General features: G+C 68.5%; 55 protein-coding genes (1 of these 55 running past the window's edge). 41 read left to right on the top strand and 14 right to left on the bottom strand.

What is annotated here, in order from left to right:
• The 5 genes from DMB80_RS03615 to DMB80_RS03595 form a co-directional block, all read right to left on the bottom strand.
• Window positions 1-603, bottom strand: partial view of a Dyp-type peroxidase gene (locus DMB80_RS03615; protein ID WP_111508588.1) — the 5' portion only. 588 nt of this gene lie to the left of the window's left edge; the window shows 603 of its 1,191 coding nt (coding positions 1-603); it begins with the start codon at window positions 601-603; its stop codon lies off the left edge, out of view.
• A 5-nt stretch (window positions 604-608) separates the two neighbouring features.
• On the bottom strand, window positions 609-1,106 hold the full coding sequence (locus tag DMB80_RS03610; RefSeq protein WP_111508587.1) for a copper chaperone PCu(A)C: 498 nt from the start codon (window positions 1,104-1,106) through the stop codon (window positions 609-611).
• Window positions 1,099-2,517 carry a PepSY-associated TM helix domain-containing protein gene (locus tag DMB80_RS03605; protein WP_111508586.1) on the bottom strand — a complete coding sequence of 473 codons (1,419 nt, stop codon included), beginning with the start codon at window positions 2,515-2,517 and terminating at the stop codon, window positions 1,099-1,101. Before DMB80_RS03605 ends, DMB80_RS03610 begins: the two co-directional genes overlap by 8 nt.
• Window positions 2,518-2,638: 121 nt before the next feature.
• Window positions 2,639-3,172, bottom strand: a complete 534-nt coding sequence (locus tag DMB80_RS03600; protein ID WP_111508585.1) for a hypothetical protein — start codon at window positions 3,170-3,172, stop codon at window positions 2,639-2,641.
• Between the two features lie 20 nt (window positions 3,173-3,192).
• Window positions 3,193-4,032, bottom strand: coding sequence for an aldo/keto reductase (locus DMB80_RS03595; RefSeq protein ID WP_111508584.1), 840 nt, complete (start codon window positions 4,030-4,032; stop codon window positions 3,193-3,195).
• 148 nt (window positions 4,033-4,180) lie between these two features.
• Between DMB80_RS03595 and DMB80_RS03590 the strand changes: the two genes are divergently transcribed.
• The 14 genes from DMB80_RS03590 (at window position 4,181) to smc (ending at window position 19,395) form a co-directional block, all read left to right on the top strand.
• A complete protein-coding gene (locus DMB80_RS03590) occupies window positions 4,181-5,287 on the top strand; it encodes an alpha/beta hydrolase (protein WP_111508583.1) in 1,107 nt (368 codons plus the stop codon).
• A gap of 54 nt (window positions 5,288-5,341) precedes the next feature.
• Entirely contained in the window at window positions 5,342-6,106 is a 765-nt protein-coding gene (locus DMB80_RS03585) for a DsbA family protein (protein ID WP_046366025.1), read from the top strand.
• Window positions 6,103-6,741, top strand: a complete 639-nt coding sequence (locus DMB80_RS03580; RefSeq protein WP_111508582.1) for a vitamin K epoxide reductase family protein — start codon at window positions 6,103-6,105, stop codon at window positions 6,739-6,741. The genes DMB80_RS03585 and DMB80_RS03580 overlap by 4 nt, the downstream gene beginning before the upstream one ends.
• A gap of 40 nt (window positions 6,742-6,781) precedes the next feature.
• Window positions 6,782-10,210, top strand: coding sequence for a pyruvate carboxylase (locus tag DMB80_RS03575; RefSeq protein WP_240430997.1), 3,429 nt, complete (start codon window positions 6,782-6,784; stop codon window positions 10,208-10,210).
• Window positions 10,207-10,773 (top strand): 16S rRNA (guanine(966)-N(2))-methyltransferase RsmD, encoded by a 567-nt coding sequence (rsmD, locus tag DMB80_RS03570; protein ID WP_111508707.1) that lies wholly within the window; start codon window positions 10,207-10,209, stop codon window positions 10,771-10,773. Before DMB80_RS03575 ends, rsmD begins: the two co-directional genes overlap by 4 nt.
• Window positions 10,774-10,819: 46 nt before the next feature.
• Window positions 10,820-11,296 carry a pantetheine-phosphate adenylyltransferase gene (gene coaD / locus DMB80_RS03565; RefSeq protein WP_046366021.1) on the top strand — a complete coding sequence of 159 codons (477 nt, stop codon included), beginning with the start codon at window positions 10,820-10,822 and terminating at the stop codon, window positions 11,294-11,296.
• 75 nt (window positions 11,297-11,371) lie between these two features.
• A complete protein-coding gene (locus DMB80_RS03560; RefSeq protein WP_111508580.1) occupies window positions 11,372-11,938 on the top strand; it encodes a hemerythrin domain-containing protein in 567 nt (188 codons plus the stop codon).
• Window positions 11,939-12,047: 109 nt separating this feature from the next.
• Window positions 12,048-12,785: a cell division protein SepIVA gene (sepIVA, locus tag DMB80_RS03555; protein WP_046366020.1), complete on the top strand. Its 738-nt coding sequence runs from the start codon at window positions 12,048-12,050 to the stop codon at window positions 12,783-12,785.
• 69 nt (window positions 12,786-12,854) lie between these two features.
• Window positions 12,855-13,445: a YceD family protein gene (locus DMB80_RS03550; RefSeq protein ID WP_111508579.1), complete on the top strand. Its 591-nt coding sequence runs from the start codon at window positions 12,855-12,857 to the stop codon at window positions 13,443-13,445.
• On the top strand, window positions 13,442-14,161 hold the full coding sequence (gene rnc, locus DMB80_RS03545) for a ribonuclease III (protein WP_111508578.1): 720 nt from the start codon (window positions 13,442-13,444) through the stop codon (window positions 14,159-14,161). Before DMB80_RS03550 ends, rnc begins: the two co-directional genes overlap by 4 nt.
• The gene (gene mutM / locus DMB80_RS03540) at window positions 14,154-15,005 is read left to right on the top strand and encodes a bifunctional DNA-formamidopyrimidine glycosylase/DNA-(apurinic or apyrimidinic site) lyase (RefSeq protein WP_048425306.1); all 852 of its coding nucleotides are present in this window, start codon (window positions 14,154-14,156) and stop codon (window positions 15,003-15,005) included. The genes rnc and mutM overlap by 8 nt, the downstream gene beginning before the upstream one ends.
• Before the next feature lie 94 nt (window positions 15,006-15,099).
• Window positions 15,100-15,516 (top strand): OsmC family protein, encoded by a 417-nt coding sequence (locus DMB80_RS03535; RefSeq protein ID WP_111508577.1) that lies wholly within the window; start codon window positions 15,100-15,102, stop codon window positions 15,514-15,516.
• The gene (locus tag DMB80_RS03530) at window positions 15,500-15,784 is read left to right on the top strand and encodes an acylphosphatase (RefSeq protein ID WP_111508576.1); all 285 of its coding nucleotides are present in this window, start codon (window positions 15,500-15,502) and stop codon (window positions 15,782-15,784) included. The genes DMB80_RS03535 and DMB80_RS03530 overlap by 17 nt, the downstream gene beginning before the upstream one ends.
• A 26-nt stretch (window positions 15,785-15,810) precedes the next feature.
• Window positions 15,811-19,395, top strand: coding sequence for a chromosome segregation protein SMC (gene smc / locus DMB80_RS03525; protein WP_111508575.1), 3,585 nt, complete (start codon window positions 15,811-15,813; stop codon window positions 19,393-19,395).
• Between the two features lie 6 nt (window positions 19,396-19,401).
• Here the strand turns inward: smc and fni are convergent, their stop codons facing one another.
• Window positions 19,402-20,430 carry a type 2 isopentenyl-diphosphate Delta-isomerase gene (gene fni / locus DMB80_RS03520; RefSeq protein WP_111508574.1) on the bottom strand — a complete coding sequence of 343 codons (1,029 nt, stop codon included), beginning with the start codon at window positions 20,428-20,430 and terminating at the stop codon, window positions 19,402-19,404.
• Between the two features lie 39 nt (window positions 20,431-20,469).
• On the opposite strand from fni, the gene ftsY reads away from it, so the two are divergent.
• The 10 genes from ftsY (at window position 20,470) to DMB80_RS03470 (ending at window position 33,353) form a co-directional block, all read left to right on the top strand.
• Window positions 20,470-21,909 (top strand): signal recognition particle-docking protein FtsY, encoded by a 1,440-nt coding sequence (gene ftsY, locus DMB80_RS03515; protein ID WP_240430989.1) that lies wholly within the window; start codon window positions 20,470-20,472, stop codon window positions 21,907-21,909.
• 170 nt (window positions 21,910-22,079) lie between these two features.
• Complete coding sequence (locus DMB80_RS03510; protein ID WP_240430988.1) at window positions 22,080-23,462, top strand: ammonium transporter; 1,383 nt, start codon at window positions 22,080-22,082, stop codon at window positions 23,460-23,462.
• A gap of 5 nt (window positions 23,463-23,467) precedes the next feature.
• Window positions 23,468-23,806, top strand: coding sequence for a P-II family nitrogen regulator (locus DMB80_RS03505; protein ID WP_011779408.1), 339 nt, complete (start codon window positions 23,468-23,470; stop codon window positions 23,804-23,806).
• A gap of 76 nt (window positions 23,807-23,882) precedes the next feature.
• Window positions 23,883-26,342 carry a [protein-PII] uridylyltransferase gene (locus DMB80_RS03500; protein ID WP_111508572.1) on the top strand — a complete coding sequence of 820 codons (2,460 nt, stop codon included), beginning with the start codon at window positions 23,883-23,885 and terminating at the stop codon, window positions 26,340-26,342.
• Between the two features lie 215 nt (window positions 26,343-26,557).
• Complete coding sequence (locus DMB80_RS03495; protein WP_111508705.1) at window positions 26,558-27,769, top strand: PucR family transcriptional regulator; 1,212 nt, start codon at window positions 26,558-26,560, stop codon at window positions 27,767-27,769.
• Window positions 27,770-27,898: 129 nt separating this feature from the next.
• Window positions 27,899-29,380 (top strand): class I adenylate-forming enzyme family protein, encoded by a 1,482-nt coding sequence (locus DMB80_RS03490; RefSeq protein ID WP_111508571.1) that lies wholly within the window; start codon window positions 27,899-27,901, stop codon window positions 29,378-29,380.
• 17 nt (window positions 29,381-29,397) lie between these two features.
• A complete protein-coding gene (locus DMB80_RS03485) occupies window positions 29,398-31,158 on the top strand; it encodes a DUF3556 domain-containing protein (protein ID WP_111508570.1) in 1,761 nt (586 codons plus the stop codon).
• A complete protein-coding gene (locus DMB80_RS03480) occupies window positions 31,155-32,576 on the top strand; it encodes a phytoene desaturase family protein (protein WP_111508569.1) in 1,422 nt (473 codons plus the stop codon). The genes DMB80_RS03485 and DMB80_RS03480 overlap by 4 nt, the downstream gene beginning before the upstream one ends.
• Window positions 32,577-32,625: 49 nt before the next feature.
• The gene (locus tag DMB80_RS03475; RefSeq protein ID WP_111508568.1) at window positions 32,626-32,889 is read left to right on the top strand and encodes a hypothetical protein; all 264 of its coding nucleotides are present in this window, start codon (window positions 32,626-32,628) and stop codon (window positions 32,887-32,889) included.
• Window positions 32,886-33,353 carry a hypothetical protein gene (locus tag DMB80_RS03470; protein WP_205538507.1) on the top strand — a complete coding sequence of 156 codons (468 nt, stop codon included), beginning with the start codon at window positions 32,886-32,888 and terminating at the stop codon, window positions 33,351-33,353. The genes DMB80_RS03475 and DMB80_RS03470 overlap by 4 nt, the downstream gene beginning before the upstream one ends.
• Before the next feature lie 38 nt (window positions 33,354-33,391).
• Here DMB80_RS03470 and DMB80_RS03465 read toward each other — a convergent pair whose 3' ends face one another.
• Window positions 33,392-35,590: a molybdopterin-dependent oxidoreductase gene (locus tag DMB80_RS03465; protein WP_111508567.1), complete on the bottom strand. Its 2,199-nt coding sequence runs from the start codon at window positions 35,588-35,590 to the stop codon at window positions 33,392-33,394.
• A 125-nt stretch (window positions 35,591-35,715) separates the two neighbouring features.
• Between DMB80_RS03465 and ffh the strand changes: the two genes are divergently transcribed.
• Together ffh and DMB80_RS03455 are read left to right on the top strand one after the other, a co-directional pair.
• Window positions 35,716-37,272 (top strand): signal recognition particle protein, encoded by a 1,557-nt coding sequence (gene ffh / locus DMB80_RS03460; RefSeq protein WP_111508566.1) that lies wholly within the window; start codon window positions 35,716-35,718, stop codon window positions 37,270-37,272.
• Window positions 37,272-38,345 (top strand): amidohydrolase family protein, encoded by a 1,074-nt coding sequence (locus DMB80_RS03455; protein WP_111508565.1) that lies wholly within the window; start codon window positions 37,272-37,274, stop codon window positions 38,343-38,345. The genes ffh and DMB80_RS03455 overlap by 1 nt, the downstream gene beginning before the upstream one ends.
• Here the strand turns inward: DMB80_RS03455 and DMB80_RS03450 are convergent, their stop codons facing one another.
• Complete coding sequence (locus DMB80_RS03450) at window positions 38,346-39,878, bottom strand: diflavin oxidoreductase (protein WP_240430996.1); 1,533 nt, start codon at window positions 39,876-39,878, stop codon at window positions 38,346-38,348. It abuts the gene before it with no gap.
• A 163-nt stretch (window positions 39,879-40,041) separates the two neighbouring features.
• On the opposite strand from DMB80_RS03450, the gene DMB80_RS03445 reads away from it, so the two are divergent.
• Window positions 40,042-40,716: a cyclase family protein gene (locus DMB80_RS03445; RefSeq protein WP_111508564.1), complete on the top strand. Its 675-nt coding sequence runs from the start codon at window positions 40,042-40,044 to the stop codon at window positions 40,714-40,716.
• 4 nt (window positions 40,717-40,720) lie between these two features.
• Here the strand turns inward: DMB80_RS03445 and DMB80_RS03440 are convergent, their stop codons facing one another.
• Window positions 40,721-41,560 (bottom strand): D-alanyl-D-alanine carboxypeptidase family protein, encoded by an 840-nt coding sequence (locus tag DMB80_RS03440; protein ID WP_111508563.1) that lies wholly within the window; start codon window positions 41,558-41,560, stop codon window positions 40,721-40,723.
• 103 nt (window positions 41,561-41,663) lie between these two features.
• Window positions 41,664-42,548, bottom strand: a complete 885-nt coding sequence (locus DMB80_RS03435; protein WP_111508562.1) for a D-alanyl-D-alanine carboxypeptidase family protein — start codon at window positions 42,546-42,548, stop codon at window positions 41,664-41,666.
• A gap of 45 nt (window positions 42,549-42,593) precedes the next feature.
• Here DMB80_RS03435 and DMB80_RS03430 point away from each other — a divergent pair, with 45 nt between their 5' ends.
• From DMB80_RS03430 to trmD, 5 genes are all read left to right on the top strand, one after another.
• Complete coding sequence (locus tag DMB80_RS03430; RefSeq protein WP_046365806.1) at window positions 42,594-43,013, top strand: nuclear transport factor 2 family protein; 420 nt, start codon at window positions 42,594-42,596, stop codon at window positions 43,011-43,013.
• Window positions 43,014-43,165: 152 nt separating this feature from the next.
• Window positions 43,166-43,675, top strand: a complete 510-nt coding sequence (rpsP, locus tag DMB80_RS03425; RefSeq protein ID WP_111508561.1) for a 30S ribosomal protein S16 — start codon at window positions 43,166-43,168, stop codon at window positions 43,673-43,675.
• 8 nt (window positions 43,676-43,683) lie between these two features.
• Entirely contained in the window at window positions 43,684-43,926 is a 243-nt protein-coding gene (locus tag DMB80_RS03420) for an RNA-binding protein (protein ID WP_003928628.1), read from the top strand.
• Window positions 43,927-44,451, top strand: a complete 525-nt coding sequence (gene rimM, locus DMB80_RS03415) for a ribosome maturation factor RimM (protein ID WP_111508560.1) — start codon at window positions 43,927-43,929, stop codon at window positions 44,449-44,451.
• Window positions 44,452-44,463: 12 nt separating this feature from the next.
• Entirely contained in the window at window positions 44,464-45,150 is a 687-nt protein-coding gene (gene trmD, locus DMB80_RS03410; RefSeq protein WP_111508559.1) for a tRNA (guanosine(37)-N1)-methyltransferase TrmD, read from the top strand.
• A 27-nt stretch (window positions 45,151-45,177) separates the two neighbouring features.
• Here the strand turns inward: trmD and DMB80_RS03405 are convergent, their stop codons facing one another.
• Window positions 45,178-46,095 carry a serine hydrolase gene (locus tag DMB80_RS03405; RefSeq protein WP_111508558.1) on the bottom strand — a complete coding sequence of 306 codons (918 nt, stop codon included), beginning with the start codon at window positions 46,093-46,095 and terminating at the stop codon, window positions 45,178-45,180.
• A 17-nt stretch (window positions 46,096-46,112) separates the two neighbouring features.
• On the bottom strand, window positions 46,113-47,054 hold the full coding sequence (locus DMB80_RS03400; RefSeq protein ID WP_111508557.1) for a serine hydrolase: 942 nt from the start codon (window positions 47,052-47,054) through the stop codon (window positions 46,113-46,115).
• A gap of 371 nt (window positions 47,055-47,425) precedes the next feature.
• Between DMB80_RS03400 and rplS the strand changes: the two genes are divergently transcribed.
• From rplS to DMB80_RS03360, 8 genes are all read left to right on the top strand, one after another.
• Window positions 47,426-47,767 carry a 50S ribosomal protein L19 gene (gene rplS, locus DMB80_RS03395; protein ID WP_046363434.1) on the top strand — a complete coding sequence of 114 codons (342 nt, stop codon included), beginning with the start codon at window positions 47,426-47,428 and terminating at the stop codon, window positions 47,765-47,767.
• 115 nt (window positions 47,768-47,882) lie between these two features.
• Entirely contained in the window at window positions 47,883-48,650 is a 768-nt protein-coding gene (gene lepB, locus DMB80_RS03390; RefSeq protein ID WP_240430995.1) for a signal peptidase I, read from the top strand.
• Between the two features lie 35 nt (window positions 48,651-48,685).
• Entirely contained in the window at window positions 48,686-49,417 is a 732-nt protein-coding gene (locus DMB80_RS03385) for a ribonuclease HII (protein ID WP_240430987.1), read from the top strand.
• Entirely contained in the window at window positions 49,414-49,719 is a 306-nt protein-coding gene (locus DMB80_RS03380) for a DUF2469 domain-containing protein (protein WP_043407609.1), read from the top strand. Before DMB80_RS03385 ends, DMB80_RS03380 begins: the two co-directional genes overlap by 4 nt.
• A 47-nt stretch (window positions 49,720-49,766) precedes the next feature.
• Complete coding sequence (locus tag DMB80_RS03375) at window positions 49,767-50,993, top strand: lipase family protein (RefSeq protein ID WP_240430986.1); 1,227 nt, start codon at window positions 49,767-49,769, stop codon at window positions 50,991-50,993.
• A 40-nt stretch (window positions 50,994-51,033) separates the two neighbouring features.
• Entirely contained in the window at window positions 51,034-51,807 is a 774-nt protein-coding gene (locus DMB80_RS03370; protein ID WP_046363438.1) for an HAD-IIA family hydrolase, read from the top strand.
• Window positions 51,808-51,828: 21 nt separating this feature from the next.
• Entirely contained in the window at window positions 51,829-53,034 is a 1,206-nt protein-coding gene (locus tag DMB80_RS03365) for a CoA transferase (protein WP_111508553.1), read from the top strand.
• Window positions 53,031-53,849: an acyl-CoA thioesterase gene (locus DMB80_RS03360; protein WP_111508552.1), complete on the top strand. Its 819-nt coding sequence runs from the start codon at window positions 53,031-53,033 to the stop codon at window positions 53,847-53,849. Before DMB80_RS03365 ends, DMB80_RS03360 begins: the two co-directional genes overlap by 4 nt.
• Here the strand turns inward: DMB80_RS03360 and DMB80_RS03355 are convergent.
• Together DMB80_RS03355 and DMB80_RS03350 are read right to left on the bottom strand one after the other, a co-directional pair.
• Complete coding sequence (locus DMB80_RS03355; RefSeq protein WP_111508551.1) at window positions 53,809-56,298, bottom strand: non-ribosomal peptide synthetase; 2,490 nt, start codon at window positions 56,296-56,298, stop codon at window positions 53,809-53,811. The two genes, DMB80_RS03360 and DMB80_RS03355, sit on opposite strands and share 41 nt — an antisense overlap.
• 18 nt (window positions 56,299-56,316) lie before the next feature.
• Window positions 56,317-57,147, bottom strand: a complete 831-nt coding sequence (locus tag DMB80_RS03350; RefSeq protein WP_111508550.1) for a DUF1206 domain-containing protein — start codon at window positions 57,145-57,147, stop codon at window positions 56,317-56,319.
• Between the two features lie 141 nt (window positions 57,148-57,288).
• Here DMB80_RS03350 and DMB80_RS03345 point away from each other — a divergent pair, with 141 nt between their 5' ends.
• Window positions 57,289-57,660 carry a YraN family protein gene (locus tag DMB80_RS03345; RefSeq protein WP_111508703.1) on the top strand — a complete coding sequence of 124 codons (372 nt, stop codon included), beginning with the start codon at window positions 57,289-57,291 and terminating at the stop codon, window positions 57,658-57,660.
• Window positions 57,661-57,671 lie beyond the last annotated feature (11 nt).

The following is a 57,671-nucleotide window of genomic DNA, read 5'->3' as shown; positions in this document are numbered from 1 at the left end:
GGCGCCGCGGAAGCCGTTCTGACGCCATCGCGGTGTCGCCAGCGTCCGGACGTTCTTCAGCAGGACCCGGCATGCATGCGCGACCGGCACCAGGTCGTCGGCGCAGATCTGCAACAACAGGTCACCGCCACACCATTTCTCGTCGAGGCGGTCGACGACGAACGTCGGCAGCGGGGCCGCCCCGTCGGGCCGCAGGTGCGCCGCTCCGATCTGATCGAACACTGCGGGTCCCAGGCCGACCGTGACGGTCAGCCTCGCCGGCCGCAATGCCAGTTCCGGTTCGGTGTCGGCCAGCGCGGGTTCGCCTTGGGTGAGCCGGGCCGCGTCAGACGTCCACAACTTCAGCACCGCGGTGAGTGCCTCGCGCGGGGAGCGGGCCGCCCCGGGACGAAGATCGAGAGCGACGAAGGTGGCGTGGGCCTGAGGCGCAGTGGCCACCCCGGCTTGGTGCGCACCGTGGAAGGATTCGCGGTGGGTGCCGAATCCCGCTGTGGCGGTCACCTTTTCGGTGGCACGGACACCCGCGAGGGTGGCGCCTGTGGCGGCAACGGCGGCGCCTCCGGTCAGGAGGCGCCGCCGGTTGATCGTGGGCCGGTCAACCATGCCGATCAACCACGGCCGTGTGTGCCGGGCTGATACGGCTCCTGCCCACCGGGAAAATCGCGGACCTGTGCGGTGACCGGTAGTGACGAACCGTCGGCGAAGCGCACCGCGACCGTGACGTCCGCGCCGGGCCGCAACGGCTCCTTCAGCTGCATCAGCATTAGATGATCCGCGCCGGGGGACAGTTCGTGCCGACCACCGGCCGGCACGATGAACCCGCCGTCTTTCGGCTGCATCACGCCGGCGCCGCCACCTCCGCGCACCACCTCGTGCAGTTCGACACTGGCCGCGGCAGGCGAGTCGCCGGCGACAACGGTGGCGTCGCGATCGCCGGTGTTGGTGAAGACGCCGAAAACAGCGGCCATCCCGTCATCGGAGGCGCTGGCCCACTGATCGCTGACCGCGACGTGGGATGCCATGGTGCTCTCGTCAGACGCTGAGCTGCCGCAGCCGGTCAGCATCGTGATCAGCAGGGCGGCAACGATACCGAGGAATCTAGGCATCACAGCTCCGCACCGTGCGGCGCTTGCGCAGGCCCAGCGCGAGATCGATCACCACGAAGCCGGCCAGGGTCGCGCCCAACAGCGGCAGGAACCAGCCCACGGCGAGCGCGCCGATCACGACGGCCCCGGCGGCTGCGGGATGCACCGCGCGCAGCCCGCCTCGCACGGGCGGCCGGCCGAGAGCCCACGCGGACCCGCGAGTCGGCCTGCGCTGCCACCACATTCGGTATCCACGCACGATGACCGTCAGTAGGCCTAGCGCGACGGCCAACAGCAGGAGCTGGTTGAGCAGCCCGAACAGGAAGCCCATGTGTGCCCGGATGCCCCAGTCGGCGAGCTTCGCGATGGTCGAGTAGTCGCGCCAGTAGTCGATGACGCTGGGCACCGAGAGGTCTCCCGGTGTCACCGCGGCCGCATTGGTGGTCATGCGGTACGGCGCGTCGATCTCGGTCACCGTGGCGGCTTGACCCGGCTCGGTGGGCATCGTGATCTCGAGAGGAGCGGCAACGCCGTGCGCGGCGGCGGCAGCCACCACGCCGGAGTAGTCGAACACGCCGTCATCCGTTGCCGAACCGGCGCCGTCGGCCATCCCGTGATGTCCGGAGTGGGGGTCTGACGATTCCGTATCCACCTGTGGCCGCTGCCAATGGAGTGCCGATCTGATGTCGGTGACGTGCGCGCCGGCGTATGTCGACCAGGTGATGCCGGTGGCGGAGAGGAACAACAGCCCGCACAGCAACCAGATACCGGTCGCCCCGTGCCAGTTCATCGTTCGGGACCGTCCGGTCGACGAGCGGTCCACGCGCACGATGCGTCCCTGGCGGCCGCGGCGACGGTCCCGCACAGCCTTGCTCACCCACAACGCGGTACCACCGAGGGCCACCACCCACAGCCAGGAGGCGGCGATCTCGCTGTAGATACGGCCTGGTTCGCCGAGGTTGAGGTGGCGATGCAGGCCGTCGAGCCACGTGCTGATGGGCAGATAACCCAACCACGTCACCTGTTCGCCCAGTACCCGGCCGGAGCCCGGGTCGACGAACACCGTGCGCGAATGGTCCTCCGGCAGCGACGGATCGGCGAACGAGACCCGGGTGGTCTCACCGCCGGCGGCCGCCGGACGCACCGCGGTGACGGAGAGGTCGGGGTGGCCGGCGCGGGCGTTACGCACCTGCTCGTCGAGGGGGATCGCCGGCCGCGCTTCGACGGCCAGAAGGTCGCGATAGACCACGCGCTCGATGCTGGGAGCCAGCGCGTAGAGAGCGCCGGTGACCGCGGCGACGATCAGGAACGGCCCGACGAGAACGCCGGCATAGAAATGCAGGCGCACGAGCAGCGGACGCCAGTCGTGGCGGGCGGGCGGTGGCGGAACTGTGGGGGACAGGGGTTCGACGGTGTCGTCGGACAGGGTCATGACGGTGCTTTCGGTCAGCGCGATGCCGCGCGGAAGAAGAGGGGAGCAGCGCCGACGGATCAGCGCGCGAAGGGACACGCAGCGGCACGCCGCGGTCAGTGATGTGAGTGAGGACGCGAAGTCAGGCCGGCGTCAGGGCCAACGCCACCGCAGGCGGGGCCCGCATACCCGTCCCGCCGATCGGCACAGGGCGTGGTCGCGCGATGGTCGCGCGATGGCGGATGGGGGGTGCGGGTGACCGCGGTGCTCGCAGCGCGAACAGACGCACCCAGCACAGAACGGAAACACAGACGGTGTACAGGAATTCGACGGACGTGATCGCAGCGGCCACCAACAGGGCGGCGCCGAGATGCGCCGCGACCATGGACACGCCGAGCCCGCCGTGGTGGTGGTGCGCAGCCAACGTCATCGCGAGGTGACCGGACAGCTGCGCGCCGCACAGCGCCGCGGCGGTCACGGCGTAGGTGTTCCGATCCGGTCGCACGCAGCCGGCGAGGGTGCCGGCGGTCAGGCAGATCAGCAGCACCACGACGAGCGCGGGGCCGCGCGGAACGCCGCCGCCGGCGGCGGCGTGTGCGCCCGTCGTCATCAGCGCCGAGGACACCCCGATCAGCGCGCCACGCAGCTGCCGTGCGCGCGCTGCGGGACTGTTCACGCCACGCACCTTATCGCGGCCTAACCGCCCGTGTACGTCTCCGGATCCGGACGGAACCGCGTCCCGTCGTCGAGCCCGTTCAGCGACGACATCTGCTCGTCGGTGAGTTCGAACCCGAACACGTCGATGTTGGCTTCGATGCGCTCTGGCGATGACGAGCGCGGGATCACGATGTTGCCCAGCTGAATGCTCCAGCGGATCAGCACCTGCGCCGGGGTCCGGCCGAGGGTTTCGGCGATCGCGGTCACGGCGGGATGCTCCAGCAGCCGGCCGACGCCGAGCGGGCCGTAGGCCTCGGTGGCGATGCCATTGTCCGCATTGACCGCCCGCAACTCGGCCTGATTGAGCAGGGGGTGCAGCTCGATCTGATTCACCGCCGGGGTGAAGAACGACAGGCCGATGATGTCGTCGAGATGATGGGCGTGGAAGTTGGCCACCCCGATCGAGCGGGTCTCGCCGACCTCCTTGGACTTCATCAGGCCGCCCCAGCTGTCGACGTACTTGCCTTCCTCGCCGGCGGGCCAGTGCAGCAGGTAGAGATCGACGTAGTCCAGCCCGAGGCGCTGCAGGCTGGCCCTGAGCGTGTCCTGCGAGGACTGGAAGCCGAAATCCTGGGGGGACAGCTTCGTGGTGACGAACACTTCTTCGCGCGGCACACCCGAGGCCGCGATGGCGCGGCCGACCGCTGCCTCGTTGCCGTACGCGGCGGCGGTGTCGATCAGGCGGTAGCCCGCGTCGAGCGCCGTCCGGACCGAACGCTCGGTCTCGGAGTCCGTCAGCTCGCCCACGCCGAGACCGATGATCGGCATCGTGTTGTCGTCGTTGAGCGTGACGGAGGGGATTGCAGCCGCCGAAGTCATGTCACCTTCTCTGCTGAAGTGGGTCGGGCTTGGTTTTGGCTTGCGATGGGCGTGACTGACTATATTGCCGCAGTATTACCCCGCCTAATCAGCGCCATGCCGTACGGCATGGCGCTGACACGGGTTCCGCCGGCGAAAGGGCCACCCCATGACCGACACGCTCACCATGACCGGGCAACCTCGGGCCCGTCGGCGCACCCTGCGCGCCCAAGCACTGGTCAACACGATCGCGGGCCTGACGCTGCGCGGCCTGCCCCGCATCCCCGAACCGATGAAGCGAGCCATGCTGGGCGGGCGATCGATCGTCCTCGACGGCAACACCCTCGACACCACCCTGCAGTTGATGCTGGCCGGGCAGAAGGCGGTCGGGCTCGAGGGGCTGGTGGTGGGCGAGGACGTCGCGGCGGCGCGGACTCAGCTCGAACTGCTGTCGGCGAGTTTCGCCCGCCGAATCCCGGTGCCGCAGGTCAGCGACCTGACCGTGTCCGGAGCGGTCGGACCGATCCGGGCCCGGCACTATCGCACCGCCGAGCCCGACGCGCCCCTGCTGGTGTTCTTCCACGGCGGTGGCCACGCCATCGGCAGCCTGGACACCCACGACGACCTCTGCCGGGAGATCTGCCGGTCCGGGGCAGTCCACGTGCTGTCGGTGGACTACCGGCTCGCGCCGGAACACAAGGCGCCCGCCGGAGCGGACGACGCCTATGCCGCGTACCTGTGGGCCCGGGAGAATGCGGCAGCACTGGGCGCCGATCCGCGGCGGGTCGCGGTGGGTGGCGACAGTGCCGGCGGCAACCTGTCGGCGGTGGTGGCGCTGCGCGCCCGCGCCGACAATGCACCGCAGCCCGCTCTTCAGCTGCTGTTCTATCCCGTCACCGATCACGGTGCCCAGACCCGCTCGCGGACGCTGTTCGCCAACGGGTTCTTCCTGACCCAGCGCGACATGGACTGGTTCACCGCCCGGTTCCTCGACGGCGCGTCGGTCGGCGGCGACCATCCGGATGTGTCCCCGTTGCTCGCCGACGACCATTCCGGACTGGCCCCCGCCCTCATCGCGACCGCCGGTTTCGACCCGCTGCGCGACGAGGGCCGGCACTATGCCGAGGCGCTGCGGGCGGCGGGCACCCCGGTCGACTACCGCGAGTACGGCGCCGTCGTGCACGGTTTCGCGAACTTCTTCACCCTCGGCGGGGCAAGTGCCACGGCCACCGCCGATGTGATCTCGGCGATGCGGGCACATCTCAGTCGCGTCTGACCCCGTCGGATGAGGCCACCACCTCGTCTGTCGAGGCGCCGGTACTCTGTCCCCGTGGCCACGAAACCCAAGAAGAACGCGAAGTACGACCTGAAGGCAGCCGACCGCAAGCGCAACCTGCTCGTCCAGGTCGGGCTGACCTCGGTCGTCGTCATCTTCGCGGTCGCACTGGTGCTCTACATCGTGATGTCCGCCGACGAACAGCCGACGGCCGGTGAGACCCAGTCCATCCGGGTCGCATCGGCGAGCGTCATCAAGAAGGAGGGCACCGACGAGCCCAAGGCCGTCGTGTCGATGTACGAAGACTTCCTGTGCCCCGCCTGCCGTAATTTCGAGATGCAGATCGGGCCGACGATCAACAAGCTCGTCGACGCCGGCGTGATCGCCGCCGACTACTACATGGTCTCCATCCTGGACCGTCCGCAGAACCAGAACTACTCGTCGCGCTCCGGCGGCGCCGGCTACTGCGTGGCAGAGGAGTCCAACGACGCCTTCCGGCGATTCCACGCCGCGCTCTACTCCCAGCAGCCCAGCGAAACCGGAACGAGCTTCCCTGACAACGCTCGCCTGGTCGAACTGGCGCGCCAGGCCGGGGCGGCAGGAACGGTGCCCGAGTGCATCACCAAGGGCCGCTTCGTCGACATGGTCAAGGGCCAGGCTGCCGCCGCGGGCATCAAGGCCACCCCGACCATCAAGATCAACGGCGAGGACTATCAGCCCAGCACCGCCGACGAGTTCGTCACCAAGATCCGCAGCATCGTGGGTGATGTGCCCGGGCTCGAGGCCGCACCCGCCGCCGCACCGGCCCCGGCGTCATGACCGTCACCGCCTCAGGACCCGTCGAGCAGGCCGATCCGTCGCCGGCCGGCGGTCCGGGCGGTGTCGACGTGTCACGACGTAGCGCATGGTGGGTCCTGATCGCCGGTGTCATCGGGCTCGCGTCGGCGCTGACGCTGACGATCGAGAAGATCGAGATTCTGATCAACCCGGCATACGTGCCGTCCTGCAGCATCAATCCGGTGCTCTCCTGTGGGTCGGTGATGATCACCCCGCAGGCCTCGGTGTTCGGTTTCCCCAACCCGCTGCTCGGCATCGTCGGGTTCACCGTGGTGGTGGTGACCGGGGTGCTGGCCGTCGCCGGGGTGTCGCTGCCCCGCTGGTACTGGGCCGGCCTGGCCGCCGGCGCACTGCTGGGCACGGTGTTCGTGCACTGGCTGATCTTCCAGAGCCTCTACCGCATCGGCGCGCTCTGCCCGTACTGCATGGTCGTCTGGAGCGTGACGATCCCGCTGCTGGTTGTCGCGACCTCGATCGCCGCGCAGCCGCAGCGCAGCGCCAACGCGCTCGTGCGCGGGCTCTACACGTGGCGCTGGTCGCTGGTCGCGCTGTGGTTCACCGCGGTGGTGCTGATGATCCTCGAACGGTTCTGGTCCTACTGGTCGACCTTGGTCTGACCTGCGCGTCAGCGGGTTAAGGTGAACCGTGCCCGGCCAGATAACCAAAGTCCTCGTCGCCAACCGCGGAGAGATCGCCATTCGGGCGTTTCGTGCCGCCTACGAGATGGGCATCGCGACCGTCGCGGTGTATCCGTACGAAGACCGCAACTCACTGCACCGGCTCAAGGCCGACGAGTCCTATCAGATCGGCGAGACCGGCCACCCGGTGCGGGCCTACCTGTCGGTCGACGAGATCATGCGGGTGGCGCTGGAGGCCGGCGCCGACGCTGTCTATCCCGGGTACGGATTCCTGTCGGAGAACCCCGAACTCGCGGCGGCGTGTGCGGACGCAGGCATCACGTTCGTCGGTCCCAGCGCTGACGTCCTCGAGCTGACCGGCAACAAAGCGCGTGCCATCGAGGCCGCCCGGGCCGCCGGTCTGCCGGTGCTGGCGTCCTCGGCTCCGTCGTCGTCGGTGGACGAGCTCGTCGCCGCGGCACGCGACATGGAGTTCCCGTTGTTCGTCAAGGCCGTCTCGGGCGGCGGCGGTCGCGGCATGCGGCGGGTCACCGAGTTCGACGCGCTGGCCGAAGCGGTCGACGCCGCGAGCCGGGAAGCCGAGTCGGCGTTCGGTGATCCGACGGTGTACCTGGAGCAGGCGGTGCTCAACCCGCGCCACATCGAGGTGCAGATCCTCGCCGACAACGACGGCAACGTGATGCACCTGTTCGAGCGGGACTGCAGCGTGCAGCGGCGGCACCAGAAGGTGATCGAACTGGCGCCCGCCCCGAACATGCCGGCCGAGCTGCGCCAGCGCATCTGCGACGATGCGGTCGCATTCGCCCGCGGCATCGGCTACTCATGCGCGGGCACCGTGGAGTTCCTCCTCGACGAGCGTGGCCACCACGTGTTCATCGAGTGCAACCCGCGAATCCAGGTGGAACACACGGTGACCGAGGAGATCACCGACGTGGACCTGGTGGCCAGCCAGCTGCGCATCGCCTCCGGTAAGACGCTCGCCGATCTCGGGCTGAGCCAGGATTCGCTCACCGCGCCGCGCGGTTTCGCGCTGCAGTGCCGGATCACCACCGAGGATCCCGCCAACGGGTTCCGGCCCGACACGGGCCGGATCACGGCCTACCGGTCTCCCGGTGGTGCCGGCATCCGCCTCGACGGCGGTGCCGTACTCGGGGCGGAGATCGGCGCCCACTTCGATTCCATGCTGGTCAAATTGACCTGCCGCGGAAGGGATTTCGATACCGCAGTGGCCCGTGCGCACCGAGCGCTCGCGGAGTTCCGGGTGCGCGGGGTGTCCACCAACATCCCGTTCCTGCAGGCCGTCGTCGACGATCCCGACTTCCGGGCCGGCCGTGTCACCACCTCGTTCATCGACGAACGTCCCTACCTGCTGACCGCGCGGGCTCCCGCCGACCGCGGCACCAAGATCCTCAACTATCTGGCCGACGTCACGGTCAACCAGCCGCACGGGCCGCGGACGTCGTCGGTGTATCCGCACGACAAGCTGCCGTCGATCGATCTCGACACGATGCCGCCGCGGGGCAGCAAGCACCTGCTGACCGAAGTCGGACCCGAGGGGTTCGCGCGGTGGATGCGCGAATCGAAATCGGTCGGCGTCACCGACACCACGTTCCGCGATGCGCATCAGTCGCTGCTGGCCACCCGCATTCGCACCTCCGGCCTGCTGATGGTGGCGCCCTACATCGCCCGCCTGACCCCGCAGCTGCTCTCGATCGAATGCTGGGGCGGTGCGACATACGATGTGGCGCTGCGTTTCCTCAAAGAGGATCCCTGGGAGCGGCTGGCGGCTCTGCGTGAGGCCGTGCCCAACATCTGCCTCCAGATGCTGCTGCGCGGCCGGAACACGGTGGGCTACACCCCCTACCCGGAGTCGGTGACGCACGCGTTCGTGCAGGAGGCCACGGCCACCGGCATCGACATCTACCGGATCTTCGATGCGCTCAACAACGTCGACTCGATGCGGCCCGCCATCGACGCCGTGCGCGAAACCGGTACTGCCGTCGCGGAAGTCGCGATGAGCTACACCGGTGATCTGTCCGATCCGGGGGAGAACCTCTACACCCTGGACTACTACCTGAAGCTGGCCGAGCAGATCGTCGACGCCGGCGCCCACGTCCTCGCCATCAAGGACATGGCCGGACTGCTGCGGCCGCAGGCCGCCGCAACGCTGGTGCGCGCGCTGCGCAGTCGCTTCGACCTGCCCGTGCATGTGCACACCCACGACACCCCCGGCGGGCAGCTGGCCACCTACCTGGCTGCCTGGCAGGCCGGCGCCAGCGCGGTCGACGGCGCCTCGGCGCCGCTCGCGGGCACCACCAGCCAGCCGGCGCTGAGCTCCATCGTGGCGGCGACCGCGCACACCGAGTACGACAGCGGGCTGTCGCTGGCGGCGGTCTGCGAGCTCGAGCCGTACTGGGAGGCGCTGCGAAAGGTGTACGCGCCCTTCGATGTCGCCAAAGCCGGGCCCACGACGCCGACGGGCCGGGTGTACACCCACGAGATTCCCGGCGGCCAGTTGTCGAATCTTCGTCAGCAGGCCACCGCACTGGGTCTCGGTGACCGTTTCGAGCAGATCGAGGCCGCCTACGCCGGCGCCGACCGTATTCTGGGCCGGCTGGTGAAGGTGACTCCGTCGTCGAAGGTGGTCGGCGATCTGGCCCTGGCGCTCGTGGGCGCGGAGGCGACCGCCGACGAATTCGCCGCTGAGCCTGACCGTTTCGACATCCCCGACTCCGTCATCGGGTTCCTTCGCGGTGAACTGGGTGATCCGCCGGGCGGTTGGCCGGAGCCGTTGCGCACCAAGGCGCTGGCGGGACGGGCGGAGGCCAAGCCGACCGCCGACCTCAGTGCTGACGACGAGAAGGCGCTCGGCCAGGAGGGGCCGCAGCGGCAGGCGACGCTCAATCGGCTGCTGTTCCCGGGGCCCACCAAGGAATTCGAAGCGCACCGCGAGCAGTTCGGCGACACCTCGAGCCTGTCGGCCAATCAGTTCTTCTACGGGCTGCGGCACGCTGACGAGCACCGCGTCACTCTCGAGCGTGGCGTGGAGCTGCTCATCGGGCTCGAAGCGATCTCCGATCCCGACGAGCGCGGGATGCGCACCGTCATGTGCATCATCAACGGCCAGCTGCGGCCCGTCGTCGTGCGGGATCGCAGCGTGGCCAGCGATGTGCCCACTGCCGAGAAGGCCGACCGCACCAACCCCGACCACATCGCCGCGCCGTTCGCCGGGGTGGTGACAGTCGGCGTCGCCGAAGGCGACACCGTGGAGGCCGGTCAGACCATCGCGACGATCGAGGCGATGAAGATGGAGGCTGCCATCACTGCGCCCAAGGGGGGTACGGTCTCCCGCGTCGCGGTCTCTGCCACCGCCCAGGTGGAGGGCGGGGACCTGCTCGTGGTCGTCGGGTCTGCGGGTCGCAGCGAGGCCGCCGGGGAAGCCCACTGACCCGGATCATCGCCGGCGCATACGGCGGACGTCGAATCGTTGTGCCGCAACAGAAGTCGGGACGCGGGACACGGCCGACCACGGATCGCGTGCGGGAGTCGATGTTCAACATGCTCGTCGCGCGTGTGGGTTTCGACGGCCTGGACGTGCTCGACCTGTTCGCGGGCTCCGGTGCGTTGGGGCTCGAGGCGCTCTCCCGCGGTGCACGCTCGGCGGTGTTCGTCGAATCCGATGCGCGCGCGGCCGCGGTCATCGAGCGCAACATCGCAGCGCTGGGGGCGCGGGGGGCACAGGTGCGGCGCGCGCCGGCCGCGAGCGTGGTGGCGAGTGCGGCGCCGCGGCCCGTCGATCTCGTGCTGGCCGATCCGCCCTACGAGGTGCCCACCGCCACCGTCGAAGCGCTGCTCGCCGATCTGCTGGCCAACGGCTGGACGTCGCCCGGTACGGTCGCCGTCCTCGAACGTCCCGCGGGCGCGGCCGAAATCGCCTGGCCCACCGGATGGTCGGCGCACAAGCCTCGCCGTTACGGCGACACCCGTCTCGAAATCGGCACGGCGGACTAGCGACTCGAGGGTCTGGTACACCGAGCCCCTGCTAGCGTCGTCGTCCATGAGCGGAGCTGTCTGCCCCGGATCCTTCGATCCGGTGACACTGGGTCACGTCGACATCTTCGAGCGTGCCGCCGCCCAGTTTGACGAGGTCGTCGTCGCGGTGTTGGTGAATCCGGCGAAGAAGGGCATGTTCACCCTCGAGGAACGCATCGAGATGATCGCCGAGACGACGTCGCATCTGCCGAATCTGCGAGTGGAATCCGGTAGCGGCCTGGTGGTCGACTTCGTCAGGGAGCGCGGCCTGACCGCGATCGTCAAAGGCCTGCGCACCGGCACCGACTTCGAATACGAGTTGCAGATGGCGCAGATGAACAAGCACGTCGCCGGCGTCGACACGTTCTTCGTCGCCACCACCCCTCGGTACTCGTTCGTGTCGTCGTCGCTGGCCAAAGAGGTCGCCACGCTGGGCGGGGACGTCTCCGATCTGCTGCCTGCCGCCGTCAACACCAGATTGCAGGCCAAGTTGCGCGGTTAACCCGGCTGCCCGCGGGTAGGGACAGCGCAGGCGCGACAGCCCGCGCGCCGCATCCCGCTGACGGAGGTACCTGCCGTGGTTGAGACATTCGTGCAATCGACCGACGACGTCGTGGCATTCCTGCGCGACCAGCACAACCTGATCAAGGACCTGTTCGAGGAAGTGCTGCACGCCTCGGAGACGAAGGCCCGCGAGACGGCGTTCGTGGAACTGCGCCAGCTGCTCGCCGTGCACGAGACGGCCGAGGAGATGGTCGTGCACCCCCGCGCCCGCAACGAGGGTGCGGCCGGCGACGAGATCGTCGACGCCCGGCTGCGCGAGGAGCACGAAGCCAAACAGCAGCTGTCCAAGCTCGAGTCGATGGACATCGCCTCGGATGAGTTCCTCACCGAACTGACCGCGTTCCGTGAGGCGGTGCTCGAACACGCCGAACGTGAGGAGACCGAGGAGTTCACCAAGCTCAAGCGCGACCTCGACGAGGGCGAGCTCAAGAGCCTCGCCGCCGCGGTGCGCGCCGCCGAGGCGATCGCGCCGACGCGTCCGCACCCGGGGGTCGAATCGGCCAAGCTGAACTTCGCGGTGGGTCCCTTTGCCTCGATGCTCGACCGCGCCCGCGACGTGATCAGCGCCGCATTGCGCTGAATCGGACGGCGACGCTGAAACGGACGCGACACACCGGCCCGCAGTACTGAGTCACAGGCGTAACACCAGGCACACTGGTCACTAACAACTACGCCTGGAGGGTGTCGCCGTGTACCGAGTTTTTGAAGCGCTCGATGAATTGGGTGCCATCGTCGAAGAGGCCCGTGGCGTGCCGATGACCGCCGGCTGCGTCGTGCCCCGCGGGGACGTGCTGGAACTGATCGACGACATCAAGGACGCCATTCCGGGCGAGCTCGACGATGCCCAGGACGTTCTGGATGCGCGCGACGCGATGCTGCGGGAAGCCAAGGACCATGCGGAATCGACGGTGTCGACGGCCAACGCCGAGGCGGACTCGATGGTCAACCATGCCCGCGCCGAGGCCGACCGCTTGCTGGCAGACGCGAAAGGCCAGGCCGATCGCATGGTCGCCGAAGCGCGTCAGCACAGCGAGCGCATGGTCGGGGAGGCCCGCGAGGAGGCGGCGCGCATCTCGGCCACCGCCAAGCGCGAGTACGAGGCCAGCACCGGCCGGGCCAAATCGGAGGCCGACCGTCTCCTCGAGAGCGGCAACCTGGCCTACGAAAAGGCTGTCCAGGAAGGCATCAAGGAGCAGCAGCGGCTGGTCAGCCAGACCGAGATCGTCGCGACCGCCACCGCGGAGGCCACCCGGATGATCGACTCGGCACATGCCGAGGCGGACCGGCTTCGCGGCGAGTGCGACATCTACGTCGACAGCAAGCTCGCCGAGTTCGAGGACTTCCTCAACGGCACCATCCGATCGGTCGGCCGCGGACGGCATCAGCTCCGCACCGCCGCCGGCACCCACGACTACGTGTCCCGCTAGACCCTCGTCCGTCGACCTGCGCCGGTACGGCCGTATTGGTGGTCAGAGTCCGCGTCTACGATGCATGACATGGCTAGGCGTGACGACACCGCGGCGCGCCGGAGGTCACGGTCGCCGATGGTCATCGACATCTCCCGGCTCGGCCGGCGGCCCGGCTCGATGATCACGGTCGACGAGACGGTGCCCAGCCCGTTCCGCATCGGGCTGGACCTAATCGCAGTCCCGCAGGACGCACCGGTTCACCTGGACCTGCGGCTGGAGTCGGTGTCCGAGGGCGTGCTGGTCACCGGCACGGTCTCCGCACCCACCGAGGGCGAGTGTGTCCGCTGTCTGACACCGGTCACCGGAGACGTCGCCATCGACCTGACCGAGCTCTACGCCTATCCCGACAGCACCACCGAGGCCACCACGGAGGAGGACGAGATCCCCAGGGTCGGCCGCGACGGCGGCAGCGACACCGTCGACCTCGAACAGCCGATCATCGACGCGGTGGGGCTGGCGCTGCCGTTCTCCCCGGTGTGCACCCCCGACTGCGCCGGCCTGTGCCCGGAGTGCGGCGTGCGGGTGGCCGACGCCGAACCAGGGCATCACCACGACCAGATCGACCCGCGGTGGGCCAAACTCGCCCAGTTCCGCGAGCCGACCGGAGACGAGCAGTGACGGTCGATCGCGAACCGCTACTCGACGCCCTCGGCGTGCGGCTGCAGCCTGATCTGCTCACGATTGCGCTGACCCACCGCAGCTATTCCTATGAAAACGGCGGGCTGCCCACCAACGAACGCCTGGAGTTCCTCGGCGACTCGGTGCTCGGGCTCACGATCACCGAGGAGCTCTACCACCGTCACCCCGAACGGTCCGAAGGCGATCTGGCCAAGTTGCGGGCGAGCATCGTCAACACCCAGGCGCTCGCCGACGTCGGCCGCAGCCTCTCGGGCAAGGGGCTGGGCAGCTACCTGCTGCTGGGCAAGGGCGAGGAGAACTCCGGCGGCGCCGACAAGTCGAGCATCCTCGCCGATGGCGTCGAATCCCTGCTCGGCGCCATCTACCTGGAGCACGGGGCGGTGGTCGCGCGTGAGGTGATCCTCCGGCTGTTCAGCGAATTGCTCGACACCGCACCGACATTGGGCGCCGGCCTGGACTGGAAGAGCAGCCTGCAGGAGCTGACAGCGGCTCGAGGCCTCGGTGCGCCGACCTACATCGTGACGTCCACAGGGCCCGATCACGACAAGGAGTTCACCGCCACCGTCGTGATCGCAGGCCGCGAGTACGGCACCGGGGTCGGCAAGACGAAGAAGGAAGCCGAACTCAAAGCCGCTGCGGCCGCGTGGAATGCGCTGACCTCCGAGAGCCCGCCGAGCGAAGAGCGGAATGCCTGAACTTCCCGAAGTCGAGGTGGTCCGTCGCGGATTGGCCGCGCACGTCACCGGCAAGACCATCACCGGCGTGCGGGTGCACCACCCGCGCGCGGTGCGCCGCCACGAGGCTGGCCCTGCCGACCTGACCGCACGTCTGCTGGACATGACGATCACGGGCACCGGCCGGCGCGGAAAGTACCTGTGGCTCACGCTGTCCGACGGCTCGGCTGTGGTGGTGCACCTGGGCATGAGCGGCCAGATGCTGCTCGGTGCGGTGCCCAACGAGAACCACCTGCGGATCGCTGCGCTCCTCGACGACGGGACCACGCTCAGCTTCGTCGACCAGCGCACCTTCGGCGGCTGGATGCTCGCCGACATGGTGACCGTCGACGGCTCGGACGTGCCGGGGCCCGTCGCGCACATCGCCCGGGACCCGCTGGATCCCGAGTTCGATCGCAATGGTGTCGTTGCGGTGTTGCGGCGCAAGCATTCCGAGATCAAGCGCCAGCTGCTCGACCAGACCGTGGTGTCGGGGATCGGCAACATCTACGCCGACGAGGCCCTGTGGCGCGCGAAGGTGAACGGGGCCCGGCTGGCCTCGGGCCTGTCGAAGGCCAAGCTGGCGGAGGTGCTCGAGGCGGCCACCGCGGTGATGACCGACGCGTTGGGCCAAGGCGGTACCTCCTTCGATTCGCTCTATGTCAACGTCAACGGGGAGTCCGGATACTTCGACCGGTCGCTGGACGCGTACGGCCGCGACGGTGAGCCGTGCCGCCGGTGCGGAGCGATCATGCGGCGGGAGAAGTTCATGAATCGCTCGTCGTGCTACTGCCCGCGCTGCCAACCGCGCCCACGCGCCCGATGACGTTCCTCACCCGCGCCGGTGAGAAGTCATGGCTGCGCCGGGCCGCCACGGGCGACCAGGAATGCTATTCCGCGCGGGGTTGTACAAATAGGGCATGACGGAACTATGGGTGGAGCGCACCGGCGTGCGGCGCTACACGGGACGCAGCACGCGGGGCGCAGAGGTGCTGATCGGCTCCGACGACGTCGAGGGCGTCTTCACGCCGGGCGAGTTGCTGAAGATCGCCCTGGCGGCCTGCAGCGGGATGTCGAGCGACCAACCGCTGCGGCGCCGGCTCGGGGACGACTACGTGACCACGATCCGCGTGTCCGGGGTGGCCGACCGCGAGCAGGAGCGCTACCCGCTGCTGGCGGAGTCCCTGGAGATCGACCTGTCCAGCCTGTCGGCCGACGAGAAGGCCCGACTGCTCACCGTCGTCGAGCGCGCCATCGACACGGTGTGCACAGTGGGGCGCACGTTGAAATCGGGTACTGATGTGACGTTTGAGGTGAAAGATGTTGGGGGAGAGTGAGGTCCGCCTCACCGCGTGGGTGCACGGCCATGTCCAGGGGGTGGGTTTCCGCTGGTGGACGCGTTCCCGGGCGCTGGAACTGGGGCTGACCGGGTTCGCCGCGAACAAGGCGGACGGACGCGTCCACGTGGTCGCCCAGGGCTCGCGGGAGGCCTGCGAAAAGCTTCTTGACCTGCTCGAACACGGTGAAACCCCGGGGCGGGTGGACTCCGTCGTCGCGGACTGGTCCGCCGCATCCGACGCGCTCTCCGGCTTCACCGAGCGGTGAGGTCCGCGCCGGTAGGGTAACGCGTCATGCATCTGAAGAGTCTGACGCTGAAGGGCTTCAAGTCCTTCGCCTCGCCGACGACTCTTCGCTTCGAGCCGGGCATCACCTGTGTCGTGGGCCCCAACGGCTCCGGCAAGTCCAATGTCGTCGATGCGCTGACCTGGGTGATGGGGGAGCAGGGCGCCAAGACGCTGCGCGGCGGGAAGATGGAAGACGTCATCTTCGCCGGCACGTCGTCGCGGGCACCGCTCGGGCGCGCCGAGGTGACATTGACCATCGACAACTCCGACAACGCGTTGCCGATCGAGTACTCCGAGGTGTCGATCACCCGGCGGATGTTCCGCGACGGCGCGGGCGAGTACGAGATCAACGGCAGCCGTTGCCGTTTGACCGATGTGCAGGAGCTGCTCAGCGACTCCGGCATCGGCCGTGAGATGCACGTGATCGTCGGTCAGGGCAAGCTCTCGGAGATCCTCGAATCACGTCCCGAGGATCGGCGGGCCTTCATCGAGGAAGCCGCAGGCGTGCTCAAGCACCGCAAGCGCCGCGAGAAGGCGGTCCGCAAGCTCGATTCGATGGCGGCCAACCTCGCCCGGCTCACCGACCTGACCACCGAATTGCGTCGCCAACTCAAACCGCTCGGCCGCCAAGCCGAGATGGCCCGGCGGGCGCAGACCATCCAGGCCGACCTGCGCGATGCCCGCCTCCGGCTGGCCGCCGACGATCTGGTCACCCGCAAGTCCGAGTTCGACGACACCAATCAGGCCGAGACCACGCTCCGCCGTGAACACGACGAGCTGACGGCGCGGCTGGAGACCCGGACCCTCGAGCTGGACGCCCACGAGAGCGCTGTGGCCGAGCTCAGCGAGCGCGCCGATGCCGCACAGCAGCGCTGGTTCCGGCTGTCGGCGCTGGCCGAACGGGTGGCTGCCACCGTGCGCATCGCAGGCGAACGCGCCCAGTATCTCGACGCCGAGCCCGAACGGTCCAGTGGTCCGGATCCCGACGAGCTCGAGGCCCAGGCCGACGAGATCGCCGAGCAGGAGCGCGCGCTGCTCGAGCAGCTCGAGGAATCGCGTGAGCGTCTGGACGGCGCCCGCGCCGAGCTCGCCGAACGCGAACAGGTCGCCGCCGACGCGGAGCGCGCCCACATGGCGGCGGCGCGGGCCGAGGCGGATCGGCGCGAGGGTCTGGCACGGCTGGCCGGTCAGGTCGACACGATGCGCACCCGCGTGGAGTCCATCGACGAGACCGTGGCGCGGCTCACCGCGGGCATCGACGAGGCGGCCGCGCGGGCCCAACAGGCGCAGGCCGAATTCGAGACGGTGCAGGCCCGCGTCAGCGAGCTCGACGCCGGCGAGGTCGGTCTCGACGAACACCACGACCGCACGGTGTCGGCCCTGCGGCTGGCCGACGAGCGCGTCGCCGAACTCCAGACCGCCGAGCGGGCAGGTGAACGGCAGGTCGCTTCGCTGCAGGCGCGCATCGACGCGCTGTCGGTCGGCCTGGATCGCAAGGACGGCGCCGCCTGGCTGCAGCAAAACCACAGCGGCGGCGGGCTTCTGGGCTCACTCGCCGCGATGGTCAAGGTGGCGCCCGGTCACGAGTCGGCGATCGCGGCCGTGCTGGGCGCAGCCGCCGACGCGCTTGCCGTCGACGGGATCGCAAGTGCGGCAGACGCGCTGCGCGCCCTCAAGGACTCCGACGGTGGACGGGCGGCCCTGGTGCTGGGCGACTGGCCGCAACCGTCGTCGAGCACCGGTGCACTGCCCGCCGGTGCGGTGTGGGCCCGCGACGTCGTCGAGCCCGCGACCCGGCTGCAGGGTGCGGTGACGGCGATGCTCGCCGGTGTCGCGGTGGTCGACGATCTGCGTACAGCGTTGGAACTCGTTGCTGCACAACCGGATTTGCGGGCGGTGACCGGCGACGGCGATCTCGTGGGAGCAGGGTGGGTCAGTGGCGGTTCGGATCGCAAGCCGAGCACGCTGGAGATCCAGTCCGAAGTCGACAAAGCGCGCGCCGAGCTCGTCCACGCTGAACGGCAGACCGCCGAGATGTCGGCGGCCCTGTCGGGGGCGCTCGCCGAGCAGGCCGCCAGACAGGATGCGGCCGAGCAGGCGCTCGCCGCGCTCAACGAGTCGGACACGGCGATCTCGGCGATCTACGAGCAGCTCGGCCGCCTGGGCCAGGAAGCCCGCACCGCCGACGACGAATGGCAACGGCTGATCACCCAGCGAGACGAGCTGGAGGCCGGGCGCAACCGCACCATCGCCGAGCTGAGTGAGCTCGAGACACGGCTGCACCACGCCCAGCAGGAGCCGATGTTCGACGCCGAGCCCGTCGACCGCCAGGAATGGACTGCTGCGGCAGAGGCTGCTCGCGCCGCCGAGGTGGAAGCCCGCCTCGCAGTCCGCACCGCCGAGGAGCGTGCCAATGCTGTTCGCGGACGGGCCGATTCGTTGCGTCGCGCCGCGTCGGCCGAGCGGGAGGCCCGCGTCCGGGCCCAGCAGGCGCGGGAGGTGCGGGTACGCACCGCCGCCATGGCCGCGGCAGTGGCCGAGGCCGGCAGGCTCGTCGCCGCGCGGTTGAGCAGCGCGGTGGGAGTCGCATCGCGCATCCGCGACGAGATCGCCGCCGAACGTCAGGTGCGCGCCGCTGCCCTGGGCAAGGCCCGCGAAGAGGTCGCCGAACTCACCGCAAGGATCACCGCGCTGACCGATGCGCTGCACCGCGACGAGGTCGCCAAGGCGCAGGCTTCGCTGCGGATCGAGCAGCTCGAGGCGCAGGTCCTCGAGCAGTTCGGGATGGCGGCCGCGGACCTGGTCGCCGAATACGGCCCCGACGTCGCGCTGCCGCCGTCGGAGTTGGAGATGGCCGAGTACGAGCAGGCGCGCGAACGCGGCGAGCAGGTGACCGCGCCGGCGCCGATGCCGTATGACCGGCCCACCCAGCAGCGGCGCGCCAAGAGGGCCGAGCGGGAGCTCGCCGAACTGGGCCGGGTGAATCCATTGGCGCTCGAGGAATTCGCCGCGCTGGAGGAGCGCTACAACTTCCTGTCGACCCAGCTCGAAGACGTCAAGGCCGCTCGCAAGGACCTGCTCGATGTGGTCGCCGAGGTCGACGCCCGCATCCTGCAGGTGTTCACCGAGGCCTACATGGACGTCGAACGCGAGTTCACGCAGGTGTTCTCGACGCTGTTCCCCGGCGGTGAGGGCCGGCTGCTGCTCACCGATCCCAGCGACATGCTGACCACCGGCATCGAGGTCGAAGCCCGACCGCCGGGCAAGAAGATCAAGCGGCTCTCGCTGCTGTCGGGTGGGGAGAAGTCGCTGACCGCGGTCGCGATGCTCGTGGCGATCTTCCGGGCCCGGCCGTCACCGTTCTATGTGATGGACGAGGTGGAGGCCGCCCTCGACGACGTCAACCTGCGGCGGTTGATCAGCCTGTTCGAGCAGCTGCGCGAGCGTTCCCAGCTGATCGTCATCACCCATCAGAAGCCGACGATGGAGGTCGCCGACGCGCTCTACGGCGTCACCATGCGCGGCGACGGCATCACGACCGTCATCTCGCAGCGCATGCGGGGGCAGGAGCTGGTCACCAGCCCGGCCTGAGCGACGTCAGGGGAGTTCGACGATCCCGCCGGCGCGCAGCGCCGCGAGGTCGGCCGCGCCGCTGCCGTGCAGGCAGATCAGCAGTTCCTCGAGGAACACCTCCAGCCAATCCGCCACCGCGTCAACCGATTCGATCGCAGGCGCGAGCAGCGGCCGCGCGATGGCGACGACCTGGGCGCCCATTGCGAGTGCCTTGGCCGCGTCCATACCGGTGCGGATACCGCCCGAGGCCACCAGCGGCATGTCCGGCAGCGTCTGACGCACCTCCCGCAGCGCCTGTGCGGTCGGGATGCCCCACTCGGCTAGCGCGGGGTGGCGGATCTCTCCGTAACGGACGAACTGTTCGATGCGGGCCCACGATGTGCCGCCCGCGCCCGCGACGTCGACGGCAGCGATAGGACAGCGGGTCAGTTCGGCTGCCGCGACGGCGCCGATGCCGTGCCCGACCTCCTTGAGCATCACCGGGTAGTCGAGCGCCTCGATCACGTCGCCGAGCCGGCGCAGCGACCCGGAGAAATCCGTGTCGCCCTGGTGCTGCACGGCCTCCTGCAGCGGATTGGTGTGCACCGCGACGGCGTCGGCGCCCACCCGAGCCAGAGCAGCGGCCAGCCCGGGCACCATGTCCTGCGACACCTGTGCCAACCCCACGTTGCCGATCACCAGCACGTCGGGGGCCACCTCGCGAACCGCGAAGCTGGCCGCGGCGACGTCATCGTCGATCATCACTCGTTGAGACCCCAGCATCATGCCGATGCCCAGTTGCTGCGCCGCGGCGGCCAGATTGCGGTTGATGATGCCGGAGAGTTCCGCGCCGCCGGTCATCGCGCCGATCAGGACCGGCGCAGCCAGCCGGCGGCCGAGAAAGTCGGAGCGTAGATCGATCGAGCGCAGATCGGTCTGGGTCAGGGCGTTGTAGGGCAGCCGGTAGCGCTCGAAGCCGGTGGTCACGGTCTGATAGTCGACCGCCTCGGTGAGGCAGACGTCGATGTGGCGGCGCTTGCGTTGATGGACCGCGGAGCCGGGGTTGAAGCTCACCGGCTGTGGCCCGACAGAGGCCCCTGCGACAATGGCCGGGTGAGTGAGGGTCTCTGGATCGCCATCGCGGTCATCGCCGTCCTGCTGCTCGTCGCGCTCGTCGTGGGCCTGGTGCGGTACCGCCGGCGTCGTATCAGCCTGTCCGCTCGAGACACTGCCACTCCTGTAGATCGGTCGGGCGGCTACAAAGCCGCCTCGGGCATCACGTTCTCGGCCTCGGCGCCCACCCAGGCGCCGCCCGAGCCGCCCACAGAGGCCCCGCCGCGCACTCCGAAGGCACCCGAGCGTATCGACACCACCGGACTGCCGGCCGTCGGCGATGATGCCACCATCCCGCGCGATGCGCCCAAACGTCGCATCTCCGATGTCCGGCTGCCCGATCCGGTCACCGAGGCCCGCCCGGAACCGCCGGTGCAGGTACCGGCGCCGCATGAGCCCGACGTGGTGGTGCCCGATGTGGTCGTGCCCGATGCGGTGGTGCCCGATGCGCCACCCGCGCCGACGCCCGAGGTGGCGCCGGACACCGCACCGGAGATCACCCCCGAGATCGACACCATCGCGCCGGCGGAGGGGCGGCTGGACCGGCTGCGCGGCCGCCTGGCGAAGTCGCAGAACACGCTGGGCCGCAGCATGCTGGGCCTGCTCGGCGGCGGCGATCTCGACGAGGACTCGTGGGAGGAGATCGAAGACACGCTGCTGATCGCCGATCTGGGCCCGGTCGTCACCGAATCGGTGGTGAGCGCGCTGCGGACCCGGATGGCCTCGGCCAACGTGCGCACCGAGGCCGACGCCCGCGCGGTCCTGCGCGACGTGCTGATCTCCGAGCTCAAGACCGATCTGGATCGCTCGATCAGGGCTCTGCCGCACGAGGACAAGCCGTCGGTGCTGCTGGTCGTCGGCGTCAACGGCACCGGCAAGACCACCACCGTGGGCAAGCTGGCCCGCGTGCTGGTGGCCGACGGCCGCCGCGTGGTGCTCGGCGCCGCCGACACCTTCCGCGCCGCCGCGGCCGACCAGCTCGAGACGTGGGCTTCCCGGGTGGGCGCCCAGGTGGTCCGCGGGCCCGAGGGCGCCGATCCGGCGTCGGTGGCCTTCGACGCCGTCGACACCGGGATCGCCGCGGGTGCCGACGTCGTGGTGATCGACACCGCGGGGCGCCTGCACACCAAGACCGGGCTGATGGACGAGCTCGGCAAGGTCAAGCGCGTGGTGAGCAAACGTGCCGCGGTGGACGAGGTGCTTCTCGTCCTCGACGCGACGATCGGACAGAACAGCCTGCCCCAAGCCCGGGTGTTCGCCGAGGTCGTCGACATCACCGGCGTCGTGCTCACCAAGCTGGACGGCACCGCCAAGGGCGGCATCGTGTTCCGGGTCCAGCAGGAGCTCGGCGTGCCGGTGAAGTTGGTGGGGCTGGGGGAAGGCGCCGACGACCTCGCCCCGTTCGAACCCGCGGCCTTCGTCGACGCGCTGCTCGGCTGAACGTGCCCGCGAATCGCGTGATGTAACAGCAGCGAAACGTGACCGGCGTATCCGTTCACACGAGCGAAACACCGGTGCGTCTTCGTCGAAACATCCACTGCGCATTGTCATGTCCCAGGCAACGGTCGTCATTCCGCGCGGCTGTGGCATGACGAAGGAGGAATCTGCGAGTGGACCAATTCCCGACGATGGGTATACCGGACACCGGTGATACCGCGTGGATGCTGGCCAGCGCCGCGCTGGTGTTGCTGATGACACCTGGCCTGGCGTTCTTCTATGGCGGCATGGTGCGGGCCAAGAGCGTGCTCAACATGATCATGATGAGCATCTCGGCCATGGGTGTCGTCACGGTGCTGTGGGTGCTCTACGGCTACTCGCTCGCCTTCGGCAACGATGTCGGCAACCTCTTCGGCAACCCGGCCCAGTTCTTCGGCCTCAAGGGTCTGATCGGGGGCAACGCGGCCGCAGCGGTCGTCGCCGATCCGGCTGCCGGCGTGGAAGCCGCGGACGTGGTGAACATCCCGCTGGTCGGCACCCTGCCGGCCACGGTGTTCGTCGCCTTCCAGCTGATGTTCGCGATCATCACCGTCGCCCTGATCTCGGGCGCGGTCGCCGACCGCATCAAGTTCGGCGGCTGGCTCCTGTTCACCGCTCTGTGGGTGACCATCGTGTACTTCCCGGTCGCACACTGGGTGTTCTCGTTCGACGGTGTCACCGCCGAGACGGGTGGCTGGATCGCCAACAAGCTCGCCGCTGTCGACTTCGCCGGCGGTACCGCGGTGCACATCAACGCGGGTACTGCGGGTCTGGTGCTCGCGATCATCCTCGGTAAGCGCCGCGGCTGGCCGGGTACCCCGATGCGTCCGCACAACCTGCCGTTTGTGATGCTCGGCGCCGGCCTCCTGTGGTTCGGTTGGTACGGCTTCAACGCCGGCTCGGCGACATCGTCGGGCGGTCTCGCCGGATCGACCTTCGTCACCACCACGGTGGCCACCGCCGCAGCGATGCTGGCCTGGTTGCTCACCGAGCGCATCCGCGACGGCAAGGCCACCTCACTCGGTGCCGCCTCGGGCATCGTGGCCGGCCTGGTCGCGATCACCCCGTCCTGCTCGTCGGTCAACGTGGTGGGAGCGCTCGTCATCGGCGCCGTCGCCGGCGCGCTGTGCGCCCTGGCTGTCGGGCTGAAATACAAACTCGGATATGACGATTCGCTCGACGTGGTGGGTGTCCACCTGGTCGGCGGCATCGTCGGCACCCTGCTCGTCGGGCTGGTTGCCGCCCCCGAAACCGGCGCGGGTGTGGCCGGCCTCTTCTACGGTGGCGGCTTCGATCAGCTGTGGCGCCAGGCCGTCGGTGCGGGCGCGGTTCTGCTCTACTCGGCGATCGGGACAGCTATCTTGGCTCTGATAGTGAAGTACACCGTCGGACTTCGGCTGAACGAGGAGGATGAATCCACCGGGGCTGACGAATCGGAGCATGCGGAAACCGCCTACGACTTCGCATCGGTCGGCGGGGGCTCGGCACTCGGTCGTCACCCAGGCGTGGAGGGATAAGGGATATGAAGCTGATAACTGCGATCGTCAAGCCGTTCACGCTCGAAGATGTCAAGACCGGTCTGGAACAGACGGGCATCCTCGGCATGACCGTCAGCGAAGTTCAGGGCTACGGTCGGCAGAAGGGACACACCGAGGTGTACCGCGGTGCGGAGTATTCGGTGGACTTTGTGCCGAAGGTCCGCGTCGAGGTCGTCGTCGACGACGCCGCCGTGGACAAGGTGGTCGACGTCATCGTCCAGGCTGCCCGCACCGGCAAGATCGGTGACGGCAAGGTCTGGGTGAGCCCGGTCGAGACCGTGGTGCGGGTGCGCACCGGTGAGAGGGGAGCCGACGCTCTCTGACAGACCAGTCGAACACCGAGTCGTCTCCCGGCCTGCGCCGGGTGCGCTGGAACATCAAGTGCCGGGAGGACAACTCATGACAGAGCAGCAACCGCGACCCGCCGCCGGCGCACCCCGTTGGGTGCGTCCGGCGGCGGGATCGTCAACTCCGGCAACCGATCTGACCGCTGCCGTCGAGCAATTGCGGTCCGGGGGAGCCCGATTGGACTCGGCGGCGCTGCGCGACGCCCTGCTCGACCTCTACGATTTCTGGCTCACCACCAAGGCCAACGACATCGGCATCACCCCCAGCAGTGGGTTCGCCATCGTCGCCACCGGCGGTCTGGGCCGCGGTGAAGTCCTCCCGTACTCCGACCTCGACCTGATGCTGCTGCACGACAACATGCCGGCCGACATCGTCAGTGAGGTCGCCGAGCTGTTGTGGTACCCGTTGTGGGACGCCAACATTCGCCTCGACCACAGCGTGCGCACGGTGCCCGAGGCGCTGCGGGTCGCCGCGGAGGACACCTCCGCCGGGCTGGCGATGCTCGAGACGCGCCACATCGCCGGGGACGCGGACCTGTCTTCGCTGTTGATCGGTGGCGCCCGGCGGCAGTGGCGCACCGGAATCGGCTCGCGTTTCGAGGAACTCGTCGAGCACACCCGCGCCCGATGGCAGCGCAGCGGGCAGATCGCGCACCGCGCCGAACCCGACCTCAAATGCGGGCGCGGCGGCCTGCGCGACGTCCAGCTGCTCAATGCGTTGGCCATCGCGCAGTTGGCCGACGTGTACCCGAGCCGATCGCTGGCCTCACCCACCGAAACCCTCGGCGAGGCGCATCTGGCTCTCCTCAACGTCCGCACCGAGCTGCACCGGGTCGCCGGCCGCGGTCGCGAGCTTCTGCTGGCCCAGCACGCCGACGAGATCGGCGCCTCGCTGCGCATCGGGGATCGATTCGATCTGGCCCGCATGCTCTCCGACGCCGCCCGCACGGTCAGCTACTACGTCGACGCAGGCATTCGCACGGCCGGTAACGCGTTGCCCCGCCGGGGCCTCTCTGCGCTGCGCCGCCCGGTGCGGCGGCCGCTCGACGAGGGTGTCATCGAGTTCAACGGCGAAGTCATCCTCGCCAGGGACGCCCGTCCCGAACGCGACCCGGGGCTCATCCTCCGGGTGGCTGCCGCGTCGGCGACCACGGGTCTCCCGATGGCGGCGTCGACGTTGAGCCGGCTGGTGGAGACGGCGCCGGAACTGCGGACGCCGTGGCCGCGACAGGCGCTCAAGGATCTGCTGGTGATGCTCGCCGCTGGCCCGTCAGCGGTCGGCACCATCGAGGCTCTCGACCGCACCGGGCTGTGGGGCCGGCTGTTCCCGGAGTGGGGTGCGGTCCGCGACCTGCCGCCCCGCGACGTCGTGCACATCTGGACCGTGGACCGCCACCTCGTCGAAACCGTTTCGCGGGCAAGCGCTTTGACCACCCGAGTCGCCCGGCCGGACCTGTTGGTGCTCGGCGCGCTGATCCACGACATCGGCAAGGGGCGCGGCGGCGACCACAGCGTGATCGGTGCCGAACTGGCTCATCAGATCGGCACGAGGCTGGGATTGTGGCCGTCGGACATCACGATTCTTTCCGCGATGGTGCGGCATCACCTGCTGTTGCCCCACACCGCGACCCGGCGTGATCTGCAGGATCCGGCGACCATCGCTACCGTCGTCGACGCGATGGGCGGCGACCTGACGGTGCTCGAACTCCTGCACGCCCTGGCCGAAGCCGATTCCTTGGCCACCGGCCCCGGTGTGTGGGGTGACTGGAAGGCCTCGCTGCTCGGTGACCTGGTCCGGCGGTGCCGGCTGGTGATGGCGGGGGAGCCCCTGCCCCAACCCGATCCGATCGAACCCCGCTTCCTCGAGATGGCCGGCCAGCCGGGCGTGCACGTGGAGCTGGCCCCTGGCGACAGCCCCCACATCTTCACCGTCACGATGATCGCCCCCGACCAGCGCGGGCTGTTGTCGAAGACCGCCGGGGTGCTCGCGCTGAACTCGCTGCGAGTGCATTCGGCGTCGGTCAACGGCCACAACGGTTCGGCGGTTAACACCTTCGTCGTCTCACCTCATTTCGGGTCGCCGCCGGCGGCCGAACTGCTGCGCCAGCAAGTGATCCTCGCTCTCGACGGAGATCTCGACGTCGTGTCCTCGCTGGAGAAGAAGGGCGATCCGCAGGCGTCGACCCGCGCGGGCGAGATCCGAGCGGCAGTGCCCGTGCACGCTCCCGCGGCGCCGTCGCGGGTGCTGTGGCACGACACCGACGACGCCGGGCGCACGGTGCTCGAGATTCGCACCACCGACCGTGCGGGGCTGCTGACGGCGTTGACCGCGGTGTTCGAGCGCAACGGCGTCGACATCGCCTGGGCGAAGGTGACCACGCTGGGCTCGTCGGTGGTCGACGCGTTCGGCGTGGTGCTGCCTCAGGACAGCGCCGCGGTGCGGCAGATCCTGGATCGAGAGCTGTTCGCCGTGCTGCCCGCGCCGCCGCCCGCCGTCGAGGAAGCCAGCTAGCGTCCGCCGGCGATCGGTGCCCTGCTCGCGTTCCGCGGGCTGACCTGGGCTGGTCCGCCGGCGAGCGAACATCCGAATCACAGATCTCGGACAGCGTCCGACGTACATTTGGCCGCAGGTTCGGATGCGTGAGAGAGGAGTGGACGCTGGGTTCCTCGATGGCCGGCGATGACTTCGACCATGGCAGTGCATACGCATCGTCGGCAGCGCAACAGATGCGTGCGCGACGCGAGCAGTTCATTGCGGAGCTGGTCTCGGTCACGCGCGCAGAGATCCGTTCCCTCGACGACGATTCCCGCATGGTGGAGCTTCTTCACGCGAGCATCACCGAGAACGTCATCGCCGCGATCCACTTCCTGGAATACGGCGGTGACGAGGCGGATGTCGAGGCGCCCAGCGCCGCGCTGGCCTACGCGCGCGCCATGGCCCAACGAGACGTCGCGCTGTCGGCGCTCATCCGCGCATACCGCATCGGGCATGGGCGCTTCGTCGACCAGGCGATGGCGCTCCTGGCAGCGCACACCCCCGCCGACGACGCGCTTCCCGCAGCACGCCAGCTGGTCCATCGGGCTGCTGCTTGGATCGACCGCATCTGTGACCAGGTGGGGGTTGCCTATGAGCAGGAGCGCGACCGCTGGGTGGGCAGCCGTAGCGGCCTGCGTCAGCACTGGGTGAACGAGCTGCTCGCCGGTGGGGCCGCCGACATCGCGAAGGCCGAAGACGCACTCGACTACCGCTTGGACCGCTCCCACGTCGCGGCGGTGATGTGGCCGGACAATGTCGTGGCCACCCGCGACGTCGGTGATGTCTTCGATCGAGCGCGCTCGGCACTGGGACGGGTGCTGGGTACCTCGGAGACCGCACTGATGGTGCCGACTGACGAACGGGAGGTGCGTCTGTGGTGGCCGATCGACACCATCGACGTCGCGACTGTGCGGTCAGTTCTCGAGCACAGCGATCTTGCGGTTCGGGTCGCAATGAGCGGGTGCGGCCACGGTGTCGAGGGGTTCCGCCGATCACTGAGTGAAGCGGAACGGGCCAAAGTGGTTGCGCTGTCCGGAGGGTCAGCCGTTGGTCGACTGGTGTGCTACGACGATGTCGCACCTGTTGCGTTGATGGCGACGAACATGCCCGATCTCCGGATGTTCGTGCAGCGAACGCTCGGAGCGCTGGCTGTCGATGACGAACGCTCCGGATTGCTTCGCAACACATTGCGGGAGTTCCTCGCCCGGAACCGCAGCTTCGCTGGGACTGCTAGCGCAATGTTTCTGCACCGCAACACGATTCAATACAGGGTCGCGCAGGCGATGGAGGCCTGCTCGGCCTCGTTCGACGAACCGGATGTCGTGGTCAACATCCAGATCGCGCTGACAGCATGCCGATGGATGGGTCCGTCGTTGCTGTCGTCCTCCGCGGCCACGCGCTGACGCTCGTAGATTTTCGTGCGGAGACCACAAATGTGACGTGTTCCTTCATGGAGTCGGCCTATGGCGTTCATCACTACAACGGAAATAGTGTGAGCGAATCGGCAGAAATACCCACGTCAGGAGCCTGCGATGCACTTCGCCGAACTGTTTTTACACCGTGTTCGGGTGGATCCGAACCAGCCCGCGTTGTCCGATGAGCACAACGGGACGTTGTCGAACGCCGCAGTCGCCGCCCGCATCAATCACGCGTCTGCTCGCCTGGCAGCGTTCGGCGTCCGGCCGGGTGACGTCATTGCCGTCAAGCTCCCGAACCGGGTCGAGCTGATCATCGCGCTGTTCGCTGCATGGAAGCTTGGGGCGGCTGTCACCCCGGTCAATCCCTCGTTGACACCGCGAGAAGTAGCTCACCAGCTCGGCGACTCGGGAGCGCGCGTGATCGTCACCGACGGCGAAGCGGATTTCGATTCTGTCGCCACGCTGGCCGTCGACCGGCTGAGCGAACCCTCTGAGACCAACCCGATTCCGGTGCTGCCGCCGGTGGTACACCGGAGCGATGACGTCGCTCTGATCGTCTACACCAGTGGGACGACGGGTCGGCCGAAGGGCGTCGTGTTGACGCACGGCAACGTGCTCGCGATGGCGGAGTCGATCGCCGACGCAATGGGCAGCGGTCCCGAAACGCACTCGCTGCTCATCTTGCCGTTGTTCCACGTCAACGGGATCGTCGTCAGCGTCTTGTCGCCACTGCTGGTCGGTGGACGAGCTACCGTCGCGGGCCGGTTCGATCCGCGCACCTTCTTCGACCTGGTGGAGCGCTACCGGCCCACCTTCTTTTCGGCCGTTCCCACCATCTACGCCATGCTCGAGGCGCTTCCTCCCGAGGTGGGTCCCGACACCAGTTCCCTGGAGTTCGCCATCTGCGGTGCCGCACCGATGGCGCCGCGACTGATGTCCGCCTTCGAGCGGCGCTACGGTGTGCCGATCATCGAAGGCTACGGCCTGTCAGAGGCGACGTGTGCGTCAACCACCAACCCGCGGCACGGTAATCGCAAGCCCGGGACAGTCGGCATCACGCTGCCCGGTCAGCGGGTGGCGATTCTGGCCGCCAATGGATCTGTGATCACCGACGGGTCACCCGGCGAAGTCGCCATACAAGGACCCACCGTGATGCGGGGGTATTTGAACGAACCGGACGAAACAGCCAAGACCTTGGTCGACGGGTGGCTGCGCACCGGCGACATCGGGGTCATGGATGACGATGGGTACCTCACGCTCGTCGATCGTGCGAAAGACATGATCATTCGAGGGGGAGAGAACATCTACCCCAAGGAGATCGAAGGGGTGCTCTACCAGCACCCCGGAGTTCACGAGGCGGCCGTGGTCGGCCGGCCCGACCCCGTCTACGGCCAGGTGCCCATCGCCTTCGTCACCCCCAAATCTGGCAGCGACGTCACAGACGGTGAACTGGCCGCGCACGTCGCGACGTCACTGGCCAAGTACAAGCGACCGAAAATCGTCTTGACGCAGTCGATTCCAAAGAATCCCATCGGGAAAATCGACAAGCCTGCCCTGCGCCGTCAGCTCGGCACACCCACATCGTCCACCGCATAGCCCGAGAGACCCTGACAATGAGTTTCACCAAGCCGAACCTGCCTGCCGACGCCGACGCGGCCGTCTGGCGTGACCGTCCCCGGTGGCAACGCCTGCAGATCATGACCCGCCACTGGGCCGACAATGGCTTCGGCACCCCGTACGCCGTCTACCTGCTCTATGTGCTGAAGCTCGCGGGATATCTCGGCGGCGCTGTTGCGGTCATCTCGTTGACCCCCGGACTGGGGAGTGTGACTGACCTGACGTCGTGGTGGACCCAGCCGATCGTCTATCAGAAGCTCGTCGTTTTCACTCTGCTGTTCGAAGTGTTGGGTCTCGGTTGCGGCTCCGGACCGCTGACGCTGCGCTTCCTACCGCCCCTGGGTGGGTTTCTCTACTGGCTGCGCCCCGGCACCATCCGGTTGCCGCCGTGGCCCGACAAGGTGCCCCTGACCCGCGGCGACACCCGCACTCCCGCCGACGTTGCGCTGTATGCGACAGTGCTCGGTTCGCTGGTGTGGACGCTGCTCGCGCCGGGCACCGGTGGCCCCGTGACCGCTCGTGGCGATGTCGGACTGCTCGACCCCACGCTGGTAATCCCCACGCTGGCGGCGCTGGTGCTGCTCGGGCTGCGCGACAAGACCGTGTTCCTGGCGGCACGCGCCGAACACTACGGCCTGACGCTGATCGTGTTCTTCTTTCCTCTGGTCGACCAGATCGCCGCGTTCAAGCTCATCCTGCTCGCCCTGTGGTGGGGTGCGGCGACGTCCAAACTCAATCACCACTTCCCTTACGTGATGGCCGTGATGATGAGCAACAATCCCGTGCTCATCCCTGCCAAGTGGGCCAAACGCCTGATGTGGCGCGATCCGGTGAACGACCTGCGCCCCTCACGGCTGCCGCAGTTGCTCGCCCACGTCGGCGGCACCACCTCGGAGTTCATCGTTCCGCTGTATCTGGTGTTCTTCGCACCGTCGCACGGGCCGTGGCTGTGGGGCGCGATCATCTTCATGGTGCTGTTTCACCTCACGATCACCTCCACGATCCCCATGGGGGTTCCGTTGGAGTGGAACGCCTTCTTCATCATCTCGGTGTTCTACCTCTACGGCGGATACAGCGACTACCGCGTCACCGACATGACGTCACCTCTGCTCCTGGCCATCCTCGCGGTCTGCCTGGTGCTGGTGCCCATCATCGGAAACCTGTTCCCCGACAAGGTGTCCTTCCTGCCGGCCATGCGCTACTACGCGGGCAACTGGGCAGCGTCGGCTTGGTGCCTGCGACCCGGTGTCGAGGACACGATAGAAGCCAACGTGCGCAAGTGTTCTGCGCTGGCCAACCGCCAGCTCGCCACGCTCTACGGGCCGGACGTCGCCGAGGTGATGCTCGACAAGATGCTGGCCTGGCGCTCCATGCACACGCACGGCCGCGCCCTCAACGGGTTGGTGGCCCGCGCGGTGGACGACGAGAGGGACTACGTCATCCGCGACGGCGAGTACATGGCCGGCCCGCTCATCGGTTGGAATTTCGGTGAGGGCCATCTGCACAACGAACACCTCATCGACGCTCTCCAACGGCGCTGCGACTTCGCCGAAGGCGACGTTCGGGTCATCCTTCTCGAGGGCCAACCGATCCACCGCTCGTGGCAGGCCTACCGCATCGTCGACGCCAAAGCTGGTGTGATCGAGCGTGGTTACGTCGAGGTCGCCGACATGACCGCCCGTCAGCCGTGGCCCGAGCCCGGCGACCAGTTGCCGGTGCGGCTCGCCATCCCGCGTCCACACACCGCAGTGCGATGAGCGCCGCCATCGTGGTGGGGTCGGGCCCCAACGGTTTGGCCGCAGCACTCACTCTCGCTGAGCGCGGCGTCGACGTGACCGTCGTGGAGGCCGCCGACACTCTCGGTGGCGGTACCCGAACCAGCGAACTCACCCTGCCCGGGCTGCTGCACGACGACTGCTCGGCAATCCACACGATGACTGCTGCCTCGCCGTTCATCCAGTCGCAGCCGCTGGCCGACTACGGGCTGCGATGGCGCTATCCCGACATCGACGCCGCCCATCCGTTCGACGACGGCAGTGCCGCAAGCCTGCACACCTCGATTGCCGACACTGCCGCTCAGTTCGACAGCCGCGACGGGCGTACCTGGGAGCACGTGTTCGAGCCGCTGGCCCGCCGCTTCGACATGCTGCGCGAGGATGTCTTCAGGCCCATCGTGCACGTGCCTCGACATCCGATTGCTTTGTCCGCGTTCGGAGTGCAGGCGTTGCTCCCGGCTACCGTCATGGCTCGCAAGTGGCGAAGCGAGCGCGCCCGGGCACTGTTCATGGGGGTCGCGGCGCACGTCTACTACCCTCTGACCCGGCCGGCATCCTCGTCGGTCGGATTGATGATCACCGCAGCAGGGCACAGGTACGGTTGGCCCGTCGCCGAAGGTGGCTCGGCAGCCATATCCGCAGCGATGGTGGCGCGGCTGGCCGACTTGGGCGGCAAGACCGAGACGGGCGTCCTGGTGAGCTCGCTCAAGCAGCTGCCCCTGGCAGACGTGGTGCTCTTCGATCTCGCCCCGCGTGCGGTCGCCGACATCGCCGGAGACGCACTGCCGAGCCGCGTGAGCCGCGCCTACCGGCACTACCGGCACGGCGCGGCAGCGTTCAAGATCGACATCGCCCTCGACGGTGACATCCCGTGGACCAGTCCCGACTGCGGACGTGCCGGCACCGTTCACGTCGCCGGCGCCACCGAGGAGATCGTCGCCGCCGAACGCGAGGTGGCCGCCGGCCGGATGCCGGCCCGGCCCTTCGTCCTGGTCTGCCAGCAGTATCTCGCCGACCCCACGCGAAGTGCCAACGGACGCAATCCCATTTGGGCCTATGCCCACGTTCCGCACGGTTACACCGGAGACGCGACCGAAGCGATCCTGGAGCAGATCGAACGTTTCGCGCCCGGTTTCCGGGACCGCGTCGTGAACGTCCACACACGCGGACCGGTCGCGCTGGCCGAACACAATCCCAACTACGTCGGCGGAGACATTGCCACCGGCCGCAACGACCCCAAGCAGATCGTCATACGGCCTCGCCTGGCCATGGATCCGTACAGCACCGGAGTGCCCGGCATGTTCATCTGCTCCGCTGCCACCCCGCCGGGGGTCGGCGCGCACGGCATGTGCGGGCACAACGCCGCCCGATCAGCTCTGCGCTACCTGAACCGTCGCTGAACCCCGACGAAACACCAGCGAAGAGACCGCCATCTCCGAAAGGTTTCTCATGTCTGATTATCTCGCCGCACTCGGGATCATGCTCCTGTGCTTGTCGCCGTTGTTCATCCCCATCGCCGTCCACGTCGTCGATTGGGCGGGCCGATTCAGCCGGCGACGGCACGTCATGCCGTCCGGCGCCACGCGCGCCAGCGGCGTGTCGGAGCCGGGGGCGGCGCAGGACCATCGGCAGACCTCACCCATCGATCGGCGTCGGAGAGTCTTGACGTCGCGACACCGCAACGAAGTCGCCGGGGAGACGCATCGCTCATGATCGACCACTTCGTCGCCCGGGACCATCGCCGGCTGTCCTTCCCCTCTGCGCGGTTCGAAGACTGGACGGGCAGAATCGGTCTCACTCAGGACATCGCTCGCGGGCCGCGACTGGAAGCCGAGGCCGGCCTGGACCGCCACCGCTGGTTCATCGTGGCCATCAACGTGGAACTCGCATGTCAGCCCGATACCGCGGACCGCATTTCCGTCGACGCGGTCGATATGAGTGCATGTGCGATCGACTCTGGCTCCGGCGGTTACCAGGATCTCGTTGCACTGGCCAATGCGCATGGTTCCCTGCCCGTGACGCGCATCGAGCTGCCTGCCGCGACCGCGCGCGACGTCCTCGCGCACATGACGAACGCTCACATCTGCGTGCAGATGACTGGCTTGCACGCCGAACTCGACGTCATCGCGCACTGCCGCCACGAACCGAACCACGGGACACTGAATCACAGCTGTTGAGCGGCAAGATCATTCCGCCGATCCAAAATTGGTGGTTCTCAGGACACAGCCGAAACGCTCACCGACACCCACGTGCCGTTGACCGCTGCGGTACCGGTGAAGGTGTCCACCAGATCCGGATCGTGCAACTCGTTCACGTTGGCGCCGGCCAGCGTGTCCGCGTGCCGCCACCCGGTGTCGCGATGGCCCCAACCATGCGGAACGGCAACGGTTCCCGCGCGGATGTCATCGGTGACGTCCACCGGCACCTCGATGCGGCCGACCGCCGAGGCGACGCACACGATGTCGCCGTCGGCCAGGCCGCGCGACGCCGCGTCGTCGGGGTTCATCAGGATCGTGCACCGGTTGCTGCCGCCCGTCATCGACGGCACGTTGTGCAGCCAGGAGTTGTTGCTCCGGAGCTGCCGTCGGCCGACCAGCTGCAGGTCGTAACCGTCGTGCTTCGCAGCGTCGGTGCCCTGCAGGTGGCTCCGCGCCGCGGCGACGAACTCGCCGGGTGCCAGGTGTACGCGGCGATCCTCGGTGGCGATCACCTCACGCAGGCGGGGGCGCAGCGGTCCGAGGTCGACGCCGCCGGGGCTGGAGCGGATCTGGGCCATCGTGATGCCCCTGCGGCCCTTGCGTAGCCGGCCGTGCGGCCCGGTGGCCACGGCCAGCGTCGCGAGCCGCAACGGGTTGAGCGCCGAGATCAGTCGTGACCGCAGCGGCCGAGGCATCCCGCGCAGCGGCCGCGGCGCCAACTCGAGCGCCAGCCGCGTCAGGATCTCCCAGTCCTCCAGGCCCCCGGGCGGCGGATCGAACGAACGGTGTTGGAAGCGAACGGTATTGCGCACCTGGAACACCGGCGTGAGCAGGCTGACGTCGTCGCGCTCCAGCGGCGACACCGGAGGCAGGATGTAGTCGGCGTGCCGAGTGGTCTCGGTGACGTACATGTCGACCGCGACGCAGAAATCGAGCGAGTCCAGCGCGTCGTCGAGCCGGCCGCGCTGCGGGATCGACGACACCGGGTTGCCGGCGTAGGTGATCATCGCGCGGATCTGCCCGGGACCCGGGGTGAGGATCTCGTCGGCCATCACGACGGCAGGCAGCTCCGAGCGGAACGAGCCATAGCGGCCCGACCGGTCGGTGTAGCGGCCCGGCCGGAACGGTATCCGTTTGGCCAGGCGGGGCACGTCCGCCACGGGTGTGGTGAACATGGTGCCGCCCGCACGGTCGAGGTTGCCCGTCACCGCGTTGAGGACCATCACCAGCCAACTGACCAGGGTGCCCGTCGGCTGCTGGCAGATGCCGATGCGCGCGTAGATCGCCGCGGATTCGGCGGCCGCGTGCTCGCGGGCCAAGGTGCGGATCACGTCCGCGTCGACCCCGGCCCGCGGAGCCATCGCCTCCGGTGTCGCGTCGGCGACCAGGTCGGCCAGCTCGGCGATACCTGTCGCCTGCTCAGCCACTGCCTTTGTGTCACAGAGCTTTTCGGCGAGCAGGACGTGCAGCATGCCCAGCAGCAGGAACAGGTCGCCGCCGGGGCGCACCGCGACGTGCTGGTCTGCCAGGCGGGCGGTCTCGGTGCGGCGAGGGTCCACGACGACGACCGTGCCGCCGCGCTCCCGGATCGCCCGGATCCGTCGTTTGGCGCCGGGCATGATCGACAGCGATCCGTTGGACACCGCGGGGTTGGCCCCGAGGATCACCAGCCGCTGCGTGCGGTCGATGTCGGTGACCGGGATCAGCGCGTTGGAGCCGAAAACCTTCCACGCGGCGAACTCGTGCGGCATCTGGTCGATGGACGACGCGGTGAAGAAGTTCGGGGTGCGCAGCGCCCGGCTCAACAGGAAGCCATAGGCAGCGCCCGAGCTGTGGGCGGCCGGGTTGCCCAGGTACATGCCGAGCGCCTGACTGCCACTCTTCTCGCGCACCGCCCGTAGCCGCCGGCCGATATCGGCGAACGCCTCGTCCCAGCCGACCGGCTCGAAGCGGTCGCCGACGCGGCGCAGCGGGGTTCGCACCCGGTCCGGGTCGTGATGCAGGCCGCCCATCGCGGTGGCCTTGGGGCAGATGTAGCCGTGTGACAACACGTCGTCGGGGTTGCCCTCGATACGGGTGACCTGCCCGCCGCTGACCGTGACGTGCAGCCCGCAGTGCGCCTCACAGAGCGTGCACTGGCTGATGTGGGTGACCTCGCCGCGGGACGCGTCGGCGTCTCGGCGCGCGGTGGTCAGGGGTACGTCGACGGCTGTCATCAGAACCTCCGCGGGCTGGTCGGATGGCCCTCACGGTAACGGCTGCACACCCTGCACGACCAGAGGCGTGACCAGAGGTCAGCGCGGCTTTCTCGCTCCGGCGGGCCGACCGTTAGGCTGGCGAGGTGTTTGAATCCCTGTCCGACCGGTTGACCGGTGCCCTGTCGGGCCTGCGCGGCAAGGGCCGGCTGACCGATGCCGACATCGACGCCGTCGCGCGCGAGATCCGCCTGGCACTGCTCGAGGCCGATGTCTCGCTGCCCGTGGTCCGTGCCTTCATCGCCCGTATCAAGGACCGCGCCAAGGGCGCCGAGGTGTCCGCCGCGCTCAACCCGGCCCAGCAGGTCGTCAAGATCGTCAACGAGGAGCTCATCGGCATCCTCGGCGGTCAGACGCGCCAGCTGGCGTTCGCGCGCAACCCACCGACGGTCATCATGCTGGCCGGCCTGCAGGGCTCGGGTAAGACCACGCTGGCGGGCAAGCTCGCGAAGTGGCTCAAGGGCCAGGGGCACACCCCGTTGCTGGTGGCCTGCGACCTGCAGCGCCCCGGTGCGGTCAACCAGCTGCAGATCGTCGGCGAGCGGGCCGGGGTCGGCGTGTTCGCCCCGCATCCGGGCACCGCACCCGGCGCCGCCGAGGTCAAAGGCACCGCCGACCCGGTGGCCGTGGCCGCCGCCGGTCTGGCCGAGGCCAAGGCCAAGCACTACGACGTCGTCATCGTCGACACCGCGGGCCGGTTGGGCATCGACGAGGAGCTGATGGGTCAGGCCGCCGCGATCCGCGATGCGGTGCAGCCCGACGAGATCCTGTTCGTCCTCGACGCGATGATCGGTCAGGACGCCGTCACCACCGCCGACGCCTTCCGCGAAGGCGTCGGATTCACCGGCGTCGTGCTCACCAAGCTCGACGGTGACGCCCGCGGTGGTGCGGCGCTGTCGGTGCGCGAAGTCACCGGCGTGCCGATCCTGTTCGCCTCGGCGGGGGAGAAGCTCGAGGACTTCGACGTCTTCCATCCCGACCGGATGGCCAGCCGCATCCTGGGCATGGGCGACGTGCTCACGCTCATCGAGCAGGCCGAACAGGTCTTCGACGCCCAGCAGGCCGAGGCGACCGCGGCCAAGATCGGCAGCGGTGAGCTGACACTCGAGGACTTCCTCGAGCAGATGCTGATGATCCGCAAGATGGGCCCGATCGGCAATCTGCTGGGCATGCTGCCCGGCGCCGGCCAGATGAAGGACGCCCTGGCCGCTGTCGACGACAGCCAGCTCGACCGTGTGCAGGCGATCATCCGCGGCATGACACCGGCCGAGCGGGCTGATCCGAAGATCATCAACGCGTCCCGGCGGTTGCGCATCGCGAACGGTTCCGGGGTGACCGTCGCCGAGGTCAACCAGCTGGTGGACCGATTCTTCGATGCACGCAAGATGATGTCGCAGATGGCCGGACAGATGGGGATGCCGTTCGGCCGCAAGAACACTCGTAAAGCGGGCAAGGGCAAGAACAAGCAGGCGGGTAAGAAGAAGGGCGGTCGCGGGCCCACGCCGGCACGCAACCCGCTCGGCGCCATGGGCGGCCTGCCCGCCGGTTTCCCCGATTTGTCCAACATGCCCAAGGGGCTCGACGAGCTGCCGCCGGGGCTCGCCGACATCGACCTGTCGAAGCTGAAGTTCCCCAAGAACTGATGGCAGGGGCGCTGCACGTCCGCGGGCGTGGGTTGCCCGGCGGCGAACCCGTCGAGTGGTGGGTGGTCCACGGGCGTCTGTCGGCCGAACCCGTGGCGGGCGCTGACACCGTCTTCGATGGCGGCTGGATTCTGCCCGGTCTGGTCGACGCCCACTGCCATGTCGGGCTGGGGCCCGACGGTGAGATCCCGCTGGACGAGGCCATCGAGCAGGCCCAGGTCGAGCGTGAGGTGGGCGCCCTGCTCCTGCGTGATGCCGGGTCACCCACGGACACAAGGACTCTCGACGACCACGACGACCTACCGCGCATCATCAGGGCCGGGCGTCACATCGCCAGGCCCAAGCGCTATCAGCGGGGCTTCGCCGCCGAACTCGCCGACGAGGACCAGCTGCCGCAGGCGGTGGCCGAGCAGGCGCGCCGTGGCGACGGCTGGGTGAAGATCGTCGGCGACTGGATCGACCGCGACACAGGCGATCTGGCACCGCTGTGGTCCGACGAGGTTCTGGCCGCGGCGATCGACGCCGCGCACGCCCACGGCGCGCGAGTGACCGCGCACGTGTTCAGCGAGGATGCGCTGCCCGGCCTGATCCGCGCCGGCATCGACTGCATCGAGCACGGCACCGGGCTCACCGAGGACACCATCGACCTGATGGTCGAGTACGGCACCGCGCTGGTGCCGACCCTGATCAACATCGAGAACTTCCCGGACATCGCTGCCGGCGCCGACAGATACCCGCGCTATCAGCGCCACATGCGCGCCCTCTACGCGACGTGCGGCGAGCGCATCGCGGCGGCCCGGGAAGCGGGTGTGCCCATCTACGCGGGCTCGGACGCGGGCAGCGCAGTGGCACACGGCCGTATCGCCGAAGAGGTGGATGCACTCAAAGGCATCGGGATGTCGTCGACGGACGCACTCGGTGCTGCCTGCTGGGATGCCAGGGAGTGGTTGCGTAGGCCCGGCCTCGAGCACGGCGCATCCGCGGACCTGGTCTGCTACACCGACGATCCCCGCACTGGTGCCGCGGTCCTCGCGGCGCCCGACCGGGTGATCCTGCGCGGCAGGGTCTTTTAGCTAGTACACGTCGCGCACGTAGCGGTGCGACGTGATCAGATCGGCGACGAAGGCATCGGTGCCCGCGGCGTCCAGCCTGCCGTGGACAGCGACGATCTCGCGCAGCGCGGCGTCGACGCCGCGGGCCATCCGGTTGGCGTCGCCGCACACGTAGAGGTGTGCGCCGTCGCGAAGCCATCCGAACAGCTCGGCGCCGCGCTCGCACATACGATGCTGCACATAAGTTTTCGTCTCGCTGTCCCGCGAGAAGGCGAGGTCGAGACGCGACAGCGTCCCTGCGCGCGCGAACGCGTCCAGTTCCTCACCGTAGAGGTAGTGAGTGGCCCGATGACGATCACCGAAGAACAGCCACGACGGGCCCGACGCACCCGTGACCTGACGTTCCTGCAAGAAGCCACGGAACGGCGCGATACCGGTGCCCGGTCCGACCATGATGATCGGCACGGCCGGATCCGGCAGGCGGAAGCTGTGATTGGGGCGTAACTGCACCGTGAGATGCTCGCCGCGGTCGGCCAGGAAGGTGGACGCGACACCGCCGTGGCGCCGGTCGCCGCAGGTGTACCGCACGGTGGAAACGGTCAGATGGGCACTGTCGGGGTGCATCAGTGGGCTCGAGGCGATCGAGTAGTCGCGAAACTGTAAGGGACGCAGGGTGTCCACCACCTCGCCCACATCCAGATCTGCCAGCCGCACCAGGTCCAGGACGTCTTTGCCGTAGCACCAGGAGCCCGCGCGGGTGCGCAGTGCTGCCGCGGCCGACGCGTTGCGCGTGCGGCCGCCGACCAGGGCCTGCAGCGCGCGCGAGGGAATGCGGATCTCGAGGTGTTCGGTGAGTAGCGTGCCGAGTGGCTCGTCGTGGCCGGCCACGATGTGATCGGGCGCGGCGCCCAACTGGGCGAGCAACGCGTCGACCAGCACGGGATCGTTGGTGGCGTGTACCGCCAGCGAATCGCCCGCGCGATAGGTGATGCCCGAGCCGGTCAGGTCGATCTCGTAGTGGCGGACTTCCCGCTCGGAATCCGCCACACTGAGAAGCCGATTGACCGTGCATCTCGTCGCGACGCGATGGTGTCGTTCACGGCCGGCGGGTTCGGCGCCGGGCGCGGGCGCGGGCGGCTCGGCCAGTGCGGCCGCGAGCAGCGTGACGACGTCGGTGGTCCACGCGGCAGCCGCACGCTCGTAGGGACCGTCGATGTCGATGCGTTCGGTCAATCGGGTGGCGCCGAGTGCCTCGAGCCGCTCGTCGAGCAATCGGCCGGCGTTGCAGAACAAGTCGTAACCGATGTCGCCCAGGGCGAGTACGGCGAAACTCAGATGATCCAGCGGGATGTCCTGCGCGGTGAGTGCATTCCAGAACAGAGCGGCATTGTCGGGGAACTCGCCGTCCCCGAAGGTGGAGGTGACGGCCAGAAAGTGGGTCGCGGCGCACAACTCGTCGACACCGATCTGGTTGAGTTCCCTGGCTTCGACTGCGAAACCGGCAGCCTGGCACGCCTCCGCACACGTCATCGCGGCGTCTTCGGCGTTGCCCATGTCGGTGCCGAATCCGATGATCAGATGGTCGGCCAACGACGCTCCCTCGATCGGCGCGCCGCACTGTACGGCGCAAGTTAGGGCAACCTTAGTTGGCGGGAGCCTGCGATGGGGATGTCCCTTCCGCGGTCGAGTCCCCGACGGTCAGTCCTAGGATGTCGCGGTGTCCACACGCCGCATCGTCGACCTCAGCCATCCGATCCGGGCCGGCCTCATCACCTATCCCGGACTGCCTGCTCCCGTCATCAGCCCATATCTGACACGCGAAGACTCTCGCGAGAAGTACGCGGCAGGAACAGAATTCGCGATGGACCTCATCACGATGATCGGCAACACGGGCACCTACCTCGACTCCCCGTTCCACCGCTACGGGGACGGGGCGGACCTCGCGGGTCTGGACCTGTCGACACTCGTCGGGCTCCCGGCCGAGGTGATCCACCTCGCTCCGGAACGCGGCCGGGCGATCACCGTCGACGACCTCGCCGGCCGTGACGTCCGCGGCGCGGCTGTCCTTCTGCACACCGGCTGGGACCGGCACTTCGGGACGCCGGCCTACGGGTCCGGGGCGCCGTTCCTGTGCGGGGAGGCGGCGCAGTACCTGATCGACGCAGGAGCCGTGCTGGTCGGGATCGACTCCGTGAACATCGATGACACCGAGTCGGGCGGGAGCCGGCCGGCTCACACGGTGCTACTGGGGGCCGGTGTGCACGTCGTCGAGCACCTCACCAATCTGGGTGCGGTGCCGCAACGTGGCGCCCGGTTCACCGCAGCCCCGCCGGCGATCGAGGGTTTCGGCACGTTCCCGGTGCGGGCTTTCGCGGAGGTCGAGGGGGAGTGACGGCTCAGGGCTGGTTGAAGCCATAGTCGAACAGGTCGATGGCCTGGCCGTAGAGGTCGCCGCTGCCGTACATCTGGACGACCACCAGTCGTTTGGCGCCCCGCTGGGCGGCTCCGACGTAGGTCTTGCGGGCGAGGTTGGTGAACCCGGTCTTGCCGGCCAGATCCCCGGGGTAGCGGCTCAGCAATTCGTTCTGGTTGTGCAGCGTCTTGCCCGGGAACGGCGCTGTCGGCGAGCGCATGATCGTCGCGATGAGTGGATACTGCAGTGCCGCGCGCAGAATCACGGCGAGATCGTGCGGCGAGGTGACCGACTCCCAGCCTGGTCCGTCGAGCCCCGACGGGGACGATGCCTTGGTGCTGCGTGCGCCGACGAGCGCGGCTTTGCGGTTCATGGCTGCCACCGCGGCCTGCTGGCCGCCGAGCATGTCCGCGAGCATGTTCGCCGCGTCGTTGCCCGAGACCATCAGCAGTGCCGAGAGCAGCTGCGCAGTGGTGTAGGCCTGGCCGGGTGTGAGCCCCACGCAGGAACATTCGACGTCGTCATGGGAGGAGTTGGCCCGCGCGAAGTTGTCCGGCCGCAGGCGATCGAGCACCACCATCGCGAGAAGGACCTTGATCGTGCTGGCGGGCGCATAGCGGCCGTACGGGTCGCGACTGGCCAGCACGCGGCCTGTGTCCAGATCGGCGACCAGCCACGCCTGCGCCGGGCCCTGTGGAAGAGCCTGTGCCGCAGCGGGTTCAGCGCTGGGTTGGGCGGCAGCGGGAGCGGCGGGCAGCACCGTCGTCACCACGGCCACCGTCGTACCGAGGGCGCACGCCAGCCCAGCGAATCCACGCCGCACGAGGGCTGACGCTAACCGCTCCCGGACTCGTTTCGATCACCGTCGGGTAGCGATTTCGGCGTGGTAATCGACGCTGAGCGACGACGAGCACGCCGAAATCGCTCTACAACGCGCCGATGCCCGCGTTCGGACCCAGCGCGAAACCCCAATCGAGAAGCGCCGCAGCTTGATCCCAGTAGGTCGGCCCGCCCTCGTGGACCAGACCGTGCATCAGCGCCACGACCAGATGCCGTCCGCCGCGTTCGGCGCCGCCGACGAACGTCTTCTGCGCCAGATCGGTGTAGCCCGTCTTACCACCGAAGGTGCCCGGATAGCGGTGCAGCAGCTCGTCCTGGTTCACCAAGACGACGTCGCCGGTGCGGGTCGGGAACACCGCGGTGGGCTGAGACGTGATCTGGGCGAACACCGGATTGGCCATCGCGGCGCGGAAGATCACCGCCAGATCGTGCGGGGTGGACCAGACCGAGATGCCGGGGCCGTCGATACCCGACGCCGAACCAGCGTCGGTGCCCAATGCGCCGACCGCGACCGCCTTGGCGTTCATCTTCGCCGCCGCGACGTCGCGGCCGCCCAGCATGGTGGCCAGCGTGTTGGCGGCGTCATTGCCGGACACGAGCAGCAGCGCCTCCAGCAGCTGACGCGTGGTGTAGGTCATCCCGGGCGTGACGCCCGCGCAGTTGCACTCGACCGTGGTGTCGGCCTCGTTGGCCACGATTGTCGCGTCCAGGGGCAGCTCGTCGAGCACGGTGAGCGCCAGCAGCACCTTGATCGTGCTCGCCGGCGCGAACCGGGTGTTCTCCTCACGGCCCGCGAGGACCGCGCCCGTGTCCATGTCGGCCACGATCCAGGCTTCGGCGGGACCGGCGGGGATCGGGACGCTTCCGGCGGGCTGGCTCACCCCGGCGACCGGTGTCGCCGCGGCGTAGGGGGCCGTCACACCGCCGACCACGCCCAGGAGCACCGCCAGACATGCGAGAAGCCTCATCATGGCGGCCGAGCCTAACGGGATGTCGCGATCGTGTTCAATCGAGGAATGCTGAGCCTCGAGGAGATCTCCGACCGGCTGGAGATCCAACAGTTGCTGGTCGACTACTCGACCGCCATCGACCAGAAGCGTTTCGACGATCTGGACGCGGTGTTCACTCCCGATGCGTACATCGACTACAGCGTCGCGGGCGGTATCGAGGGGCGCTTTCCCGAGGTCAAGGCGTGGTTGAAGGAGGTGCTGCCGAACTTCCCGATCTACTACCACATGCTGGGCAACGTCGACATCCGCGTGGACGGCGACACCGCGACCTCGCGCGCGATCTGCTTCAACCCGATGGTCATGGGTGGCGATTCCGGTCAGGTGTACTTCGTGGGGATCTGGTACGTCGACGAGTTCGTCCGCACCGAGCAGGGATGGCGGATGAGCAAGCGTGTCGAGGAGAAGTGCTTCGACAAGCTGCTGTGACGATTTCTGCTGGGCGCCTGCCCTCTGGCACAATGGGCGGCTGTCTGCCCGGGACTCTGGCCCCGCGGCGGTCACACACGTAAGGCAAAACCGGATCAGGCAACCCGCCTGTATCGCCGAATTGCAGCGTGGCACCTCAGTAGGAGTAGTTCATGGCTGTCAAGATCAAGCTCACCCGTCTGGGCAAGATCCGCAATCCCCAGTACCGCATCATCGTCGCCGACGCGCGCACCCGCCGCGACGGTCGCGCCATCGAGGTGATCGGCCGGTACCACCCCAAGGAAGAGCCGAGCCTCATCGAGGTCGACACCGAGCGCGCCCAGTACTGGCTGGGTGTGGGCGCTCAGCCCACCGAGCCCGTGCTCGCGCTGCTCAAGATCACCGGTGACTGGCAGAAGTTCAAGGGTCTGCCCGGCGCCGAGGGCACGTTGAAGGTCAAGGAGCCCAAGACGTCCAAGCTCGACCTGTTCAACGCCGCGCTGGCCGAGGCCGAGGGTGGCCCGTCCACCGACGCCACCACGCCGAAGAAGAAGAAGGCGCCGGCCGCGAAGAAGGAAGCGTCTGACATCGAGGCGACCGCTGATCCGTCCGGATCGGCCGACAAGTCCGAGGCCGCGGCCGAGGGCGAGGACGCCACCGTCGCCGGCGCCACTGAAAGCTGAGCGACACCGTGAGTTCAGTCGTGGTCGACGCCGTCGAGCACTTGGTTCGCGGGATCGTCGACAACCCCGACGATGTTCGCGTCGACATGGTGACCAACCGCCGCGGGCGCACGGTCGAGGTGCACGTGCACCCCGATGATCTGGGCAAGGTCATCGGCCGGGGTGGGCGCACCGCTACCGCGCTGCGCACCCTGGTGGCAGGCATCGGCGGCCGCGGTATCCGCGTCGACGTGGTGGACACCGACCAGTAAATGGACCTGGTGGTCGGGCGCGTGGTCAAGGCCCACGGCGTCACCGGTGAGCTCGCCGTCGACGTGCGCACCGACGACCCGGATGGCCGATTCGTCTCCGGCGCCACCCTGCGCGGCCGCGCGCCGCGCGGGGGGGCCGAGCGCGAATACCGCATCGAATCGGTGCGCAGTCATGGTGATCGGCTCCTGATCCGGCTGGACGGAGTCGGTGACCGCGATGCCGCCGACGCGTTGCGGGGCACGTTGTTCCTCGTCGATGCGGAGTCGTTGCCTCCGATCGAGGACCCCGACGAGTTCTACGACCACCAGCTCGAGGGGCTCGCCGTATCGACTGTCGACGGCGTCGCCGTCGGTAGGGTCGCCGAGGTGTTGCACACCGCCGCAGGCGAATTGCTGTCGGTGACGCGTGATGACGGCCGCGAGGTGCTCGTGCCGTTCGTGTCCGCGATCGTGGTGTCGGTGTCTCTGTCCGAGGATTCTGTGGTGATCGACCCGCCCGAGGGTCTTCTCGACCTGAGTGACTGACGGAGAACCGGCATGCGCATCGACGTGGTCTCGATCTTCCCGCAGTTCCTCGATCCCCTGAGGCAGTCCCTGCCGGGGCGGGCGATCGACGCCGGCATCGTCGAGTTGGCGGTGCACGACCTGCGTGGGTGGACCCACGATGTCCACCGCTCCGTCGACGACGCCCCGTACGGTGGCGGGCCCGGCATGGTGATGCGGGCCCCGGTCTGGGGTGAAGCGCTCGACGAAATCTGTTCTGCTGACACCCTTCTCGTGGTGCCGAGCCCGGCAGGCCGGCTCTTCACGCAGAAGTCGGCGCAGCGCTGGAGCGCCGAGAAACATCTGGTCTTCGCATGCGGCCGGTACGAGGGTATCGACCAGCGGGTGATGGACGACGCGGCCCGCCGGATGCGGGTCGAGGAAGTGTCGATCGGGGACTATGTGCTGCCCGGCGGCGAATCGGCGGCCGTGGTCATGATCGAGGCGGTGCTGCGGCTCCTGCCCGACGTCCTCGGCAACCCGGAATCGCACCGCGACGATTCGCATTCCGAGTCGGTCGGCGGGCTCCTCGAGGGGCCCAGCTACACCCGCCCTGCCACGTGGCGTGACCTCGATGTGCCGGAGGTGCTGCGCTCTGGGGACCACGCCCGCATCGCCGCGTGGCGGCGCGAGCAGAGCTTCGAGCGCACCAGGGAACGACGGCCCGATCTCCTGGAGTGAGTGCGGGATTCGGAAACAGCGACCGGCCTAGATCCGGCCGCCGGGGAACATCGTCTTGACAGCCTGGGTGATGTCGGCGCGTGCGCCCGCCTCACTGGTCGGGTCCAGCGAGCCGATGGCCATCACGTAGCGCTGGTCTGCGCCGATCACCCCGGTCGACACGTGGAGTTGGTTGCCGCCGTTCCAGCAGCAGAACCAGCCCTGCTTGACGGCGACCGGCTCGGCGTAGAGGCCCTCGGGGATGCCGAAGCGCTGCGGATATCCGTCGGTGCCCGTCGGAGTGGATTGCGCGAGGTCGCCGAGGATCACCTCGGCCTGCTCGCGGGGCAACCCGCCGCTGCCGTCGAGCAGCTTGGCGTAGTACTGCACCAGGTCGGCCGCCGTGCTCTGCGTCACGTCCCAGTGGCCGTTGTACGGCGCGGTCGTGCCGGTCAGCCCATATCGGGCCACCACGCGTCCGATGATCGTGTTGCCGCCGCTGCGGTCCCAAAAGTTCTGTGCGGCACTGTCATCCGACGAGCGGAGCATGATGTCGAGGCTCTGCCGGTCGCCGGGGGAGAGGGTCGTCTTCCCCTGCGCCACCTGCAGCAGCAGGTCGTCGGCGATGAACAACTTCACCACCGAAGCGATCGGGAACGGTTGATTGTCGCCGTTGGACACCAACTGTCCGGTGGTCCGGTCCAACACGACTGCCTTGATGTCGGCACCCGTAGAGGACGCGTCGGCGGTGGCCTCCTGCATGCGTGCGTCGAGGCCGCCGAGCCCAGCCGACGGTGGGGCCGGCGGCGCGGCCGGCAGCGGCACCGAATTGCTCTGCGGCGCCACCGCCGAGGACTGGGTGCGCTCGGATCGGGGCGCCTGCGCCTGGCAGCCGCCGACCACGAGCACAGCGGCACACAGCAGGGACGCGGTCACGGCGGACCGCCGCCGGGGGCGAGTCTGCATGTCTCTCCTCGAGGTGGTCATATGCGGCCGTCCGGAAACATCGTGCGGACCGCGTCGGTGATGGTCTTGCGGGCGGTGGCGGCGTCGCTGGGCTGCATCGAGCCGATGGCCATCACATAGCGCCGGTCCCGACCGATCACACCGGTGGACAAGTGCATCCAATCCGCGTTCACACAGCACATCCAGCCCTGCTTGACCGCGACCGGGTCGCCCGGCAGCCCCTCGGGTATCCCGAACCGCTGCGGATACACCCCACCGGGCACCATCCCGTCGGGAGCGGTCGGCGTCGATGCGGCGAGGTTCGAGAGGATGACGCTCGCTTGCTCGCCGGGCAGCCCGCCCGTACCGGCAAGCAGCTTGTCGTAGTAGTGCACCAGATCGGTGGCCGTACTCGTGGTGTTGAACCACCTGCCGTTGGTGGGTGGGCGCGTGGAGGTGAGTCCGTACCGGGCGACGACCCGAGTGATGATCGCGCTGCCGCCGCTGCGATTCCAGAACACCTCTGCCGCGCTGTCGTCAGAGGACCGCAGCATGACGTCGAGCAGGTCGCGATCGTCCGCCGAGAGTGTGGTCTGCCCCTTGGCCACCTGTAGGAGCAGGTCGTCGGCGATGAAGAGTTTCACCACGGAGGCGATGGCCATCGGGCGGTCGTTGCCGTTGGTCACCAATTCGCCGGTGTTGCGGTCGAGCACTGCCGCGGTGATCTCCGCGCCGTCAGCTGCCGCCGTGGCCGTGGCCTGGCGTTCACGGTCGGCGAGTCCGCGAAACGTCGGGGCGGGTCGATCGACGGGCTGCGCGGGAAGCGCTACGTCGGCGCCCGCCGGGGCGATCACCGTCAGTTGCGGGCCGTCCGGGTGCGGCCGGGATCCGTACAACTCTGCCTGGCAACCGCCCAGGGCTACTGTGACCACGCCCAGGCCAGCTGCGGTCTTGGCCAGCCGCCACGGCCGCGGTCGCATCGCTCATCCTCCCGAGTGTGGCCCTACCCTGATGCCTGGAACGGGTCGGCGCTCGGCACACCCGATGCCGTCCAGGGTAACGGCTGTGTACCCGCTGGGCATCTGTTGCCAAGCCGACCGCCACGGCCGGGTCACCATCCTGTCAACGCCTCGTCATCGGGCACGGAGCCGGCCTCATCGTCGGCCCGCCCACCGAACATGGCGCCGATTTCGGAGATCGGGACTCCGTCTGGCACAATCGAGCAGTTGTCTGTGCACGGCCGGTACTCCGCGCCCCGCTGCACGACAGGCCCCAGACGCCCGAACCACCAGGCTCTGCGCGCGTCACCGCGACGCCGCCAGCAGCCGCCGACACCGAGGAAGTGTGACCGATGAACACGCTGGATTTCGTCGACCAGGCGTCGCTGCGCGACGACGTGCCGAATTTCGGTCCCGGTGACACCGTCAACGTCCATGTGAAGGTCATCGAGGGCTCCAAGGAGCGCATCCAGGTCTTCAAGGGTGTCGTCCTGCGGCGCCAGAACGGTGGCATCCGCGAGACGTTCACCGTCCGCAAGGAGAGCTACGGCGTCGGCGTGGAGCGCACCTTCCCGGTGCACTCGCCCAACATCGACCACATCGACGTCGTCACCCGCGGTGACGTGCGCCGGGCCAAGCTCTACTACCTGCGCGAGCTGCGCGGCAAGAAGGCCAAGATCAAGGAGAAGCGCTGACACCGCTTCGCTCGGACCGTGATCGGCGCGGTGCCCTGCCGGCTCTGGCTACTCTGATCTCGTGACCGGACCCAGGGACACCCCCGAGACCGACGACACGTCCGCCGACGAGACGCTGGACACGCCGGAGTCGACTGAGGACAAGCCGGAGAAGAAGAAGCGGGGAGCGCTGCGCGAAGCCGCGATCCTGGTCACCGTCGCGATCGTTCTCTACTACGTCATGTTGACGTTCATCGCGCGTCCCTATCTGATTCCCTCGGAATCGATGGAGCCGACGCTGCACGGCTGCAACGGCTGCGTCGGCGACCGCATCATGGTCGACAAGCTCACCTACCGGTTCTCCCAACCGGAACCCGGTGACGTCATCGTCTTCAAGGGCCCGCCCAACTGGAGCATCGGCTACAAGTCGATCCGGTCCGAGAATCCGGCCATCCGCACCGTGCAGAATGCGCTGTCCTTCATCGGCTTCGTGCCGCCGGACGAGAACGACCTGGTCAAGCGGATCATCGCGGTCGGTGGCCAGACCGTCGAATGCCGGGTGACCACCGGGCTGACCGTCGACGGCAAGAAACTCAACGAGCCCTATCTCGACCCGAACACCATGAACGCCGACCCGGCGATCTATCCGTGCCTGGGCAACGAATTCGGGCCGGTCAAGGTACCCGACGGCCGGCTGTGGGTGATGGGCGACAACCGGACCCACTCGGCGGACTCGCGCGCGCATTGCTCGAACCAGCCGGCGGACGTGCAGCGCGGCATCCTGTGCACCGGCGACCCGGTGGCGGGAACGATCCCCGTCGAGAACGTGATCGGCAAGGCCCGCTTCATCGCCTGGCCGCCGTCACGGTGGGGCGGCGTGAGCTCGGTGGATCCGCAGAGCTAGCGGGAGGCTCGACAGTGCCGGCGTGGCCTCCGAGGATGGTGATCCGCAGGTCCTCTGGTCTGCGCACCTTGGAATCTGCTCTGTACCGGGCCGGTCTCGGCCCGGTGGCCGGCGTCGACGAGGTGGGCCGAGGTGCGTGCGCCGGTCCGCTGGTGGTGGCCGCCTGTGTGCTCGGACCCAACAGGATGGCGAGCCTCGCAGCGCTCGACGATTCCAAGAAGCTCGGCGAAGCCGAGCGTGAGCGGCTCTTCCCGCTGATCAAGCGGTATGCGGTGGCCTACCATGTCGTGTTCATCGACTCGACCGAAGTGGACCGCCGCGGCGTCCACGTGGCGAACATCGAGGGGATGCGGAGGGCGGTGGCCGGCCTTCCGGTGCGGCCCGGATACGTGTTGAGTGACGGCTTCCGGGTGCCGGGTCTGCCGGCGTCGTCGTTGCCGGTGATCGGCGGGGACGCTGCGGCAGCGTGCATCGCCGCGGCGAGCGTGCTGGCCAAGGTGAGTCGCGACCGGCTGATGGTCGCGATGGACGACGAGTACCCCGGTTACGGTTTCGCCGAGCACAAGGGCTACAGCACGCGGGCGCACAGTGCGGCGCTGGCCGCACTGGGGCCGTCGGCCCAGCACCGCTACTCGTTCATCAATGTGAGACGACTCGTCCTGGGGGAACCCGCGGGGCAGAGCGCGAACGATTTTGACAGGATGAGTCCACTGGGTTCAGTGGACTCGGAGATGTATGACCTACGCGAAGGACAGCTGAGCCGATGAGTGCCGAAGATCTCGAGAAGTACGAAACCGAGATGGAGCTCTCGCTCTACCGCGAGTACAAGGACATCGTCGGGCAGTTCAGTTACGTCGTGGAGACCGAGCGTCGGTTCTACCTGGCCAACAGTGTCGAGATGGTGCCCCGCAACGCCGACGGTGAGGTGTACTTCGAGTTGCGCCTCGGTGATGCGTGGGTATGGGACATGTACCGGCCCGCTCGGTTCGTGAAGCAGGTCCGGGTCATCACCTTCAAGGACGTCAACATCGAAGAGGTCGACAAGCCGGAGCTGCGGCTTCCGGAGTAGGGGTACATCGGAGCGTGGACGCAGGGCAGGACTCAGCAGCGGGCCGTGTGGGCTCGACGTCGGTGCCCCAGCCGGGTGATGACCCCTTCTACGCTCCGCCACCTGGCCTCGCCGACATGCCGCCGGGCACGGTCGTCCGGTCGCGACGGGTGCAGCTGGCGTTCTTCGGCCGAATCCGCCGTGGCGCCGCGACCCAGCTCATGTATCGCAGCACCGACGCACACGGCAACCCCGAGGCCGCGGTCACCACGGTCGTGGTGCCGAGGGGCCGGGATCCGAGAACCTGCCCGCTGCTGTCCTATCAGTGCGCCATCGACGCCGTCGCCGCGCACTGCTTCCCGTCGTACGCGCTGCGCCTCGGTTCGCAGCTGGTCGGGGCATCGGTGCAGGCCGAGTTCCTGTTCGTCGCCGCGGCCCTCGCGCGCGGGTGGGCAGTCTCCATCCCCGATCACGAGGGGTTGCAGGGGATGTGGGGCGCTCCGTACGAGGCGGGTTTCCGCGTGCTCGACGGGCTCCGGGCGGCTGTCTCTCACGAGCCGCTCGGCCTGTCCCCGGACGCCCGGATGGCGATGTGGGGATACTCGGGTGGGGGGCTGGCCACCGGTTGGGCCGCCGAGGCGGCCGCGGACTACGCCCCCGAACTCGACGTGGCCGGCGCCGTCATGGGCTCACCCGTCGTCGATCCCGAAAACGTTGCGCGACGGCTGAACTCGACACGGTGGGCGGGTCTGGCCGCCCTGATGATCGCCTCGCTGGTGCACGTGTTCCCGGAGGCGCGCGCAGTGGTCGACAAGCACGCGACCGCCGAGGGCAAGGTGCTGCTGAGCGAGATCGAGGGGATGTCGACAGGCTCGGCGATCCACCGGCTGCGCAACAAGGACATCGCCGACTACGTCGACCTCACCTTCGACGAGCTGTTCGCCCTCCCCGAGTTGCGCTACATCTTCGACATGACGCGGCTCGGCCAGGCGATCCCGAGCATGCCGGTCCTGGTGATCCAGGGTGTGCACGACCGCATCGTCGACGTCGGTGACGTCGACGGTCTGGTGCGCCGCTACACCGAGGGTGGCGCCACGGTGCGCTATCACCGCGATCCGCTGGCCGAGCACCTGCTGCTGTACCCCTTCGCCGTGCCGATGAGCCTGCGGTGGTTGGGCAATCGGCTGGAGCGGGAGCATCGCGGCGGTCGCAGCACGTGGCCGGCGGTCCTCGACACCGGCACCTACCGCGATCTGGCCGGCGTGCTACCAGGGCTGGCGCGCCGTCGCCGCTGAGACCTCGCCAGTAGCCGCGGCCAACTGACAGACTGGGGACATGCGCTCCGCACCGCAGTGCTGGCTGACCGACATGGATGGCGTCCTGGTCCGGGAGGAGCATGCCCTCCCCGGGGCCGCGGAATTCCTGCAGACGCTCGCCGACCGCGAGCGGCCATTCCTGGTCTTGACCAACAACTCGATCTTCACCCCGCGCGACCTCGCCGCCCGGTTGGCCCGCTCCGGTCTGATCGTGCCGGAATCCGCGATCTGGACGTCCGCGCTCGCGACCGCCACCTTCCTGGCCGACCAGCTGCCCGCCGGCTCGGCCTACGTCATCGGCGAGGCGGGCCTGACCACCGCGTTGCACGAAGCCGGGTACACGATGACCGACGTCGAGCCCGACTTCGTGGTGCTCGGCGAGACCCGCACCTACTCGTTCGAAGCGATCACCAAAGCGGTGCGGCTCATCCTCGGCGGCGCGCGGTTCATCGCGACCAACCCCGACGTCAGCGGTCCGTCGGCCGAGGGGCCGCTGCCGGCCACGGGCTCGGTGGCCGCGATGATCACCAAGGCAACCGGCCGGGAGCCCTACTTCGTCGGTAAACCCAACCCGATGATGTTCCGCAGCGCGCTGAATCAGATCGAGGCGCACTCGGAGAACACGGTGATGGTCGGCGACCGGATGGACACCGACGTCGTGGCCGGCATCGAGGCGGGACTGGAGACCATCCTGGTGCTCACGGGCTCGACGACGATCGAGGACGTCGAGCGCTACCCCTTCCGCCCGAGCCGGGTGCTGCCGTCGATCGCGGAGGCGATCGAGCTGATCTGAGCGATCCCTACACTTGGCGCCGTGACTGTCACTGTTGACCCGACACGACCACTGGCCGGGGTGCGGATCGTCGAGATCTCCAGCTTCGTCGCGGTACCGCTGGCAGGAATGACGTTGGCGCAGCTGGGCGCCGAGGTGGTGAGGATCGACCCGATCGGCGGGGCCGCGGACTACCACCGCTGGCCGCTGACCGACGCGGGGGAGAGCATCTACTGGGCCGGTCTGAACAAGAACAAGCGCTCGCTGACCGTCGACATGCGTTCCGACGCAGGGCAAGACATCGTGACCCGGCTGATCGCCGACAGCGGCGTGTTCCTCACCAACGTCACGGGTCGGCCCTGGCACTCCCATCCGACACTGCGCGAACGGCGACCCGACCTCATCCAGGTGGAGGTGTCCGGACGCGCCGACGGCGGCACGGGTGTGGACTACACGGTCAACGCCGGCATCGGTTTCCCGCTCGTCACGGGTGCACCGGATTCTGCAGCTCCGGTCAACCACGTGCTACCGGCCTGGGATGTCAGCTGCGGACTGTACGCCGCGCTGGCGGTGGTGACCGCGCTGCGCCACCGCGACGCGACAGGCGACGGTCAGCACGTCACGATCCCGCTGGAGAACGTCGCGCTGGCCACGGCCAGCAATCTCAGCCTGCTCACCGAGGCGATGGTCGGCGGCACGACGAGAGAGCGCATCGGGAATGCCGTGTACGGCACCTACGGTCGCGATTTCACCGGCAGCGACGGCTCCGCGTTCATGGTCGTGGCGCTGACCAACCGGCACTTCCGCGACCTCACCGCACTCACCGATACCGCCGAAGATGTTGCAGCACTCGCTGATTCGCTGGGTGCCGACTTCACTGACGAGGGGCAGCGCTACACGCACCGGGACGCGTTGAGCGCCCTGTTCGCCGGGTGGTTCGCCCGCCACACCGGGGACGAGATCGCAGCGGCGCTGGGGCGCACCTCGGTGCTGTGGGAGCGCTACCGCACGTTCGCCGAGGCGGCCGCCTCGGAACGTGTCACCGCCAACCCACTGTTCACCACTCTCGAGCAGCCACGTATCGGGCGGTTCGCCGCCACGGGTGTTCCGATGGCGATTGACGGCTGGTACCCACCGCCGGACGTCGCGCCGGCGCTCGGCGACGACACGGCGACGGTGCTCAGCGACTGGCTCGGGCTCGATGCCAGGCGGATCGACGCCCTGCGCGCGGCAGGAGCGCTCGCGTGAGCCGGTTACTGGACCTGCTCGACGTCGCCCCCGTCGACGAGGACGTGTGGCAGGGCCGGGCCAGCGGTCCAGAGGGCAAGCGCGCCTACGGCGGTCAGTTGGTCGCGCAGAGTCTGGCTGCCGCGGCGCGCACCGTCGAGGCGGCCAAGGCGCCCACCGCGATGCATCTGCAGTTCCTGCGTGGCGGAGACGCCGGCGCGACGGTGGACTACCGGGTGCACCGCGTGTTCGACGGCCGCACCGCGGCCTCCCGCCGCGTGGACGCCACCCAGGACGGGCGGCTGCTGACGACGGCGACGGTGTCGTTCGCCGCGCCGCTGCCCGGCCCGGAGCACGGCCATGTTGATCTGGGTGCGGACCCGGAGACGTTGCCGCGCACCGGGCCTGCCGGCCCCGCACCGTCCATGCCACTCGACGAACTCGACCTCAGGATCGTCGACTCCGGTGCGGGTGAAGGGTTCGTCCGACGCCTGTGGTGGCGCACCGACGTGGACCTCGGTGACGACCCGCTGCTGCACACACTGGTCGCGGCCTACGTTACCGACGTCTATCTGATCGATCCGGCGCTGCAGGTCCACGGGCATTCGATGCGTTCACGTAGGCACCGCAGCGGAACCACCGATTCGTCGATGTGGTTTCACCGCGAACTGCGGGCCGACGAATGGAATCTGCTCGAATGTCGCTCGCCGGCGGCGGGTCGGGGGCGGGGTGTGGTGACGGCGTCGTTGATCCGCTGCGACGGGGACATCGCCGCCACGCTGACCCAGGAGGGCCTCATCGCAGAGCGGGAACCCGCGCCCGATTCTGCTTCGTGAGTCGGCGATCCCGCCACCGATGGCGGGTCTGGGTGATCACCGCGGTCAGGGCGATGCCGATGACGATGGAGGCGATCACGCCGTAGAGCTTGTGACTGCCGAACAACGGATACACCTGGAAGTGCGTCAGATAGATGTAGAGCGACGCCTCCGCGATCGCGCCCGCGGCGACGGCCACCACCGCCGGACACCGGACGGCGGGCAACCAGATCAGCAGCACCAGGCCCACTGTCACGAGCAGCTCTCGCACCGTGTTCCCGAAATAGCCGTGCACGCCGACGATCAGCACCACGGTCACGGCCAGACGCTGAAGGCTGCTGCTCGCCTTGGCAGCCGCCCAGCCGGCGGCGAAGAACCAGAACGCGAGCACGGTGAACCACGCATCCCGACCCAGCCCGAAACCCAGCAGGTCGTAACGCAACACTATGCCGCCGGCGAGGAACACCGCAGCGAACGCGAAGGGGAACCTCCGTTCCGCCCGGTCAGCCAGGGGTAGCCACAGCAGTAGGGCCAACGCCGCCAACGTCCACACCAGCACTTCGACGAACCACAGCCGTCCCGCGGTCATGCTGTCGTGCGGGCCGAGGAACTTGTTGGCCAGCAACAGGTTCGACGCGTGATAGTCATCGGTCACCACCAGGGCCACGGCGATCCACGCGACTGCGGGTAGCGCGATCCAGCCGATGGTGGAGCCCAGATGGCGCACACGCTGGCGCCGCGGCAGCGGGGTCAGACAGAACCGGGCGAAGTTGTATCCGGCGATACCGAGCAGGATGTGCGCTCCACCCCACATCTCGAAGAGCTCGGCATGCGATGCGACGACGAGGACGATCGCCAGCGCGCGCAACGCCACGCTGGTCTCCACGGTGCTGCCCCAGGATCGCCACCACCGCTGCCGCGGCGCGGGCCGGTGCCGGAGTTCGCGGATCGGTAGCCGCGGCCAGTCGGCCGGCAGGTGCCCGAGCATCCGCTCCAGCCGCACCGACATCGTCACGTAGGTCAGCGAATTGCCGCCCAGGTCGACGAAGGTGGCGTCGTCGGTGATGTCGGAGGGGTCCAGGTGCAACACGTCGGCGAACATGTCCGCGAGGTCGTGTTCGGCCTCCGGGCGGGGGGTCACGAGGGTGCGGGCCCTCGGGTAGTCGGGTTTACCCGATGGCAGCCGCGGCAACTCGGGCACCGCGACCGCGTCGACAGCGCCGACGGGAACATTGGCGGCGTCGGCGACGATCCGGCGCACATCGGCCGGACTGTGGGGGCCTTCGGCGACGACCACGAGTCGCTCGTGGGCATCGGTGCACAGGGCGGTCACGCCGTGCCCGGCCAGCGTCCGCTCGAGCCGCTGCAGATCGATGCGCAGCCCGAAGAACTTGGCGAATCGACTTGTCCGACCGACGATCTCGATGAGATCGGGTCCGCAGCGGCGGGCGACATCGCCGGTGCGCAGCTCCTGCAAGGTGGGGCCGTCGGCCAGGTCGTCGATGTGCTCGGCGTAGCCCATCATCACGTTCGGCCCACGGAAGACGAGTTCGCCGGACTCGTCGTCGGGCCACCCGTCGAGCGGTTCGATGGTCAGGCTCGCACCCGGGATCGCGACGCCGATGGCCTGCGGGTGTGCTTGCGCCAGGTGTGGTGGCAGATAAGCCATTCGGGCGGTGGCCTCGGTTGCGCCGTACATCACGAAGAGTTCCCAGCCGCGGCGCTCCCCGAGTGCGGCGTAGCGTCGCACACGTTCGGGCGGCATCGGACCACCGGCCTGGGTGACATAGCGCAAATGTGGCAGCTTCATGTGCGAAAAGCCCACGCGGTCGAGGAGTTCGAACGTGTAGGGGACACCGGCGAACGTGGTGGCGCGGTGCGCGACGAACAGGTCCCAGAACTGCTGCTCCGACACCGAGCGGTCGGTCAGGATCAGTGCGGCGCCGACGAGCAGATGGCTGTGCACCACCGACAGGCCGTAGCAGTACGACATCGGCAACGTCGTTGCGGCCCGGTCCGTCTCGACGATGCCGAGGTAGTCGGCGATGGCGCGTGCGTTCGCTGCGACGTTGGTGCGGGAGAGGCGGACGAGCTTCGGAGAACCCGTGCTGCCGGATGTCGACATCAGCAGCATCAGGTGTGGATGCAGCACGTGGCCGCCCGTATCGACAGGGCGGACGCCGGTGCGGTCGACGACGACGTCGGGTCGATAGGTGGCGGTCAGCGCGGAGGTGTCGCCTCCGGCGGGCACCGGCAGCACCACATGGCCCGCGGCCAATGCCGCCAGATAGTGCGTGAGCGTGTCGATGTCGTTGTCGACTTCGAGCAGGACGAGGGCTCGCCGTTCTCCCAATGTCGGTACGCACGCCTCGACCCGGTCGGCGAGTTGGCCGTACGTCAGCTCGGTGGTCTCGGTCAGGACGGCCGTGCGGTCTGCGAACCGGCGCAGGTGGTCGATCAGCGGCCGCATAAGGGCGACCTTACTGGGTCACATGCGGTTGTACTTGGCCCGGATGAAGCTGTAGGCGCCGAACGCGGCGATCCCGAGAGCGGCCAGGATCAGCAGGAACTTGCCGAACGGGGCCTGGCCCAGGGTCTTGACCGCGGCATCGAGACCACTCGCCTTGGCGGGGTCGGCCTGCAGCGTCGCGATGACGACGAGGACGCCGGCACCGCCGAGTACCAGGCCCTTGGCGACGTAACCGGCGACGCCGGTGGCCGTGACCAGGCGTCCGCCCGAGACGGTCAGCTCCTCGAGGAACTTCTCCGAGGCGCCCTTGTAGACGTGGTATCCGCCGACGGCGATCACCCCGATGCCGACCGCGATCAGGAGCAGCTTTCCGCCACCCGATTGCATCAGCTGGGCCGACATCCCCGAGTTCTGCTGGCTGCTCTGCTGCCCGGTGCCCATCGCGAACTTGGCGGCCGAGAACGCGATCGCGAAGTTGACGATGGCCAGCGCGAGGGACTTGCCGCGCTTCCAGGCCGCGTTGTCCTCCTTGCGACCTGCGCCCTCACGAGGCTTGGCGCCCATGATCGCTTCGGCCACACGCCACAGGCCGAGGGCGACGAGGCCCGCCGCGGCGACCCACAGCACGATCTTGCCGAAGGGCTGAGCGGCCAGTGTGGCCAGCGCGCCGGACTGGTCGGCGTTTCCGCCGGCTCCAGTGAACGCCAGTTGCGCGATGATGAACGCGACAAGCAGATGCAGCACGCCGCTGGCGGCGAACCCGGCGCGTGCGAGCTTTTCGAAGGCGTCATTGCCGGTCGCGCGGTGCGCGATGCCGTGCAGTGAACCGTTCGCAGGTGTGGTGGTCATGCGTTCCTCCGGGTCCGACGGTGGTCTCCGGTTCCCCGGTTTTGACGCCGGCGAAACCGGGTCTGTGGATGGATTCGGCTCTGGGGATGAACGGCCCGCCGAGGGGCGAGTGTGTCGGCGAGCCGGGCCAGTGTGGGCGGCATGACGAAGACAGGCAGCCGCGCCGAGATCGGGGCGCTGGGAGAACAGCTCGCGGTGGATCATCTGCGCGGGCTCGGGTGGGAGATTCTGGACCGCAACTGGCGGTGTCGGTACGGGGAATTGGATGTGGTGGCCGCCGCCGAGGATGCGCGGGTGCTGGTGTTCGTGGAGGTCAAGACGCGGACCAGCGAGCAGTTCGGCGGGCCGCTGGCGGCCGTGACACCGCCGAAGCTGCGGCGTCTGCGGCGGCTCGCAGGTTTGTGGCTGGCTGACCGCGACGGGAGCTGGGCGCAGGTACGCATCGACGTCATCGCGGTCAAGGTGGGCCGGACCCGCACCCCGGAGATCACGCACCTGCAGGGGGTGGGGTGATGGCGCTCGGG

Origin of the sequence: Mycobacterium kyogaense (assembly GCF_003254575.1) — a bacterium.
Taxonomy (GTDB): Bacteria; Actinomycetota; Actinomycetes; order Mycobacteriales; family Mycobacteriaceae; genus Mycobacterium; species Mycobacterium kyogaense.
Note: the sequence above shows the minus strand (reverse complement) of the source record. Positions and strands in the feature narration are given on the sequence as shown.

Bases quoted from the DNA above. Each gene is read 5' to 3' on its own strand.
- DMB80_RS03605 (WP_111508586.1), bottom strand. From the start codon at position 2,517: ATGACCCTGTCCGACGACACCGTCGAACCCCTGTCCCCCACAGTTCCG.
- DMB80_RS03530 (WP_111508576.1), top strand. From the start codon at position 15,500: ATGTTGGGGGAGAGTGAGGTCCGCCTCACCGCGTGGGTGCACGGCCAT.
- DMB80_RS03430 (WP_046365806.1), top strand. From the start codon at position 42,594: ATGCTGAGCCTCGAGGAGATCTCCGACCGGCTGGAGATCCAACAGTTG.
- DMB80_RS03480 (WP_111508569.1), top strand. From the start codon at position 31,155: ATGAGCGCCGCCATCGTGGTGGGGTCGGGCCCCAACGGTTTGGCCGCA.
- DMB80_RS03370 (WP_046363438.1), top strand. From the start codon at position 51,034: ATGCGCTCCGCACCGCAGTGCTGGCTGACCGACATGGATGGCGTCCTG.
- DMB80_RS03470 (WP_205538507.1), top strand. From the start codon at position 32,886: ATGATCGACCACTTCGTCGCCCGGGACCATCGCCGGCTGTCCTTCCCC.
- DMB80_RS03505 (WP_011779408.1), top strand. From the start codon at position 23,468: ATGAAGCTGATAACTGCGATCGTCAAGCCGTTCACGCTCGAAGATGTC.
- DMB80_RS03485 (WP_111508570.1), top strand. From the start codon at position 29,398: ATGAGTTTCACCAAGCCGAACCTGCCTGCCGACGCCGACGCGGCCGTC.
- DMB80_RS03455 (WP_111508565.1), top strand. From the start codon at position 37,272: ATGGCAGGGGCGCTGCACGTCCGCGGGCGTGGGTTGCCCGGCGGCGAA.
- mutM (WP_048425306.1), top strand. From the start codon at position 14,154: ATGCCTGAACTTCCCGAAGTCGAGGTGGTCCGTCGCGGATTGGCCGCG.
- DMB80_RS03610 (WP_111508587.1), bottom strand. From the start codon at position 1,106: ATGCCTAGATTCCTCGGTATCGTTGCCGCCCTGCTGATCACGATGCTG.
- DMB80_RS03435 (WP_111508562.1), bottom strand. From the start codon at position 42,548: ATGATGAGGCTTCTCGCATGTCTGGCGGTGCTCCTGGGCGTGGTCGGC.
- trmD (WP_111508559.1), top strand. From the start codon at position 44,464: ATGCGCATCGACGTGGTCTCGATCTTCCCGCAGTTCCTCGATCCCCTG.
- DMB80_RS03490 (WP_111508571.1), top strand. From the start codon at position 27,899: ATGCACTTCGCCGAACTGTTTTTACACCGTGTTCGGGTGGATCCGAAC.
- rplS (WP_046363434.1), top strand. From the start codon at position 47,426: ATGAACACGCTGGATTTCGTCGACCAGGCGTCGCTGCGCGACGACGTG.
- DMB80_RS03535 (WP_111508577.1), top strand. From the start codon at position 15,100: ATGACGGAACTATGGGTGGAGCGCACCGGCGTGCGGCGCTACACGGGA.
- DMB80_RS03355 (WP_111508551.1), bottom strand. From the start codon at position 56,298: ATGCGGCCGCTGATCGACCACCTGCGCCGGTTCGCAGACCGCACGGCC.
- DMB80_RS03590 (WP_111508583.1), top strand. From the start codon at position 4,181: ATGACCGACACGCTCACCATGACCGGGCAACCTCGGGCCCGTCGGCGC.
- DMB80_RS03345 (WP_111508703.1), top strand. From the start codon at position 57,289: ATGACGAAGACAGGCAGCCGCGCCGAGATCGGGGCGCTGGGAGAACAG.
- DMB80_RS03495 (WP_111508705.1), top strand. From the start codon at position 26,558: ATGCGTGCGCGACGCGAGCAGTTCATTGCGGAGCTGGTCTCGGTCACG.
- DMB80_RS03385 (WP_240430987.1), top strand. From the start codon at position 48,686: ATGGTGATCCGCAGGTCCTCTGGTCTGCGCACCTTGGAATCTGCTCTG.
- rimM (WP_111508560.1), top strand. From the start codon at position 43,927: ATGGACCTGGTGGTCGGGCGCGTGGTCAAGGCCCACGGCGTCACCGGT.
- DMB80_RS03465 (WP_111508567.1), bottom strand. From the start codon at position 35,590: ATGACAGCCGTCGACGTACCCCTGACCACCGCGCGCCGAGACGCCGAC.
- DMB80_RS03500 (WP_111508572.1), top strand. From the start codon at position 23,883: ATGACAGAGCAGCAACCGCGACCCGCCGCCGGCGCACCCCGTTGGGTG.
- DMB80_RS03380 (WP_043407609.1), top strand. From the start codon at position 49,414: ATGAGTGCCGAAGATCTCGAGAAGTACGAAACCGAGATGGAGCTCTCG.
- smc (WP_111508575.1), top strand. From the start codon at position 15,811: ATGCATCTGAAGAGTCTGACGCTGAAGGGCTTCAAGTCCTTCGCCTCG.
- DMB80_RS03595 (WP_111508584.1), bottom strand. From the start codon at position 4,032: ATGACTTCGGCGGCTGCAATCCCCTCCGTCACGCTCAACGACGACAAC.
- rpsP (WP_111508561.1), top strand. From the start codon at position 43,166: ATGGCTGTCAAGATCAAGCTCACCCGTCTGGGCAAGATCCGCAATCCC.
- DMB80_RS03405 (WP_111508558.1), bottom strand. From the start codon at position 46,095: ATGCAGACTCGCCCCCGGCGGCGGTCCGCCGTGACCGCGTCCCTGCTG.
- DMB80_RS03450 (WP_240430996.1), bottom strand. From the start codon at position 39,878: ATGGGCAACGCCGAAGACGCCGCGATGACGTGTGCGGAGGCGTGCCAG.
- DMB80_RS03350 (WP_111508550.1), bottom strand. From the start codon at position 57,147: ATGACCACCACACCTGCGAACGGTTCACTGCACGGCATCGCGCACCGC.
- coaD (WP_046366021.1), top strand. From the start codon at position 10,820: ATGAGCGGAGCTGTCTGCCCCGGATCCTTCGATCCGGTGACACTGGGT.
- DMB80_RS03580 (WP_111508582.1), top strand. From the start codon at position 6,103: ATGACCGTCACCGCCTCAGGACCCGTCGAGCAGGCCGATCCGTCGCCG.
- DMB80_RS03550 (WP_111508579.1), top strand. From the start codon at position 12,855: ATGGCTAGGCGTGACGACACCGCGGCGCGCCGGAGGTCACGGTCGCCG.
- DMB80_RS03400 (WP_111508557.1), bottom strand. From the start codon at position 47,054: ATGCGACCGCGGCCGTGGCGGCTGGCCAAGACCGCAGCTGGCCTGGGC.
- DMB80_RS03475 (WP_111508568.1), top strand. From the start codon at position 32,626: ATGTCTGATTATCTCGCCGCACTCGGGATCATGCTCCTGTGCTTGTCG.